Annotated in this window: 47 protein-coding genes and 1 pseudogene; 45 read left to right on the top strand and 3 right to left on the bottom strand. The window is 30.8% G+C overall.

Annotated features, from left to right (window positions below; translation table 11 throughout):
* Positions 1–186 precede the first annotated feature (186 nt).
* The 38 genes from rpsJ (at position 187) to LJD34_RS08205 (ending at position 22,525) form a co-directional block, all read left to right on the top strand.
* Positions 187–495: a 30S ribosomal protein S10 gene (gene rpsJ, locus LJD34_RS08390; RefSeq protein WP_022001346.1), complete on the top strand. Its 309-nt coding sequence runs from the start codon at positions 187–189 to the stop codon at positions 493–495.
* Between the two features lie 21 nt (positions 496–516).
* Positions 517–1,239: a 50S ribosomal protein L3 gene (rplC, locus tag LJD34_RS08385; RefSeq protein ID WP_022001347.1), complete on the top strand. Its 723-nt coding sequence runs from the start codon at positions 517–519 to the stop codon at positions 1,237–1,239.
* A gap of 22 nt (positions 1,240–1,261) precedes the next feature.
* Positions 1,262–1,885, top strand: a complete 624-nt coding sequence (rplD, locus tag LJD34_RS08380) for a 50S ribosomal protein L4 (protein ID WP_227359610.1) — start codon at positions 1,262–1,264, stop codon at positions 1,883–1,885.
* Positions 1,885–2,175 (top strand): 50S ribosomal protein L23, encoded by a 291-nt coding sequence (rplW, locus tag LJD34_RS08375; protein ID WP_022001349.1) that lies wholly within the window; start codon positions 1,885–1,887, stop codon positions 2,173–2,175. The genes rplD and rplW overlap by 1 nt, the downstream gene beginning before the upstream one ends.
* A 56-nt stretch (positions 2,176–2,231) precedes the next feature.
* Positions 2,232–3,065, top strand: coding sequence for a 50S ribosomal protein L2 (rplB, locus tag LJD34_RS08370; protein WP_022001350.1), 834 nt, complete (start codon positions 2,232–2,234; stop codon positions 3,063–3,065).
* Between the two features lie 17 nt (positions 3,066–3,082).
* The gene (gene rpsS / locus LJD34_RS08365) at positions 3,083–3,361 is read left to right on the top strand and encodes a 30S ribosomal protein S19 (protein WP_022001351.1); all 279 of its coding nucleotides are present in this window, start codon (positions 3,083–3,085) and stop codon (positions 3,359–3,361) included.
* 15 nt (positions 3,362–3,376) lie between these two features.
* Positions 3,377–3,709 carry a 50S ribosomal protein L22 gene (rplV, locus tag LJD34_RS08360; RefSeq protein ID WP_022001352.1) on the top strand — a complete coding sequence of 111 codons (333 nt, stop codon included), beginning with the start codon at positions 3,377–3,379 and terminating at the stop codon, positions 3,707–3,709.
* An 11-nt stretch (positions 3,710–3,720) separates the two neighbouring features.
* Positions 3,721–4,374 carry a 30S ribosomal protein S3 gene (rpsC, locus tag LJD34_RS08355; RefSeq protein WP_022001353.1) on the top strand — a complete coding sequence of 218 codons (654 nt, stop codon included), beginning with the start codon at positions 3,721–3,723 and terminating at the stop codon, positions 4,372–4,374.
* 2 nt (positions 4,375–4,376) lie between these two features.
* A complete protein-coding gene (rplP, locus tag LJD34_RS08350; RefSeq protein WP_022001354.1) occupies positions 4,377–4,787 on the top strand; it encodes a 50S ribosomal protein L16 in 411 nt (136 codons plus the stop codon).
* Positions 4,788–4,789: 2 nt separating this feature from the next.
* Positions 4,790–4,984 carry a 50S ribosomal protein L29 gene (gene rpmC / locus LJD34_RS08345; RefSeq protein ID WP_022001355.1) on the top strand — a complete coding sequence of 65 codons (195 nt, stop codon included), beginning with the start codon at positions 4,790–4,792 and terminating at the stop codon, positions 4,982–4,984.
* 12 nt (positions 4,985–4,996) lie between these two features.
* A complete protein-coding gene (gene rpsQ / locus LJD34_RS08340; protein ID WP_022001356.1) occupies positions 4,997–5,257 on the top strand; it encodes a 30S ribosomal protein S17 in 261 nt (86 codons plus the stop codon).
* A gap of 25 nt (positions 5,258–5,282) precedes the next feature.
* Positions 5,283–5,651, top strand: a complete 369-nt coding sequence (rplN, locus tag LJD34_RS08335) for a 50S ribosomal protein L14 (RefSeq protein WP_032089444.1) — start codon at positions 5,283–5,285, stop codon at positions 5,649–5,651.
* Positions 5,652–5,664: 13 nt separating this feature from the next.
* Positions 5,665–6,003, top strand: a complete 339-nt coding sequence (rplX, locus tag LJD34_RS08330) for a 50S ribosomal protein L24 (protein WP_032089445.1) — start codon at positions 5,665–5,667, stop codon at positions 6,001–6,003.
* A gap of 17 nt (positions 6,004–6,020) precedes the next feature.
* Positions 6,021–6,560 carry a 50S ribosomal protein L5 gene (gene rplE / locus LJD34_RS08325; RefSeq protein WP_022001359.1) on the top strand — a complete coding sequence of 180 codons (540 nt, stop codon included), beginning with the start codon at positions 6,021–6,023 and terminating at the stop codon, positions 6,558–6,560.
* Between the two features lie 14 nt (positions 6,561–6,574).
* A complete protein-coding gene (locus LJD34_RS08320) occupies positions 6,575–6,760 on the top strand; it encodes a type Z 30S ribosomal protein S14 (protein WP_003536834.1) in 186 nt (61 codons plus the stop codon).
* Positions 6,761–6,796: 36 nt separating this feature from the next.
* A complete protein-coding gene (rpsH, locus tag LJD34_RS08315; RefSeq protein WP_022001360.1) occupies positions 6,797–7,192 on the top strand; it encodes a 30S ribosomal protein S8 in 396 nt (131 codons plus the stop codon).
* 28 nt (positions 7,193–7,220) lie between these two features.
* Positions 7,221–7,766: a 50S ribosomal protein L6 gene (gene rplF, locus LJD34_RS08310; RefSeq protein ID WP_032089446.1), complete on the top strand. Its 546-nt coding sequence runs from the start codon at positions 7,221–7,223 to the stop codon at positions 7,764–7,766.
* Positions 7,767–7,793: 27 nt separating this feature from the next.
* A complete protein-coding gene (gene rplR, locus LJD34_RS08305; protein ID WP_022001362.1) occupies positions 7,794–8,150 on the top strand; it encodes a 50S ribosomal protein L18 in 357 nt (118 codons plus the stop codon).
* A gap of 12 nt (positions 8,151–8,162) precedes the next feature.
* Complete coding sequence (rpsE, locus tag LJD34_RS08300; protein WP_022001363.1) at positions 8,163–8,723, top strand: 30S ribosomal protein S5; 561 nt, start codon at positions 8,163–8,165, stop codon at positions 8,721–8,723.
* 12 nt (positions 8,724–8,735) lie between these two features.
* On the top strand, positions 8,736–8,915 hold the full coding sequence (gene rpmD, locus LJD34_RS08295) for a 50S ribosomal protein L30 (protein ID WP_022001364.1): 180 nt from the start codon (positions 8,736–8,738) through the stop codon (positions 8,913–8,915).
* Between the two features lie 14 nt (positions 8,916–8,929).
* The gene (rplO, locus tag LJD34_RS08290) at positions 8,930–9,370 is read left to right on the top strand and encodes a 50S ribosomal protein L15 (protein WP_227359609.1); all 441 of its coding nucleotides are present in this window, start codon (positions 8,930–8,932) and stop codon (positions 9,368–9,370) included.
* 1 nt (position 9,371) lies between these two features.
* On the top strand, positions 9,372–10,664 hold the full coding sequence (gene secY, locus LJD34_RS08285; RefSeq protein ID WP_032089448.1) for a preprotein translocase subunit SecY: 1,293 nt from the start codon (positions 9,372–9,374) through the stop codon (positions 10,662–10,664).
* Between the two features lie 126 nt (positions 10,665–10,790).
* Positions 10,791–11,537: a type I methionyl aminopeptidase gene (gene map, locus LJD34_RS08280; protein WP_032089449.1), complete on the top strand. Its 747-nt coding sequence runs from the start codon at positions 10,791–10,793 to the stop codon at positions 11,535–11,537.
* A gap of 19 nt (positions 11,538–11,556) precedes the next feature.
* Positions 11,557–11,778 carry a translation initiation factor IF-1 gene (gene infA, locus LJD34_RS08275; RefSeq protein ID WP_022001368.1) on the top strand — a complete coding sequence of 74 codons (222 nt, stop codon included), beginning with the start codon at positions 11,557–11,559 and terminating at the stop codon, positions 11,776–11,778.
* A gap of 27 nt (positions 11,779–11,805) precedes the next feature.
* A complete protein-coding gene (rpmJ, locus tag LJD34_RS08270) occupies positions 11,806–11,919 on the top strand; it encodes a 50S ribosomal protein L36 (protein ID WP_022001369.1) in 114 nt (37 codons plus the stop codon).
* Between the two features lie 18 nt (positions 11,920–11,937).
* Positions 11,938–12,303: a 30S ribosomal protein S13 gene (gene rpsM / locus LJD34_RS08265; RefSeq protein WP_022001370.1), complete on the top strand. Its 366-nt coding sequence runs from the start codon at positions 11,938–11,940 to the stop codon at positions 12,301–12,303.
* A gap of 17 nt (positions 12,304–12,320) precedes the next feature.
* Complete coding sequence (rpsK, locus tag LJD34_RS08260) at positions 12,321–12,713, top strand: 30S ribosomal protein S11 (protein ID WP_022001371.1); 393 nt, start codon at positions 12,321–12,323, stop codon at positions 12,711–12,713.
* A gap of 51 nt (positions 12,714–12,764) precedes the next feature.
* Entirely contained in the window at positions 12,765–13,709 is a 945-nt protein-coding gene (locus LJD34_RS08255) for a DNA-directed RNA polymerase subunit alpha (protein WP_032089450.1), read from the top strand.
* 31 nt (positions 13,710–13,740) lie between these two features.
* Positions 13,741–14,106 (top strand): 50S ribosomal protein L17, encoded by a 366-nt coding sequence (gene rplQ / locus LJD34_RS08250; RefSeq protein WP_022001373.1) that lies wholly within the window; start codon positions 13,741–13,743, stop codon positions 14,104–14,106.
* Between the two features lie 93 nt (positions 14,107–14,199).
* On the top strand, positions 14,200–15,030 hold the full coding sequence (locus LJD34_RS08245) for an energy-coupling factor transporter ATPase (protein WP_147580641.1): 831 nt from the start codon (positions 14,200–14,202) through the stop codon (positions 15,028–15,030).
* On the top strand, positions 15,006–15,857 hold the full coding sequence (locus LJD34_RS08240; RefSeq protein ID WP_227359608.1) for an energy-coupling factor transporter ATPase: 852 nt from the start codon (positions 15,006–15,008) through the stop codon (positions 15,855–15,857). Before LJD34_RS08245 ends, LJD34_RS08240 begins: the two co-directional genes overlap by 25 nt.
* Positions 15,850–16,647 (top strand): energy-coupling factor transporter transmembrane component T family protein, encoded by a 798-nt coding sequence (locus tag LJD34_RS08235; RefSeq protein WP_175301661.1) that lies wholly within the window; start codon positions 15,850–15,852, stop codon positions 16,645–16,647. Before LJD34_RS08240 ends, LJD34_RS08235 begins: the two co-directional genes overlap by 8 nt.
* The gene (truA, locus tag LJD34_RS08230; protein WP_147580644.1) at positions 16,647–17,381 is read left to right on the top strand and encodes a tRNA pseudouridine(38-40) synthase TruA; all 735 of its coding nucleotides are present in this window, start codon (positions 16,647–16,649) and stop codon (positions 17,379–17,381) included. Before LJD34_RS08235 ends, truA begins: the two co-directional genes overlap by 1 nt.
* Before the next feature lie 169 nt (positions 17,382–17,550).
* A complete protein-coding gene (locus tag LJD34_RS08225; protein ID WP_227359607.1) occupies positions 17,551–18,756 on the top strand; it encodes a hypothetical protein in 1,206 nt (401 codons plus the stop codon).
* Positions 18,743–19,648 carry an alpha/beta hydrolase gene (locus tag LJD34_RS08220; protein WP_175301659.1) on the top strand — a complete coding sequence of 302 codons (906 nt, stop codon included), beginning with the start codon at positions 18,743–18,745 and terminating at the stop codon, positions 19,646–19,648. Before LJD34_RS08225 ends, LJD34_RS08220 begins: the two co-directional genes overlap by 14 nt.
* A gap of 11 nt (positions 19,649–19,659) precedes the next feature.
* Positions 19,660–21,108: a glycoside hydrolase family 1 protein gene (locus LJD34_RS08215; RefSeq protein ID WP_227359606.1), complete on the top strand. Its 1,449-nt coding sequence runs from the start codon at positions 19,660–19,662 to the stop codon at positions 21,106–21,108.
* 35 nt (positions 21,109–21,143) lie between these two features.
* Entirely contained in the window at positions 21,144–22,154 is a 1,011-nt protein-coding gene (locus LJD34_RS08210; RefSeq protein WP_032089459.1) for a threonine aldolase family protein, read from the top strand.
* A gap of 95 nt (positions 22,155–22,249) precedes the next feature.
* Positions 22,250–22,525 carry an HU family DNA-binding protein gene (locus LJD34_RS08205; RefSeq protein ID WP_022001382.1) on the top strand — a complete coding sequence of 92 codons (276 nt, stop codon included), beginning with the start codon at positions 22,250–22,252 and terminating at the stop codon, positions 22,523–22,525.
* A gap of 22 nt (positions 22,526–22,547) precedes the next feature.
* Here the strand turns inward: LJD34_RS08205 and LJD34_RS08200 are convergent, their stop codons facing one another.
* Positions 22,548–23,183 (bottom strand): DUF4230 domain-containing protein, encoded by a 636-nt coding sequence (locus tag LJD34_RS08200; RefSeq protein WP_032089460.1) that lies wholly within the window; start codon positions 23,181–23,183, stop codon positions 22,548–22,550.
* A 101-nt stretch (positions 23,184–23,284) separates the two neighbouring features.
* Positions 23,285–23,857, bottom strand: coding sequence for a phosphate propanoyltransferase (pduL, locus tag LJD34_RS08195; RefSeq protein ID WP_032089461.1), 573 nt, complete (start codon positions 23,855–23,857; stop codon positions 23,285–23,287).
* A gap of 270 nt (positions 23,858–24,127) precedes the next feature.
* Here pduL and gltB point away from each other — a divergent pair, with 270 nt between their 5' ends.
* From gltB to LJD34_RS08165, 6 genes are all read left to right on the top strand, one after another.
* Complete coding sequence (gene gltB / locus LJD34_RS08190; protein WP_227359605.1) at positions 24,128–28,633, top strand: glutamate synthase large subunit; 4,506 nt, start codon at positions 24,128–24,130, stop codon at positions 28,631–28,633.
* Between the two features lie 3 nt (positions 28,634–28,636).
* Positions 28,637–30,109, top strand: coding sequence for a glutamate synthase subunit beta (locus tag LJD34_RS08185; protein ID WP_227359604.1), 1,473 nt, complete (start codon positions 28,637–28,639; stop codon positions 30,107–30,109).
* Positions 30,110–30,223: 114 nt separating this feature from the next.
* Entirely contained in the window at positions 30,224–31,156 is a 933-nt protein-coding gene (locus LJD34_RS08180; RefSeq protein ID WP_227359603.1) for an AAA family ATPase, read from the top strand.
* Positions 31,153–32,511, top strand: a complete 1,359-nt coding sequence (locus LJD34_RS08175) for a transglutaminase-like domain-containing protein (protein WP_227359602.1) — start codon at positions 31,153–31,155, stop codon at positions 32,509–32,511. The genes LJD34_RS08180 and LJD34_RS08175 overlap by 4 nt, the downstream gene beginning before the upstream one ends.
* 158 nt (positions 32,512–32,669) lie before the next feature.
* Complete coding sequence (locus LJD34_RS08170) at positions 32,670–34,103, top strand: 6-phospho-beta-glucosidase (RefSeq protein ID WP_032089467.1); 1,434 nt, start codon at positions 32,670–32,672, stop codon at positions 34,101–34,103.
* 219 nt (positions 34,104–34,322) lie between these two features.
* Positions 34,323–38,468, top strand: a complete 4,146-nt coding sequence (locus LJD34_RS08165) for a family 16 glycosylhydrolase (protein ID WP_227359601.1) — start codon at positions 34,323–34,325, stop codon at positions 38,466–38,468.
* Positions 38,469–38,596: 128 nt separating this feature from the next.
* On the opposite strand, the gene LJD34_RS08160 is transcribed toward LJD34_RS08165, so the two are convergent.
* Positions 38,597–39,388, bottom strand: a complete 792-nt coding sequence (locus LJD34_RS08160; protein WP_119362756.1) for a tyrosine-protein phosphatase — start codon at positions 39,386–39,388, stop codon at positions 38,597–38,599.
* Positions 39,389–39,630: 242 nt separating this feature from the next.
* On the opposite strand from LJD34_RS08160, the pseudogene LJD34_RS08155 reads away from it, so the two are divergent.
* Positions 39,631–41,526 (top strand): annotated as a pseudogene (locus tag LJD34_RS08155) (polysaccharide biosynthesis protein).
* Positions 41,527–41,583 lie beyond the last annotated feature (57 nt).

The raw sequence follows: 41,583 nt of genomic DNA, 5'->3' as shown, positions 1-41,583 counted from the left end.
TTTTTTTATAAAAAAATAAAAAAAGTATTGCATTATGGGCATAATTATCATATAATACCCATGTTGATGTCACGAAGAAGTGCGAGGTTGCTGAAACACCGAAAAGCGTTGTCATGAAACGGCATGTTTCAGGTAATTCGTAACGAGTGAATCAAATCCTATAAGAATTTGAAAGGAGAGAATATCATGGCAAATAATAAAATCAGAATTAGATTAAAATCATTTGATCATAAAATTCTAGATGCGTCAGCAGAAAAAATTATTTCTTCTGCAAAAAAATCAGGTGCTCAAGTAGTTGGTCCAGTACCATTACCTACTGAAAAGGAAGTATATACAATCCTTAGAGCTGTTCACAAATATAAAGATTCACGTGAACAATTTGAAATCAGAACTCACAAACGTTTAATCGACATTGTGAATCCTACACCAGAAACAGTTGATGTTTTAACTAGATTAGAATTACCTAGCGGTGTAGATATTGAAATTAAATTATAAGAAAGGTAAAAGGTGTAACTCATGAAAGGAATCTTAGGTCGTAAGATTGGAATGACTCAAGTCTTCACTACTGATGGTGTTTTAATCCCAGTTACTGTTGTAGAAGCTACTGAAAATGTAGTATTACAAAAGAAAACAGTTGCAACTGATGGTTATGATGCTGTAAAAGTTGGTTTCGAAGATAAAAGAGAAAAATTAGCAAACAAAGCTGAAAAAGGAATTGCAAACAAAGCTAACACAGCTCCTAAGCGCTTCATTAAAGAATTTCGTTATGACGAAATGATGAGTTATGAAGTTGGAGATAAAATTACTGTTGATAGCTTCGTAGCTGGTGAAGTCGTAGATGTAACAGGAACTTCAAAAGGTAAAGGTTATCAAGGTGTTATTAAGAGACATGGACAACACATTGGTCCTAAAGGACATGGTTCAGGAGCTCATAGAATTGTTGGTTCAATGGGACCAATCGCTCCAAACAGAATCGCTCCAGGTAAAAAATTACCAGGACAAATGGGACATGTAACTCGTACAATTCAAAACTTAGAAGTTGTAGCAGTAGATCCAGAAAACAACTTATTATTAATCAAAGGTTCAGTACCAGGACCTAAAAAAGGTTTAGTTGTTGTTAAAACTGCTATCAAAAAAGCTGGTCAAGTAAATCCAGTACATGAATTAGTAGATTACACTCCAGAAGAAGTTGAAGAAACTGTAGTAGAAGAAGCTGTAGAAGCAGCTGCTGCAGAATAATTTGAAGAAGGAGGAAATGAGAATGCTTAACGTAAAAGTATTTAACCAAGAAGGTGCAGAAGTTAAAGACTTAGAATTAAATGAAGCAGTTTTCGGTATTGAACCACATAAACAAGCTATGTTTGATATGGTCTTATTACAAAGAGCATCTTTAAGACAAGGTACACATAAAGTTAAAAACCGTACTGAAGTTGCTGGTGGTGGAAGAAAACCATGGCGTCAAAAAGGTACAGGTAGAGCTAGACAAGGTTCAACACGTGCTCCACAATGGAGAGGTGGAGGAGTTGTCTTCGGTCCTACACCAAGAAGTTATAAATTCAAATTAAACCGTAAAGTTAGAAGATTAGCTTTAAAATCAGCATTATCTTCAAAAGTTCAAGATAATGAATTTACAGCAATCGATGGAATTTCATTCGAAGCTCCAAAAACTAAACAAATGGTTAAAGTATTAGAAAACTTAAATGCTCCAGTAAAAACATTAATCGTTGTTGATGAAATCACATTAAATGTTGAAAAATCAGCAAGCAATATTCCAGGAGTTAAGTTATTAGATGCTAAACATATTAATGTTTATGATATCTTAAACAGCGATAAGTTAATTATGACTGAAGCTGCAATTAAAGCTGTTGAGGAGGTATTAGCATAATGGCACACATGACAGATGTATTAAAAAAACCAGTACTTACTGAAAAGTCATTAGCTCTTCAAACTGAAGAAAATAAATATACATTCGATGTAGATTTAGACGCTAACAAAACAGAAGTTAAAATCGCAGTTGAAAAATTATTCAATGTAAAAGTTGAAAAAGTTAACATCATGAATGTTAAACCTAAAGCTAAAAGAATGGGTAGATATGAAGGTAAAACTAACAAAAGAAGAAAAGCTATCGTTAAATTAGCTGAAGGAAACTCAATCAATTATTTTGATGAAGATTAATTGATAAAATATTGGAATAACTCGTTCCAGATAAGAAAAACAGGAGGAAACTAAAGATGGCAATTAAAACATATAAGCCAGTGACAAACGGTCGTCGTAATATGACTTCATTAACTTATGAAGAAATTACAACTAATAAACCTGAAAAATCTTTAGTTGCAAAAAAATCTAAAAACGGTGGACGTAACAACCAAGGTGTGATCACAACTCGTCATCATGGTGGTGGACACAAACAAAAATACCGTATTATCGATTTCAAAAGAAATAAAGATAATATCCCAGGTAAAGTTGCAACTATTGAATATGATCCAAATAGATCAGCAAACATCGCATTAATTAACTATGTAGATGGTGAAAAAAGATATATTTTAGCTCCAAAAGGGTTAGAAGTAGGAATGGAAATCATTTCTGGTGAAGAAGCAGATATCAAAGTTGGTAACGCATTACCAATGGGAAATATGCCTGAAGGTACTGTAATTCACAATATTGAAATGCAACCTGGAAAAGGTGGACAAATCGCAAGATCTGCTGGTGTGTCTGCTCAAATCTTAGGTAAAGAAGGAAAATATGTAACTGTAAGACTTGCATCTGGTGAAGTTAGAAAATTATTATCAGTATGTAGAGCTACAGTTGGTGTAGTAGGAAATGAAGATCATGGTTTAGTAAACTATGGTAAAGCAGGACGTATGAGATGGAAAGGTGTTAGACCTACAGTTCGTGGTTCTGTAATGAACCCTAATGATCACCCTCATGGTGGTGGGGAAGGTAGAACTTCTATCGGACGTAAAGCACCAATGACTCCTTGGGGTAAAAAAGCTATGGGTGTTAAAACTAGAAAGAACAAAAAAGCTTCGACTAAATTAATCGTACGTCGTCGCAATGGTAAATAATAAGGAGGAAAGAAAAAATGGCACGTAGTTTAAAAAAGGGACCATTTGTTGATGCTCATTTAATGAAAAAAGTAGAAGCGTTAAATGAATCAGGTAAAAAAGAAGTTATCAAAACTTGGTCAAGACGTTCAACAATCTTCCCTCAATTTATCGAACATACATTTGCAGTATATAACGGAAAAGAACATATTCCTGTTTACGTTACTGAAGACATGGTTGGTCATAAATTAGGAGAATTCGCTCCAACTAGAACTTTCCATGGTCATGATGCTGACGATAAAAAAGGAAAGAAATAGAGAGGAGAATAGAACATGGAAGCAAAAGCAGTAGCTAAAACAATTCGTGTATCACCTCAAAAAGCAAGATTAGTAGTTGATTTAGTAAGAGGTAAAACAGTTAAAGAAGCACTTGGTATCTTAGAATATACTAATAAAGCTGCTTCTCCTGCAATCTCAAAAGTTGTTAAATCTGCAGCTCAAAATGCAGTATACAACAATGATGCAGATGCAGAAAAATTATATGTTAAAGCAATCTTCGTTGATGAAGGTCCAATTTTAAAAAGATTCGCTGCAAGAGCTAAAGGTAGCGGAACAAGAATTTTAAAAAGAACATGCCACATTACTTGTGTGGTTGATGAAAGATAGGAGGTACTAGAATGGGTCAAAAAGTAAGTCCAGTAGGTTTACGTGTTGGTGTTAACCGTAATTGGGATTCAAGATGGTACGCAAATGATCAAGATTTCGCTGGTTTATTACATGAAGATATTAAAGTTCGTGATTATATTCTTAAAAAACTTAAAACAGCTTCAGTAGCAAAAGTTGAAATCGAAAGATCAAAAAATCGTGTAACAATTTTTGTTCACACATCTAGACCTGGTGTAGTTATCGGTAAAGATGGTGAAGCAGTTGATGCTTTAAGAAAAGAAGTATCTAAATTAGTAAGTAGTAAACAAGTTTTCATTAACATTGTTGAAATTAAAAATCCAGATGTTGTTGCTCAATTAGTAGCAAACAATATTGCAGAACAATTAGAAAATCGTGCATCTTTTAGAACTGTTCAAAAACGTGCTATTCAAAGAGCAATGAGAGCTGGAGCTAAAGGAATTAAAACTAATGTTTCAGGACGTTTAGGTGGAGCTGATATGGCTCGTGCTGAAGGTTACTCTGAAGGGAATGTCCCTCTTCATACTTTAAGAGCTGATATCGATTATGCGACTGCAGAAGCAGATACAACTTATGGTAAATTAGGAGTTAAAGTTTGGATTTGTAAGGGAGAAATCCTTCCTGAAAAAAAGAAAGGGGATAAATAATCATGTTGATGCCTAAAAGAACAAAATACAGAAGACCTCACCGTGTTAGCTACGAAGGTAGAACTAAAGGTGGAGACAAAGTATCATTTGGTGAATTTGGTTTAGTAGCAACTGAAGGTGCTTGGATTACTTCTCGTCAAATTGAAGCAGCACGTATTGCCATCAACCGTTATATGAACCGTGGTGGTAAAGTATGGATTAGAATTTTCCCTCATTTAGCTAAAACTAAAAAACCATTAGAAGTACGTATGGGATCAGGTAAAGGTTCTCCAGAAGAATGGGTAGCAGTAGTTAAAACTGGTAGAGTATTATTTGAAGTTGCTGGTTTAGATGAAGCTACATTAAGAGAAGCTTTAAGACTTGCATCTCATAAATTACCTATTAAATGTAAAATCATTGGAAAGGGTGAATAGTTATGACAGCGCAAGAAATTAGAGAATTAGATACTGAAGCTTTATTAGCTAAAGTTGAAGAATACAAAAAAGAGCTTTTTGGATTAAGATTCCAACAAGCTACAGGACAATTAGAAAACACTGCACGTATTAGACAAGTTCGTAAAACAATCGCTCGTATTAAAACAGTGATTAGAGAAAGAGAATTAAACCAATAGGAGGAGATACAAATGGAAAGAAATAATCGTAAAGTTTATACTGGTACAGTTGTATCTACTAAAATGGATAAAACTATTACAGTGCTAGTTGAAACACATGTAAAACATAAGTTATATGGTAAACGTATGAAATCATCTACAAAATTTCATGCACATGATGAAAACAACACTGCTCAAGTTGGAGATACAGTTAAAATCATGTCAACAAGACCATTATCTGCTACAAAACGTTTCCGTTTAGTAGAAATCGTAAAAAAAGCAGAAACAGTTTAATAAACTCTAAAAGGAGGTAACCGGAATGATTCAAAACGAAAGTAGACTTAAAGTTGCTGATAATACTGGTGCTAAAGAAGTATTAGTAATTCGTAACTTAGGTGGGTCAAATAGAAAAACAAGTAGTATTGGAGATGTTGTTGTAGCAACAGTTAAACAAGCAGCTCCAAATGGTACTGTTAAAAAAGGTGAAGTAGTAAAAGCTGTTATCGTTAGAACTAAATATGCTGTAGGACGTGAAAACGGATCTTACATCAAATTTGATGATAACGCTTGTGTTATTATCAGAGATGACAAGTCTCCAAGAGGGACTCGTATCTTTGGACCAGTTGCAAGAGAGTTAAGAGATGCTGATTTCATGAAAATCGTATCATTAGCTCCAGAAGTATTATAAGGAGGCGTGGCACATGAAAATCCGTGTTGGTGATACTGTTGTAGTTATCGCAGGTAAAGATAAAGGTAAGACAGGTGAAGTGTTACAAGTTCTTGCTAAAGAAGAAAGAGTAATCGTTGAAGGAGTAAACATGGTAACAAAACATGTTAAACCTTCACAAGCTGATCCTGAAGGTGGAATCGTTAACAAAGAAGCTCCAATTCATGTTTCTAATGTTGCATTCTATGATTCAAAATCAAAATCTGCAGTTAAATTAGGATATAAAGTATCTGTAGATGAAAATGGAAAGAAAACTAAAGTACGTGTTAACAAAAAAACAGGTGCAGAAGTTGATTCTAAGAAAAAGAAATAATTGAAAGGAGATAGCAAATGAATCGTTTACAAGAACGTTATGAAAACGAAGTAGTTAAATCGTTAATGGAAAAATTCAATTATTCTTCTAAAATGCAAGCACCAAAAATCGAAAAAATCGTATTAAATATTGGTGTTGGTGATGCAGTATCTAATTCAAAATTATTAGATGATGCAGTTAATGAATTAACATTAATTACTGGTCAAAAACCAGTTGTCACTAGAGCTAAAAAATCAATTGCTGGTTTCAAATTAAGAGAAGGTCAAGCAATCGGTTGTAAAGTCACTTTACGTGGTGAAAGAATGTATGAATTTTTAGATAAATTAGTAAATGTATCTTTACCTCGTGTAAGAGACTTTAGAGGTGTATCAAATAACTCATTCGATGGAAGAGGAAATTATACTTTAGGTGTTAAAGAACAATTAATCTTCCCTGAAATTGATTTTGATAAAGTAAACAAATTAAGAGGAATGGATATCGTATTCGTAACAACAGCTAAAACTGATGAAGAAGGTCATGAGTTATTAGCTCAATTAGGAATGCCTTTCCATAAATAAGGAGGACTTAATAAATGGCTAAAACATCAATGAAAGTGAAACAACAACGTCCTCAAAAATATAAAGTACGTGAATACACACGTTGTGAACGTTGTGGTAGACCACATTCAGTAATTAGAAAGTTCAAACTTTGCAGAATTTGCTTCCGCGAATTAGCTTATAAAGGTGAAATTCCTGGTGTAAAAAAAGCAAGTTGGTAATGATAAAATAATCCGTATTGGAAGGAGGACACGCAAATGGTAATGACAGATCCAATTGCAGATATGTTAACAAGAATCCGTAACGCAAATAATACGTTAAAAGAAGAAGTAAGTATTCCTACTTCAACATTAAAAGTTGGAATCGCTGAAATCTTAAAAAATGAAGGGTTCATTAAAGGATATAAAGTTGAAGGCGAAGGTGCTGAATCAAACATTATTATCACTTTAAAATATAGAGGAAAAGATAAAGTAATCACTGATTTAAAAAGAATTTCTAAACCAGGGTTACGTGTATATGCAAAAGTAAACGAAATTCCTAGAGTATTAAATGGTTTAGGTATTGTTATTCTATCAACTTCACAAGGTTTAATGACTGATAAAGAAGCTAGAGCTAAACAAGTTGGTGGAGAAGTATTAGCATATATCTGGTAATAAAAAAATTATACAGGAGGTATAACTGATGTCTCGTATCGGTAATAAAATTATCACTGTACCTGAAGGAGTAACTGTTGAAATCGCTGATGATAACACAGTAACAGTTACTGGATCAAAAGGGACTTTAGTGAAACAATTTTCTCCAGCAATTTCATTCAAACAAGAAGGTAATGAAATTACTGTAGTAAGAAGTAGTGAAGAAAAACATGTAAAACAATTACATGGTACAACAAGAGCTTTACTTGCTAACATGATCGAAGGTGTTCATAATGGATATTCTAAAACATTAGAAATCGTTGGTATTGGATACCGTGGTCAAATGAAAGGAAATACATTAGTATTAAATATCGGTTTCTCACATCAAGTTGAAATCGAAGCTGAAGAAGGAGTTAAAGTTGAAACTCCAAATCCAAATACTATCGTAGTTTCTGGAATTGATAAAGAACGTGTTGGTCAAATGGCTGCATTAATTAGATCTAAGAAAAAACCTGAACCTTATAAAGGAAAAGGTATCAAATATAGTGATGAAAGAATCATCAGAAAAGAAGGAAAAACTGCTGGTAAGAAGTAGTCTAAGAGTAAGAAAGGAGCTATCTTTATGGCTAAATTACAATCTCGTAATGATGTACGTTTAAAACGTCATGCTAGAGTTCGTAGAAAAATTAGTGGAACTCCAGAATGTCCACGTTTAAATGTTTTCCGTTCAAATGCTCATATTCACGCTCAAATTATTGATGATGTCAATGGTGTTACATTAGTTAGCGCATCAAGCGTTGAAATGAAATTAGAAAACGGTGGAAACATTGCTGCTGCAACTGCAGTAGGTAAAGAAATTGCAGAAAGAGCAATTGCAAAAGAAATTAAAAATGTAGTATTTGATCGTGGTGGATATATTTATCATGGTCGTGTAAAAGCATTAGCAGAAGCTGCTAGAGAAGCTGGATTAGAATTCTAGAAGGAGGTCAATATGGAACAACGTAAACCAAGAACTAACAATGGTGAAAGAAAACCAAGAAGAAATGGTCAAAGAAGAGCACCAAGAAGAGAAGAAAAAGAATTTGAAGAACGTGTTGTTACTATTAACCGTGTAACAAAAGTAGTAAAAGGTGGACGTAGAATGCGTTTTGCTGCTTTAGTTGTTATTGGAGATAGAAAAGGTAGAGTTGGATTTGGTACTGGTAAAGCTAACGAAGTACCTGATGCAATCAGAAAAGCATGTGAAAATGCTAAACGTAATGTTATCAAAGTACCTTCTGTACATGGTACTATTCCTCATGAAGTAAACGGTGTTTACGGATCAGGAAATGTATTTATTAAACCAGCATCTCAAGGTACTGGAATCATCGCTGGTGGACCAGTTCGTGCTGTTGTTGAATTAGCTGGTTACCGTGATATCTTATCTAAATGTATTGGTTCTAGAACACCAATCAACATGGTAAGAGCAACAATGCAAGGATTAGCTTCATTAAAAACAGTTAATGAAGTTGCTGAATTAAGAGAAAAAACTGTTGATGAAATTTTTGGATAGGAGGCAAACAAAATGGCAAAAGTAAGTATTACACTTAAAAAGAGTCCAATTGGTTGCTTACCAAATCAAAGAAAGACTCTTAAAGCTTTAGGTTTAACTAAAATTAATAAAACTGTTGAATTAGAAAATAACCCTACTACTCAAGGTATGATTAGAGTAGTTGGACACCTAGTAACAGTTGAAGAAAAATAATAGGAGGTGTAACAATGAAACTTCACGAATTACAATATACTGAAGGTGCTCGTAAAGCAAGAAAACGTGTTGGACGTGGTACAAGTTCAGGAAATGGTAAAACAGCAGGTAGAGGTCAAAAAGGTCAAGGAGCTAGATCTGGTGGAGGTAAAAAACCAGGATTCGAAGGTGGACAAACTCCATTATTCATGCGTTTACCTAAAAGAGGATTTACAAACTTTACTCGTAAAGAATATGCTATCGTAAATCTTGAAACTTTAAATAAATTTGAAGATGGTGCAACAGTTAACGCTGCTGCGTTAAAAGAAGCAGGAATCATCAAAAAAGAATTAGATGGTGTTAAAATATTAGGAAATGGAGCTATTGAAAAGAAATTAACTGTTCAAGCTGCTAAATTCTCTAAATCAGCTGTTGCCGCAATTGAAGCTGCAGGTGGAAAAACTGAGGTGATTTAAGATGTTAACTTTTTTGAAGAATGTATTCAAAAAGGGTGAGCTTCGTCGAAAAGTCATTTTCACACTTGGAATTTTATTCGTGTACCGTTTAGGTGCAGGAATTACAATTCCAGGTGTTAATGTAGGTTCATTAAGTAGTAGTGATGCTACAAATGGAATTTTCGGAATCATGAATTTACTTGGTGGAGGTACCTTGGAAAGATTTTCTCTTTTCGCTTTAGGTGTTTCACCATACATTACATCATCTATTATAATTGAATTATTATCGATGGATGTTATTCCAGCGTTAACACGCTGGCGTAAAGAAGGTAACACAGGTAAGAAGAAAAAAGACCGTGTTACTCGTGTATTAACTTTATTATTAGCTGCGTTACAAGGTGGAGTTTTAACTTATGCCTTTGATACAAGTTATAATATATTAGTTGATACTTCAATCTGGTCATATATTTATGTAGTGCTCATTATGATGGCTGGAAGTATGTTAGCTATTTGGTTAGGTGATCAAATTACTCAAAAAGGAATTGGTAATGGTGTTTCATTACTAATCTTTACAGGAATTGTTTCAAACTTACCAAATGCATTCTTAACAACTTATGATAACCTCGTCACTTATGATAGTGGAATGTGGTTAGATATTGCTTGGTATGTATTATTTGTTGTGGTTTATCTTTCAATTGTAGTCTTTGTAGTATTTACTGAAGGCGCAATAAGAAAAATCCCAGTCAATTATGCATCTAGTACAAGTGTAACAATGAGAACTAGGGAACAAACACATATGCCTATTAAAATTAATAGTTCAGGTGTTTTACCAGTAATCTTTGCTTCTTCAGTACTAGCAGCACCAAGAACAATAGTAAGTTTCATGAAAGCATCTAGTACAACTAAGATGATAAATACTATATTTAATTATCAAGAACCTGTTGGTTTCTGTTTATATATTTTAATGATTATAGGATTTACTTTCTTTTATTCAAACTTACAAATTGATGCTGAAAAAATTAGTGATGATTTGAAGAAAAATGGTGGATCAATACCTGGTGTAAGAACTGGTATTGAAACTAAGAACTTCATTAAAAGAGTTCTTAATCAAGTAACTGTTGCTGGTTCGCTTACTTTATGTATTATTGCTGCAATTCCAATTATTACTCCAATTATTTGGACACAAACTGAAAATGCAAACCTATCACTTGGTGGTACTGGTTTGATTATCGTTACAGGAGTTGCACTTGAAACAGTAAAACAAATCAAAACATATATTACTAGAAAAGAATATCATGGTTATATTCGTAAATAATAATGATTTCTTTTATGGATTCATAAATATCTAAAGAAATAAATTAATTTTGAAGAAGCAGTTATCAAAGTTAAGAAGTTATGTTTAACGTCTTTATGATATCGATGAAAGCCTGGAGGTTTATTAATGATAATTACTAAAGATGATAGAGAAATTGAATTAATGACTGAAGCAGGTAGAATTGTTGCTTTAGTTCATGAAAAATTGAAAGAAGTTATTGTACCGGGAATAACTACTAACGAAATTGATCAAATTTGTGATAAAATAATTAGGGAACATGGTGCAACACCTTCCTTTCTACATCTTTATGGTTTTCCAAATAGTGTATGTACTTCAATTAATGAAGTTGTAGTACATGGAATACCTAGTAATAGAAAGCTAAAAGATGGAGATATTATTTCAGTTGATGTTGGAGCATGTTACAAAGGATATCATGGTGACAGTGCTTGGACTTATGCAGTAGGAAATGTAAGCAATGAAACAAAAAGACTTATGAATGTTTGTGAAGGTGCTTTATTTGCTGGATTAGAACAAGTAAGACCAGGAGTTAGACTTTCTGATATTTCACATGCAATTGAAGAATATCTTACTAAAAACGGATGTACTACTCCTCGTGATTATACTGGTCATGGGATTGGAACAAACGTTCACGAAGATCCCGCTGTTCCTAATTACGGAGCTCCTGGGAGAGGTCCTAGATTAAAAAAAGGTATGTGTTTGGCTATTGAACCAATGGCACATTTAGGAGCAAAAGAAACAGTTACTCTTGATGATGGGTGGACTGTTATTACAAAGGATCATTCGTTAGCTGCTCATTATGAACATACAATCGTCATTACTGATGACGGTTATAGAATTCTTACAAAACTTTAATAAAAGGAGTTGAAGAACGATGGCAAAAAAAGATGACGTTATTGAAGTAGAAGCTACTGTTTTAGAAACATTACCAAATGCAATGTTTAAAGTGGCTTTAGAAAATGGAGTGGAAATTCTTGCTCACGTTTCTGGTAAAATCCGTATGCACTACATTCGCATTTTACCGGGGGATAGAGTTACCGTTGAAATATCTCCATATGATTTAACACGTGGGCGAATTACATTTAGACATAAATAAAAAATCTTCCAAAAGGAGGTAGACAGGATGAAGGTAAGACCATCTGTAAAACCAATGTGTGATAAATGCAGAGTAATTAAAAGAAAAGGGCGCGTAATGATTATTTGCGAAAACCCAAAACATAAACAAAGACAAGGTTAGTATTTAGGAGGAAACAAAATGGCTCGTATTGCAGGTGTAGATATCCCACGTGATAAACGTGTTGTTATCTCATTAACTTATGTATATGGTATCGGTAAATCTACAGCTAAAGAAATCTTAAAAGCTACTGGTATCAGTGAAGATGTAAGAGTTAAAGATTTAACTGAAGAAGAAGTTACAAAAATCAGAAAAGAAGTTGAAAAAATTAAAGTTGAAGGTGACTTACGTAGAGAAGTTCAATTAAACATCAAACGTTTAATGGAAATCGGAAGCTACAGAGGTATGCGTCACCGTAAAGGACTTCCTGTTCGTGGTCAAAAAACTAAAACTAATGCTAGAACTCGTAAGGGTAAAGCTAGACCAATCGCAGGAAAGAAAAAATAATAGGAGGTTGAAAGGAAATGGCTAGAGTAAAACAAACACGTGGTAAAAAACGTGTAAGAAAAAATATTGCAAAAGGTGTTGCACACGTTCATTCTACTTTCAATAATACTATTGTAACAATTACTGATGAACATGGTAATGTATTAACTTGGTCAAGTGCTGGAGCATTAGGTTTCAAAGGATCAAGAAAATCAACACCATTTGCTGCACAAATGGCATCAGAAGCTGCAGCTAAAGCTTCTATGGAACATGGAGTAAAAACTGTAGATGTAAATGTAAAAGGTCCAGGACCAGGACGTGAAGCAGCAGTTAGAGCTTTACAAGCTGCTGGATTAGAAGTTACTTCAATTAATGATGTAACACCAATTCCACATAACGGTTGTCGTCCACCAAAACGTCCTCGTGGATAGTATTATTGTAGTAAATTAGAATACAAAACATTCCTATAGAGGAGGGAACATATGCATAAATTCGAAAAAGCAAACTTTAATATAGATCATTATGACGAAACTGAAAATTATGGTAAGTTCGTCATTGAACCATTAGAAAGAGGATTTGGTATTACTTTAGGTAATGCCTTAAGAAGAGTATTACTTTCTTCTTTACCTGGTTCTGCTGTTTATGCAATCAAAGTTCAAGGAGCAATCCATGAATTTTCCGCAATTGATGGTGTCGTTGAAGATGTCACAGCAATGATTTTAAATATTAAGAAATTAGTTTTTGATGTAGACAGTGAAGATACTGCTACAATGATTATTGATGTAAAAGGTCCTGCTACTGTAACTGGTGCTGATATTCAATGTCCAGCTGAAGTCAAAATGATTTCAAATGACATGGTAATTGCACATGTTGCAGAAGGTGGTCACTTATATATGGAATTATTTGCTAAAAAAGATCGTGGATATGTATCTGCTGATCAAAATAAAGTAAATATTAACACTCTTGGTGTTATTCCAACAGATTCAATCTTTTCACCAATTGAAAAAGTTGCTTACTCTGTAGAACCAACTCGTGTTGGAGAAAGTGCTAAGTATGATCAATTAGTATTAGAAGTTGAAACTAATGGTTCGCTAAAACCATTTGAAGCTATTTCATTAGCAGCAAAAATTTTAGTTGAACATTTAAATATGTTTGTTGAATTAACTGATATGGCTATGAATATGGAAGTTATGTCTGAAACTCAAAATGATACTACAAATAAAGTATTAGATATGACTATCGAAGAATTAGATTTATCTGTTCGTTCATATAACTGTTTAAAGAGAGCTGGTATTCAAACAGTTCAAGATCTTGCTTCTAAATCAGAAGATGACATGATTAAAGTAAGAAACTTAGGTAAAAAATCATTAAAAGAAGTTAAAGAAAAATTAATTGAATTAGGTTTAGGATTTAAACCTATCGATTAATTCAGAATACTCGAAAAGGAGCGTTAATCTCATGGCTAAAAATAGAAAATTAGGACGCACTTCAGATATTAGAAAATCTATGTTACGTAGTTTAGCTACTGAAGTTATTGTATACGGAAAAGTTGAAACAACTGTAACAAGAGCTAAAGAAGTTCGTAGTGTTGTTGATGAATTAATTACTTTAGGTAAACGTGGAGACTTACATGCAAGAAGACAAGCTGCTGCAGATATGCACAAAGTTGTTGATGAAGCAACTGGAAAAACAGCTGTTCAAATCTTATTTGATGACGTTGCACCTAAATTCAAAGATGTTAATGGTGGATATACTACTATCTTAAAAACATATAACCGTAAAGGTGATAATGCACCAATGGCAATCTTATCATTAACTAAATAATGATGTTGGACTGAAGAAATTCAGTCCTTTTTTATTTGACTTGTTTCCTTATAAATTATAGAATGAACTAAACACGTTCATGAGGAGAAGACAATGGAAGAAATAATTAAGGTAGAAAATTTATGTTTTGAATACGAACCTGGATTACAAACAATAAACAATATTTCTTTTCAAATCCATAAAGGTGAATATGTAGCTATTTTAGGACATAATGGTAGTGGTAAAAGTACAATTGCTAAATTACTTATAGGATTATTAGAAAAAAAATCTGGTGAAATTTATATCGATGATTATCAATTAAATTTAGAAAATTTATATAAAATAAGAGAAAAAGTAGGAATTGTTTTTCAAAATCCAGATAATCAATTTATTGGTGCTACTGTTAGAGATGATATAGCTTTTGGACTAGAAAATATTTGTGTACCAAGAGAACAAATGGATGAACTTATTAATAGGTATTCTAAAGTAGTTAGAATGGAGAATTTTTTGGATCATGAACCAACTAAATTGTCCGGTGGTCAAAAACAAAGAGTTGCGATTGCAGGTATTTTAGCGATGAGTCCATCTATCATTATTTTAGATGAAGCAACAAGTATGTTGGATCCACGAGGTAGAAAAGAAATAAATGAATTAGTAAAAGAGTTAAAGAAACAAAATAATATGACAATCATTTCAATAACGCATGATATTGAAGAAGCAAAAAATGCTGACCGAGTTATTCTTTTAAATAAAGGAGAGATTGTAGATTGTGACAAACCTCAAAAAATATTAACAAATGAAAAATTATTAAAAGAATTAAAATTAGATATTCCTTTTTCATTAAAAATTGCTAGAAAATTACAAAAAAAAGGTTATCAAATTAAAGATACATTAGATGTAGAAGAATTGGAGAAACAACTATGTCAATTACATGCAAAAGTTTAGATCATATATATGGATATAATACGCCTTTTGAATACTATGCACTTAAAAATGTGAATTTAAAAATAGAAAAGGGTTCATTTACAGCTATCATTGGACAAACAGGTAGTGGGAAATCGACACTTATCCAACATATAAATGCTTTATTATTACCAACAAGTGGAGAAATAAAAATAGATGATTATATTATTTCACAAAATAATAAGCCTCAAAATTTAAAAAATCTTAGAAAAAAATCAGGTCTTGTTTTTCAATTTCCAGAATATCAATTGTTTGAAGAAACAATCGAAAGAGATATAATGTTTGGTCCAATGAATTTTGGAATTGACGAAAATAGTGCTAAAGAAATAGCTAAAAAATCTCTTGAAATGGTAGGTTTAGATGAAACTTATTTAGAAAAGTCCCCATTTGATTTGTCAGGTGGTCAAAAACGTAGGGTAGCGATTGCTGGAATACTTGCTATGGATCCAGATATTCTTGTTTTAGATGAACCAACAGCTGGATTAGATCCATCAGGAATTAAAGAAATGATGAATTTATTTAAAAAAATTCATGAAATGGGTAAAACAGTAGTTTTAGTAACTCATGATATGAACCATGTTTTAGAATATTGTGACAATGTTGTTGTAATGAATGACGGACAAGTTGAAAAAGCTGGGAAAGTAAAAGATATTTTTCTAGATAGTGATTATTTATTAAATTTAGGAATAGATTTACCTTTAATCACAAATCTTATTATTCAGTTAAATCTAAAAGGCTATCATCTAGATACATCTATCAATGATATTGATGATTTAGTTGAAGCGATTGGTGGTGAACTTCATGGATAATATGACTTTTGGTAAATATATACCGGGGAATTCAATAATTCATCGTTTAGATCCACGATTAAAAATATGTGCTGTTTTCATATTTTTAATTTCTGTTTTTTTTGATGCGGGATTTATAGGATACGGTATCTTAGCAATTTATGTTTTATTATGTTCGTTAGTTTCTAAAATTAAACTTTCTCATATTTTAAAAGCAATAAAACCGATGGTCTTTATGATGTTGTTTTTGATGATTTTTAATATATTTTTAATGAAAACAGGTGATGTTATAATAAAAATAGGAAGTATTAGTATCTACTCAGGTGCTTTAATACAAACTGCTTATATTTTTATAAGGCTTGTATTGATTATTACTTTAACAACATTAATGACTTCTACAACGAAGCCTTTAGAATTAACACTAGCTATTGAAAGTTTATTAAATCCATTAAAAAGATTTCATTTTCCAGTGCATGAACTTGCTATGATGATTTCAATTGCATTAAGATTTATACCTGATTTATTAGATGAAGCGAAAAGAATTATGAAAGCACAGGCTAGTAGAGGTGCGGATTTTAATGAGGGATCTTTCATGGAAAAAATAAAATCAATTATTTCATTAATTATTCCTTTATTTATTTCTGCTTTTCAAAGGGCAGAAGAACTTGCTAACGCTATGGAAAGTAGAAATTATAATCCAGAAGCAACACGTACAAAATACAAAGTTTTAACATGGACGCATTTAGATACGTTATCAATGTTAATAACATTAGGTGTATGTTGTGGTGTGATTATAATGAGTTTTATGTAATGAATAGAATAAAATGTATTGTAAGTTATGATGGTAGTAAATTTCACGGATTTCAAGTTCAAAATCAATTTAGAACAGTTCAAGGTGAAATTCAAAAAGCTATAAAAAATATTTGTAAAGATGAAAATATTGTTATTCATGCAAGTGGTCGAACAGACGCTAAAGTTCATGGTAGAAGACAAGTCTTTCACTTTGATACTTTAAGGGAAATGCCTGAAAAACAATGGAAAAGGGCTATTAATCACTTTTTACCTAATGATATTTATATTATTGATAGTTTCTTAGTTGATGAAAATTTTCATAGTCGTTATTCTGCTATTAAGAAAGAATATCATTATATGTTAAGTATGAATGATTATTCTCCATTCGAAACAAATTATATTTATCAATATGGAAAAGAATTAGATATAGAAGCAATGAGGAATGCTGCAAAAATTTTTATTGGTGAACACGATTTTGCATCCTTTTGTGCTGTTGATCAATATGGCAATACAATTAGAACACTTTATCAAATTGAAATTGAAAATAATCAAGGTATTGTTACTTTTAAGCTTGTAGGTAATGGATTTAGAAGATATATGGTAAGACATTTAGTTGGTGGCTTGATTCAAGTAGGGGCACACAGAATTACTAAAGAATTTTTAGAAGAGTTACTAGAAAGTAAGGGACAAAAAAAGTGTTTATTTAAAGCTAAACCACAAGGACTATATTTACATGAAGTTTTTTATAAATAAAACAATATTTGCTATATTTCCCAGGAAATAGATTATAGTTCTTATAATCCGATATAATTAGAAACTTTTATAAAGAAGATAATTAAAGGAAACTCATTGATTGATTTCCTTTTTTTGTTTTCATCAATAATCAAAAATGGTAAAATAAGAATATAAAGGAGAAAAAATGATGGCAAGAAAATGTATTGAAAAATATTTAGAAACCCATAAAAGCACATATATAGGAAGATACAGGTGTCATAGTGCAGTACAAACAAAAAAATTTGAACATAAATTTCATTATTATATTTTAGATATTCAATTTAAAGCAATCGATGTATTTGTTACTATAGATTATTCTGGAGATGAAATCGTACCAACATTTTCTGTTAATCTTCATGAACAAGAACAAGAATACATTATAAAAGATGCTTTAAATAAGATTCTTTATTTTAATCAATTTAAAACAATTTTACATTGTCATGTTTTTGAGCATTTTATTGAAACACATACAGTTGATACAATACTAGAACCTTTAGATTATCGAAATATTCTAGATTACTTAGAATATCATTCTGGTACAAACCAAGAAACTGTTGATGAATTTTATACATTTTTTAATCCATATTTAGATAGATTATTATATAATAAAAATTATAAAAAATTTATGGATTCAATAGCTCTTTTATTAGATAAAATTTTATATGAATATGAATGGGATGGAGTAAATGCAAAATATTTAGATACTGAATATCAATTTCATTTAGAATATTTTAAAGAGACCATAAAGAAAATGACAAATCATATAGATGGATTTTTTAAATCAACTAAAGATGAATTATTAGAAATCTTTGAGCGCTTATGTCAAATGCCAAGATTTACACTTTCAATTATAAAAGAATTTGGAAACCTTATTTTATTGAATAAGGAAGTTGCTGAAAGATTATTTAATCATTTTGAAAGATTAAATCCAGATCAGTTAAAAAATAATATTGTTATTTCATATCTCAAATCACTTTATAAAAATAATCATGAACAATATATCGATGCATGTGAAGATATTCTACGTTTTGTAATGAATGATGTGTTGACTTTTGCTAATCATGATTTACAAAAAGAAATAGGAAATAGAATTTTAGAAATAGAAGGATATGATTTACTTATCGATTTATTTTCAAAAGATTATAATACATTCTTATTTGTATGTTTTCCAATTTCAACATTTCCACCAGAATATAAAGAAATTATGCGTTTGGAATTAGAAAAAGCAATTCGTTTCTATGCAGCAAGGATGAATCATGATGAATATCGTCTTACTTCATTTGAACAGGTAGCTAATATTAATAGATTATTAATGGAAGAATATAAGGAGGAATATTCAAATGGTAAAGAATAATAAAACAGCAATTAAAGGATTATTAGTTTTAGGAGGTGTTTCTACTGCAGCAGCATCTGTTTACACATTATCCAAAAAATATGCAAAAAAATTATTATACAGACATCATAAACAAGAAGATAGACCAAGTATTTTAGAAACAAAATTCAATAGTCAAAATATTTATATAAAAAATGATCAAGATATTCAATTAAGAGGAATTTTGATTCCTAAAGAAAACCCTCAAATGACAGTTTTAATTTCACATCCATTTGGTTTACAGGCAAAAGATATGCAATTATATGTTCCATATTTTGAAGACCATTTGCCAGAAGCACAAATCTTATTAATAGATGCTTGTGCACATGGACAAAGTGATGGTTATATTAGAGGATTTGGAATCAAGGATGTCAATGATTTAGTATGTTGGAATAAGTACCTATTAGAAACTTATGGGAAAGATCATAAAATATTAATGTATGGTAAAGAACAAGGAGCAAATACAATTTTAAATGCTTCAGGTAGACATGTTTTAAAAAATGTTGAAGCTATTATTTCAGATGGGGCTTATACGTCACCATATGATATTATTGGATATCGTTTAGAAGCAGATTATAAGATTTCAAAATATCCAGCAATTTCAATTATTGCACACCATATTAAAAAAGCTGTGCATATTGATTTAAAAGAAAATACAACAAAATATGTTAGACACAATGATATACCTACATTGTATTTTCATGCAAAAGATGACGATTTTGTACCATTAAAGATGGTTTATCCGCTATATAATAAAAATAGAGGAGAAAAAGTATTGTTTGTCTTAAAAGATGAAAAATACTTATATGAACTTGTTGAAAACGATGACTTTAAACAAACATTAAGTCAGTTTATCAAAAAATATATGAAATAAGGAGAAAAAGAATGTATTTTAAAGAAACAAAAGGATTTCCTAAAGATTTTCTTTGGGGAAGTGCATCTGCTGCTTATCAAGTAGAAGGTGGCTGGGATGCAGATGGTAAAGGTGTTTCCAACTGGGACAAATTTGTAAGAATTCCAGGAAAGACTTTTAAAGCAACAACAGGTGATAAGGCCGTTGATCATTATCATCGTTACAAAGAAGATGTCAAGTTGATGGCAGAAATGGGATTGCAAACATATCGTTTTTCAATTGCTTGGACACGTATTTATCCAAATGGAAATGGTGAAGTCAATGAAAAAGGTTTAGAATTTTATGACAATCTTATCAATGAATTATTAAAATATGGAATTGAACCTATGGTTACAGTTTATCACTGGGATATGCCACAAGCTTTAGAAGACCAATATCATGGTTGGGAAAGCAGAAAAATTGTTGATGATTATGTAAATTATGCCACAACATTATTTAAAAGATATGGAGATCGTGTAAAATATTGGATTACAATGAATGAACAAAATATCTTTACAGGACATGGATGGTTAGAAGGAATGCATCCACCAGGAAAAGTAGATGATATGAAAACATTCTATCAAGTCAATCATCATGCCAATATTGCACATGCTAAAAGTGTTATAGCTTTAAAAGAACTTCATCCAGAAGCAAAAGTAGGGGCTTCATTTGCTTATAGTCCAAGTTATGCTTATGATCGTAAACCTGAAAATGCAATGGCTAAAGCGGATTATGATGATTTACAAAATTATTATTGGATGGATGCTTATGCTTATGGACGTTATCCACGTGCTGCTATTCAATATTTAAAATCATTAGGATGTGCTCCTCTCTTCGAAGAAGGTGATGAAGCATTAATGAAAAAAGCAGCTTCACTTATTGATTTCATGGGTGTGAACTATTATCAAACATGTGTTGTTGAATATAATGATATTAATGGTGTTGGTAGTGATCATACAATGAATAACACTGGTAAAAAAGGTACCGCTAAAGTTCAAGGTGTACCTGGTCTTTATAAAAAACCACAAAATGAGTTTTTACCAACAACAGATTGGGATTGGACAATTGATCCAATGGGAATTAGAATGTGTTGTCGTGAAATTACTTCGCGTTATGATTTACCAATCGTTATTTCCGAAAATGGTTTAGGTGCATTTGATAAATTAGAAGACGGACAAATTCATGATCCATATCGTATTGATTATTTAAAACGTCATATCGAAGAACTTAAAAAAGCATGTGATGATGGTTGTCGTGTTCTTGCTTATTGTACATGGTCTTATACTGATTTATTAAGCTGGCTAAACGGATATCAAAAACGTTATGGTTTTGTTTATATTGATCGTGAAGAAGATGAAAATTCAGGTACTTTAAATAGATACAAAAAAGATTCATATTATTGGTATAAAAAAGTAATTGAAACAAATGGAGAAGAATTATAGGAAACAATGTTTCCTATTTTCTTTAGGAGGTTAAGGTGTATAACTTTGCAAGTGATTATTTAGAAGGAGCTCATCCACAAGTGATGGAAGCTTTAAATAAGACAAATTTTATTCAAACAGTAGGATATGGGGAAGATCAATATTGTCAAAAAGCTAAAGATAAAATAAAAGCTATATTAGAAAATGAAAATGTAGATATTCATTTTTTAGTAGGTGGTACACAGACAAATATGATTATGATTTCTTCAGCATTAAAAGATTATCAAGCTGTTATTGCTGTTGATAGTGGACATATCAATGTTCATGAAACAGGAGCTGTTGAATTTACCGGGCATAAGATTTTAACAAAGCCACATCAAGATGGAAAGATGATTCCTGAAATGATTGATGAAATCATGCGTGAACATCCTGATGAACATATGGTGCAACCTAAAATGGTATATATTTCACAAACAACAGAATATGGTACGTACTATACTTTAGAAGAATTAAAAGGCATTTATGAATGCTGTCAACAAAATAATTTATATTTATTTATAGATGGAGCAAGACTTGGAAGTGCACTTGTCTTGAAAGATGCACCAACTTTACAAGAGATGGCGCTTTATAGTGATGTTTTCTATATTGGTGGTACAAAAATGGGAGCCTTATTTGGTGAATGTTTAGTTATTATTAATGATGAATTAAAAACCGATTTTAGATATCATATTAAACAAAAAGGTGCCATGCTTGCTAAAGGAAGATTATTAGGAGTTCAATTTAATGCTTTATTTGAAAATGATTTATATCTAGAAATAGGAAAACATGAAAATGAATGTGCTGATATATTAAGAAAAGGATTCAAAGATAAAGGCTATAAGATGTATATTGAAAGTCCTTCTAATCAAATATTTCCAATCGTTGATCAACAAACGTTGGAAAAAATAAATAAAAACTATATAACAACGTATATGTTTAAAATAGATGACCAACATACATGTATACGTCTAGTTACATCATGGGCAACGTCCAAAGAAATATGTGAACAATTTATAGAAGAATTATAATTGATACATACTATTTTATTGTAAATAAATAGATAACGTAGTAGAATATGACTAGGATTTATTATCCTAAATTTCGAGAAATGGAGATAATAAAAATGAATAAAACTGAATTAGTAGAAGCTATTGCTTCAAGCACTGAATTAACAAAAACTGATGTAGATAAAGTAGTAACTGCTTTAGTTGAAGTTGTTACTGATGCTTTAGCTAAAGGAGATAAAGTTTCTTTAAAAGGTTTTGGTAATTTTGAAGTTCGTACTCGTAGTGAAAGAACAGGTAGAAACCCAAGAACTGGTGAAACAATGACAATTGCTGCAAGTAAAGCACCTGCATTTAAAGCAAGTTCTGCATTAAAAAAAGCTGTTAATAAATAATAATAGAAAACCGATGAGTTTGTTACTCATCGGTTTTTGCATCTTCAATTGTAATATTTAATTTATAATGATCTTTAATTTCTGGAATAGCCTGTAGATATGTGGTTAAGGTTTGTTCAGCTTTTGTTTTAGACTTTTCTAAAATACCATTAGAAATAGCTTCTTTTTCATTTTTTTTCTTTTCTTTAGTTGCAAAAGATTTATAATCGTTAATACTTATCTGATTAAAAATATTTGATGATTCATCATATACTTCAATAGATTTTTCATCAATTTCATGACTTAAAATTTTTGCTGCAGGTAAAGTAATATTTAATTGATCATTATCAATACTTATTTTAGCCTGTTTTAAATCAATCCCTGCTTTAATAGATCCATTATATGTAATAATAAAAGTTTTTTGTGTTAAAGGAATTTTCCAACCATTAAAAGATAATTTATTAGAAAATTTTCCTACCTTACTATAATCATATGAATAAAGTGCAAGCTCATTAATTTCAGTTAATTGATTTTTAATGGTTGTTGAAGTAATTTTATCATTGTTACTACCACTTGCATAATGAACACCTGCAAAAAAGATTGCAATAACTAAAACGATAATTGCTATAACACCACCAATAGCCTTTTTTGACTTTCCAAGAGTATCTAATATTTTCATGTCATCACCCACGAAGATTATATCATAATTTGTCGAAGTAAGATATTATAGGTATAAAAAAAGAATGATTTTAGAAATTATATCTAAAACCATTCTTTTTCTTATTTAATGATTTTACCGTAAACTTCTCTACCACAAGCTGCTGCATTACTTTCATCAGTATCAATATGCATAGCTGTTGCATATGAAGCGCTTACACGACAAACAACATCACCAAAGATCAAAGAACGTCCATCTGTATTAATTTCAACTTTAACGATTTCTTTATCTTTTACTCCAAATTTTTCAGCATCTTCAGGTGTTAAGTGAATATGTCTTTTTGCAGCAATCACGCCACAAGGAATTTCAACTTCTCCTGCAGGACCAACTAATTTACATCCAGCAGTTCCTTCGATATCTCCTGATTCTCTAATTAATGCTTGAACACCAATGCTTCTAGCGTCAGTTAAAGAAATTTCTACTTGAGTTTCTTTTCTTGTAGGTCCTAAAACAGACATATTTAATTCTCCTTTAGGTCCAATTACTTTTACTCTTTCAACACAAGCGAATTGACCAGGTTGAGATAAATCTTTTTTATTTGTTAATTGATGACCTTCACCAAATAAAGTTGCTAAATCTTTATCACTTAAGTGAATATGTCTAGCAGAAGTTTCGACAATAAACATACCTTCCATATTTTTCTCCTCTTTCCATATATTAATACTACATTTATTCTACTCTTTTTATCATTTAATGCCAATAAATAAAAAAAAAATAAAAAAATTTTTTCTCACTTTTGTAATAAATTTATTAATTTGCTAAAAAAAGATTATCAAATCATTGATAAAACATTAAAAAATGTATACAATCTAGCTATTTTTTAGGAAAATCATAAAAAAAACGCTAATCTTTACACATATTACTAAATGTGCTATTCTAACTGTACAAAAAAAGGAGGAACCTTTATGAACAAAGAAAATGTAGGTTTATATGATCAGTCATTTGAACATGATAACTGCGGAATAGGGGCCGTTGTTAATATCAAAGGATTAAAAACTTATAAAACAGTAGATGATGCTTTAAAAATCGTTGAACAATTAGAACATCGTGCTGGAAAGGATGCAGCAGGGGAAACTGGAGATGGTGTAGGAATCTTAACACAAATACCAGATGAATATTTTCAAAAGATTATTAAAGATTTTACATTACCTCAAAAAGGACATTATGGAGTTGGAATGTTCTTTATGCCTCAAGATGAAAAAGTACGTTTACGTGTCAAAAAAATGTTTGAAACAGTTGTTAAAAAAGAAGGATTAGAATTTTTAGGTTGGCGTGCTGTACCAACTGTACCTAGTGTTTTAGGGAAAAAAGCATTAGATGCCATGCCATATATTGTCCAAGCATTTATTAAAAAACCTCATGGCGTAAATTGTGGTTTAGATTTTGATAGAAAATTATATCAAGTGAGAAGAATTTTTGAACAAAGTCAATTTGAAGATACTTATGTATGTTCACTTTCAAGTCGTACAATTGTTTATAAAGGAATGTTCTTAGTACAACAACTTCGATTATTCTTTAAAGATTTACAAGATAAAAGTTATAAAAGTGCCATTGCTTTAGTTCATTCACGTTTTTCAACAAATACAATGCCATCATGGAAAAGAGCCCATCCTAATAGATTTATTGTTCACAATGGTGAAATCAATACAATTAAAGGAAATGCGAATAACATGCTCTGTCGAGAAGAAAACATGCAAACAGATGTTGTGGATACTTCAAAAGTATATCCTGTTGTTGATGTCAATGGTTCCGATTCAGCTATGTTAGATAATACATTGGAATTTTTAGTAATGTCAGGTATGGAACTTCCAAGAGCTGTCATGATGTGTATTCCAGAACCTTATGAAAATGATAAAAGCATGTCACAAGCAAAAAAAGATTTCTATGAATATAATGCTACACTTATGGAACCTTGGGATGGACCAGCTTCTATCTTATTTAGTGATGGAGACATCATGGGGGCTATCTTAGATAGAAATGGTTTAAGACCATCACGTTATTACATTACAAAAGATCATTATTTAGTATTATCTTCAGAAGTAGGATCATTAGATATTCCAGCTAAAGATATTGTTTTAAAAGAAAGACTAAGACCTGGAAAAATGTTATTAGTTGATACTGTTAAAGGTGAACTTATTGAAGATGATGTTTTAAAGGAAACGTATGCAACAAAACAACCTTATGGAGAATGGTTGGAAAGCAATTTAATTAATTTAAAAGATATGAGAATTCCTAGTATTAGAGTAGAAAGATACGAAGGAGAAGAATTAACTAAATTACAAAAGATTCATGGTTATAGTTACGAAGATACAAACTATATTAAAAACTTAGCTTTAACTGGTAATGAAAATATTGTAGCAATGGGAAATGATACACCAATTGCAGCTTTATCAACAAAACATCCACCATTATTTAATTACTTTAAACAATTGTTTGCACAAGTAACCAATCCACCAATCGATGCGATTCGTGAAGAAATTATTACTTCAACAAGTATTTGTATTGGTCGAGATGGAAATATGTTGGAAGATAAACCAGAAAACTGTCATTTATTAAAAATCAATCACCCTATTTTAAGTAATACAGATATTTTAAAAATCAAAAACTTGAAAAAAGAAGGCTTTAAAGTAGGTGAAGTTAATATTACATATATTAAAAATACTTCATTAGAAAAAGCAATTGATCGTGTTTTTGTAGAAGTAGATAAACGTTATCATGAAGGATGTAATATTGTTATTTTATCGGATAGGGCAGTAGATGATAACCATTTACCAATTCCTTCATTATTAGCTGTTGGAGCTGTTAACTCTTATTTAGTAAGAACTAAAAAACGTAACAGTTTAGCTTTAATTCTTGAATCAGCTGAACCAAGAGAAGTACATCATTATGCGACATTACTTGGATATGGTGTTTCAGCTATCAATGGTTATTTAGCACAAGATACAATCTTTGATTTAATTGATCAAGGTTTATTAGATAAAGATTATTATGCAGCCGTTGATGATTATAATAGTGGTATTTTACATGGTATTGTTAAAATTGCTTCTAAAATGGGAATTAGTACAATTCAATCTTATCGTGGATCACAAAACTTTGAAGCAATCGGTTTATCAAGTGATTTAGTGAATAAATATTTTTCTAAAACAGTAAGTCGTATTGAAGGAAAAACAATTAAAGATATTGAAAAAGATGTCGAATATAGACATGATCAAGTATATGATCCACTTGGATTAGATGTAGACATCTCATTAAACAGTGCCGGCGATCATAAAGAAAGATCAGGAAAAGAAGAACATTTATATAATCCAGCAACGATTCATAAATTACAACAAGCAACACGTTTAGGTGATTATCAATTATTTAAAGAATATTCAAAAATGATTGATGAAGAAGGAGCACATTTAAACTTAAGAGGTTTAATGCAATTTAAAAAGACAAAATCAATTCCAATTGAAGAAGTTGAATCTGTGGAATCAATTGTTAGAAGATTTAAAACAGGTGCGATGTCTTATGGATCAATTTCAAAAGAAGCACATGAAACAATGGCGATTGCAATGAATAGATTACATGGTAAGTCTAACAGTGGTGAAGGTGGAGAAGATCCAGAAAGATTTGAAACACTTCCTAATGGTGATAGTAAATGTTCAGCTATTAAACAAGTTGCCTCAGGACGTTTTGGAGTAACAAGTGAATACTTATGTAGTGCCAATGAAATTCAAATTAAAATGGCACAAGGAGCAAAACCAGGAGAAGGTGGACACTTACCAGGTGGTAAAGTTTATCCATGGGTTGCTAAAACAAGACACTCTACACCAGGGGTTAGCTTAATTTCACCACCACCACATCATGATATTTATTCAATTGAAGACCTAGCACAATTGATTTATGACTTAAAGAACGCTAATAAAGAAGCACGTATTTCAGTTAAACTTGTATCAGAAGCTGGTGTTGGAACAGTTGCTGCCGGTGTTGCTAAAGCAGGTGCAGGTGTTATCCTTATTTCAGGATATGATGGAGGAACAGGGGCTGCTCCTAAAAACTCAGTTTATAATGCAGGTCTTCCATGGGAATTAGGTTTAGCAGAAGCTCATCAAACATTGATCATGAATGATTTAAGAAGCCGTGTTGTTATTGAAACAGATGGTAAACTCATGACAGGTAGAGATCTTGCAATTGCTACTTTACTTGGAGCAGAAGAATTTGGTTTTGCAACAGCACCACTTGTAACAATGGGATGCGTTATGATGAGAGTATGTAACTTAGATACATGTCCAGTAGGGGTTGCTACACAAAATCCTATTTTAAGAAAACGTTTTAAAGGTAAACCTGAATATATTGAAAACTTTATGCGTTTCATTGCTCAAGAATTAAGAGAATATATGGCTCAACTTGGATTCAAAACAGTTGATGAAATGGTTGGTCGTAGTGATTTATTAGAACCTAAGGATGATGTTAAAAATATTGATTTATCAAAAATCTTAAATAATCCATTTACTTCTAGTAAACATAGTCATCATGAAAAAAATAATGAATATGATTTCAAATTAAATGAAGTCAAAGATACAACAGTTCTTTATAAACAATTTAAAGAAGCTTTAGATAAACATCAAGGTAAAGAAATTGATGTCCATGTTACAAATATCGATCGTTCATTTGGAACACTCTTTGGATCAGAAATTACGAAGAAATATGGAACATCATTAGAAGAAGATACTTTCAAAGTTAACTGCTATGGAGCAGGTGGTCAATCATTTGGTGCTTTCATTCCTCAAGGCTTAACATTACATCTTTATGGAGATAGTAATGACTACTTTGGAAAAGGCTTATCAGGTGGTAAATTAATTGTGGTACCACCAAAAGATTCAACAATTAAACCAGAAGATAATATTATCATTGGTAACGTTGCTTTATATGGAGCAACATCTGGTGAAGTTTATATCAATGGAGTTGCTGGTGAAAGATTTGCCGTACGTAACTCAGGAGCACATGCCGTTGTTGAAGGTATTGGAGATCATGGTCTTGAATATATGACAGGTGGTATGGTTATTGTTTTAGGAAAAACAGGGCGTAACTTTGCTGCTGGTATGTCTGGAGGTATTGCTTATGTCTATGATCCAGATAATACATTCTATGAACATGTCAATAAAGAACTCGTAGAATATAAAAATGTGAAATCACGTTATGATGAAGATCAATTAAAAGAAATGATTCAAAAACATTATCTATATACAAATTCAAATGTTGCGAAAAAGATTTTAGATGACTTTGGAAATGAAGTTGCACACTTCAAAAAAGTTGTTCCTCATGATTATAAACGTATGATGTCACTTATTAGTTCATTTGAACAACAAGGACTTACAAATGAACAAGCAAAAGTAGAAGCATTCAATGCTTTTAAGAAAGGAATGTAGATTATGGGAAAGCCAACAGGATTTTTAGAAATAGAAAGACAAGTATCAACAGAAGTTGAACCATTAAAACGTATTAAGAACTTTAATGAATTTCATAAACCATTATCTCGTGATGAACAATCATGCCAAGGAGCTCGCTGCATGGATTGTGGAGTTCCTTTCTGTCAAAATGGAAAAATGATTCAAGGAATGGTATCAGGTTGTCCACTAAACAACTTGATACCTGAATGGAATGATTTAATTTTTCATAAAAATTATAAAGCCGCTTTAAAAAGACTTTTAAAAACAAATAATTTTCCAGAATTCACATCAAGAGTATGTCCTGCTTTATGTGAAGCAGCATGTACTTGTGGATTAAATGGAAATCCCGTTACCGTAAGAGAAAATGAAAATGCAATTATTGAAACAGCTTATGCTTCCAATTGGATGCAACCCCATCCACCTAAACATCGTATTGATAAAAAAATAGCAATTATTGGGTCAGGCCCTTCAGGACTTGCAGCAGCCGATCAATTAAATAAAAGAGGTTATCAAGTAACAGTCTTTGAAAGAGAAGATCGTTTAGGAGGGCTATTAATGTATGGTATTCCTAACATGAAACTTGAAAAACATATTATTGATCGTCGTATTGAATTAATGGAAGAAGAAGGTGTTGTTTTTAAAACAAATGCCGGTATTGAAAATAAAAAACAAGTTCAACAATTATATAAAGAATTTGATCGTGTTATTCTTGCTTGTGGTAGTAAAAAGGCTAGAGATATTAAAGCACCAGGGAGAGATGCCAAAGGTATTTACTTTGCGGTTGATTATTTAACTGGAATTACTAAATCATTACTTAATAGTCAATTAGAAGATCAAACTTTTGTTGAAACAAAAGATAAAAATGTACTTGTTATTGGTGGTGGAGATACTGGTAATGATTGTGTTGGTTCAGCCATTCGTTTAGGATGTAAATCAGTTATTCAATTAGAAATGATGCCAGAACCACCTCATGAACGTTTGGATTCAAATCCATGGCCTGAATGGCCACGTGTGAAAAAGACAGATTATGGACAAAATGAATCTATTGCTGTCTTTGGACGTGATCCTCGTCTTTATCAAACAACTGTTAAAGAGTTTATTAAAGATGATAAAGGAAATGTAAAACAAGTCGTTATTGTCTCACTTGAATCAAAACAAGTAGAAGGTCGCATGCAAATGGTTCCTGTTAAAGGAAGCGAAAAAACATTAGATGCAGATATTGTTTTAATTGCTGCAGGATTTGTAGGCTGCGAAGATTATGTTGCTAAAGCTTTTGATGTAAAACTTACACCAAGAGGAAATGTGGCAGATGAAAATTACCAAACAAATCAAAAACAATTGTATGTTGCTGGTGATATGCGTAGAGGTCAATCTTTAGTTGTTTGGGCAATTAGAGAAGGACGTGAAGTGGCACGTGCAGTTGATGAAGATTTAATGGGGTATTCTAATTTATAGGATATCAAAATATACTCACAATCATTGATAGAAAACCTTGGGATATTCTCGAGGTTTTCTTTTTTTTTAGTGATTTGAAAGAGACTATGATGAAAGCAATATGGAGAAAAAAGAATGAATGAATTAGAATTAGTAATTAACGAGGTCAAAAAGGCGGTCGTTGGAAAAGATGAACATATTAAAAAAATATTGGCTTGTATTTTAGCAAGGGGTCATGTTTTATTAGAAGATATACCTGGTGTTGGGAAAACAAATTTAACGTTAGCACTTTCTAAAGCTTTATCTTTAGATTTTCATCGTATGCAATTTACAAGTGATGTCTTACCAGGAGATGTTACAGGTTTTATTATTTATAATCAAAAAACCAATGATTTTGAATATAAAGAAGGACCTATCATGTGTAATTTATTTTTAGCAGATGAAATAAATAGAACATCTCCTAAAACACAATCTGCTTTATTAGAAGTAATGGAAGAAGGAAGAACAACAGTTGATGGTATCACTTATCAATTACCACAACCATTTACAGTCCTGGCTACACAAAATCCTTATGGATCAGCAGGAACACAATTATTACCAGATTCACAATTAGATCGTTTTATGGTGAGACTTACAATGGGGTATCCCTCATTAGAAGATGAAATTGAAATTTTAAAAAGAAAAAGTCAAGAAAATCCTTTAGATATCATTCGATCTGTATGTAAACCGCAAGATATAATAGAATTACAAAAACAAGTAGATCAAGTTTATGTGGATGATAAGATTTATGATTATATTGTAAGAATTATTCATAAAACACCTGATCATGAATTGATTCAACAAGGGGCTTCTCCACGTACATCTATTTCTTTATTAAAAATGGTGAAAGCAATAACTTATATGGATCATAGAAATTATGTTATTCCTGATGATATTAAAAAAGTTATTTATGATGTATTGTCACATCGTTTGATTTTAACCTATGATGCAAAAGTTAAAGATGTTGTTATTCAAGACGTTATTAAAAGTATTTTAAAAGAAGTAAAGGAACCAAAAATAAAAATATGAGAAATGGTAGAATCAAATACTTTAGTATATTAGGCGTTGTGTTATTTTTATATTTAACGACATCTGTTTATTCTTTGCTTATTTGTACATATATTTTACTTATTTTACCAATTCTATCTTTAGTTATTTCTTTACCAGGAATGAGACATGTAGATGTTGAAAAAACACATGAACATTTTATCGCTAAAAGAAATCATTTAGCTTATTTACATTTCAAAAGAGTTCCTTATAAATATTATCCTTATTATAGTTATGATGGAGAAACGTTTAAATTAGATAGCTATTCAAAAGGTCAAAGTTCATCAAGACATACGAATGTAAAAATAGGTGTTTCATCTAGTGACTTATTAAATGCTTCAGGGGATTATACAACACCTCAATATGATCAATTTGTAGAAGAAAATTATCTAGGTGTTTCACAAGATATAAAAAATCAATTATTAAATTTATTAAATCAAGCGGGTTATCATGAAGAAATGACAATCTATGAAAAAGTAACACTTGTTAAAAATCTACTTGCTAGTCAATGTGTTTATACATTACATTCAGGTAGTTGTCCAAGTGATCAAGATCCTGTTTTATATTTCTTGTTAGAAAATAAAAAAGGCTATTGTATGCATTTTGCTTCAAGTGCAGCCTTATTATTACGTACTATAAATGTTCCAGCTCGTTATACGACGGGATATGTTTTAGATGAAAGTGATTTTAAAGGGGGCAATGTTGCTGCTGTTACTCAAGCAAAAGCACATGCTTGGGTCGAAGTTTATGTAAAATGTGTTGGTTGGGTAATGATTGAAGCGACTCCGGGATCTGGTGGTTCTTCTGGAAGTGAGCCGATGGATGAACCGGCAGCTGGAAAAGCGGAAGAAACGAATCAACAAAATATTGAAGAACAAAAATCAAATTCAAATGATCAACAAGGTTCAAATAGTAGTGGAAGTCAAAGTAGTCAACAAAACTCACAAAGTAGTGAACCAAATCCTGAAAATAAAGAACAAAAATCACAAGGTAACACACAAAGTAATAGTGAAAATAAGCAAACAGAAAAGAAAAAAAAGAAAAAGACTAAAAAGGATATAAAGAAAAAAGAAGTACAAAACCAAAGTGAAGATCATAAAGTTATATTTATTGTGATAATCTTTGTGTTATTCTTTGTTATTGCAACTATTATCCTTGTTTTAAGAAGAAAATATCTTTTAAAACAAAGAGAAAAACTTTTATCTCAAGAAAATATAAATAAAAAATATATTGCTTATTATGATTATTTAAATGAATTAAAACAGTATAATTCAGAAATAGAAAATAATTCATCATTAAAGCTTCTTATTTATCAATATATTTATGTTTTATTTTAAAAGTTAGAGAATACTCTCTAGCTTTTTTTGTAAATATTATTTACAATGATTACTTTTATAAGCTGATTTTTGTAAATGTTGGTTTAAATGATAAGAGAATATTTTATAGATTTATAACCTTATGGTATAATGATGAAAAAAGAAGACGGAGGTAGTATATGGCTTTACAAAAAGACTTTTTATGGGGTGGAGCGTTAGCTGCTCATCAATTTGAAGGGGGAGTATTAAATACTTCTAAAGGATATTCTGTAGCGGATGTCATGACTGCAGGAGCACATGGTGTACCTAGAGAAATCACTGATGGTGTAGTAGAAGGTAAATACTATCCTAACCATGTTGGTATTGATTTCTATGGACATTATAAAGAAGATATCGCCATGTTTGCGGATATGGGATTTAAATGTTTTAGAACTTCTATTGCTTGGACAAGAATTTTCCCATTAGGGGATGAAAAAGAACCTAACGAAGAAGGATTACAATTCTATGATGATGTTTTTGATGAATTATTAAAATATGGTATTGAACCTGTTATCACATTATCACACTTTGAAATGCCTTATCATTTAGCTAAAGAATACGGTGGATTTATGAACCGTAAAACAATTGATTTCTTTGTTAAATTTGCAGAAGTATGTTTCAAAAGATATAAAAATAAAGTTAAATATTGGATGACATTCAATGAAATTAATAACCAAATGAACTTTAAAAACGATATCTTTGGTTGGACAAACAGTGGAGCTCATTTTGGAAACTATGATAATCCAGAAGAAGCAATGTATATCTGTGGACATCATACATTAGTAGCATCTGCTAAAGCAGTAAAAATTGGTAAAGAAATCAATCCTGATTTCAAAATTGGAAATATGATTGCAATGGTTCCAATTTATCCATTTAGTTGTCGTCCAGCTGATCAAGTATTAGCACAACAACAAATGCATGATCGTTTCTTCTTCTGCGATGTACAATGTCGTGGACATTATCCTGCTTATGCCTTAAAAATGTTTGAAAGAAAAGGATTCAATATTGATATCACTGAAGAAGATAAAAAAGCATTAGCTGAAGGTACTGTTGATTATATTGGATTTAGTTATTATATGACAAATGTTGTAGATTCAACAGTCACAAAAGATGTTTCAAAATCAACAGATGGTTCAAGTGAACATTCAGTCAAAAACCCATATATTAAAGAATCAGATTGGGGATGGGCTATTGATCCAGAAGGATTAAGATATGCATTAAATATGTTCTATGAAAGATATGAAAAACCATTATTTATTGTAGAAAATGGTTTTGGAGCAATTGATGTTAAAGAAGAAGATGGTTCATGCCATGATCCATATCGTATTGATTACTTAAGAGCTCATATCGAAGAAATGAAAAAAGCTGTTGAAGAAGATGGTGTTGATTTAATGGGATATACTCCTTGGGGATGTATTGACTGTGTTTCATTTACAACAGGTGAAATGAAAAAACGTTACGGATTTATCTATGTAGATAGGGATAATGAAGGTAATGGAACATTAGAAAGGAGCAAAAAAGATTCTTATGATTGGTATAAGAAAGTTATTGCTTCTAATGGTGAAAATTTATAAAAAGGTTGAGGAAACTCAACTTTTTTAATTGATTTAAATTAAATGTAACCCCTTGCATAGACAAAAACTCTATGTTAAAATACAAGATGTAAATATGGATTGTTACTTTAAGTAGGCAAGACCAAATAACTTACACTTTTTTTAGTGTATCTTATTTGGTCTTTATTTTTTGTTAAAAAAAGAGTAACAATTATTAGATAAGCAAGGAAAGGAAATAATATGAAAAATAAAAAGATAAGTAAAGTTGTTTTATCTGTATTGACGTCAATGTCAATGCTTAGTTCGTATTCAGCAATGGTTTTTGCTGAAAATACGACTCAGGGTGCAACTTCACAAGTTGCCCATGAGTATGATTTAGTTAAATTAGATCGTAATGGTGATTTAATTGTTAATGGAAGTTTTGATAATAATGGTGCTTCATGGTCTAAAACAGGTACAGGTACATTTGGAAATGATAATGGAAATTATTATGGAAAGTTATCATCAAATTCTAATAATGCCGCAGTTTATCAAGGAGTAAGTTTTAAGAAAAATACAGATTATGTTGTTAAAGGAAAAGTAAAAATTTCTAATGCGAAAGGTCAAGTATTTTTAGCAGTAAAAAATGGTCAATTAAGTGCAGGATTAAAAGATAATAATGGAAAAACGATTGAAACGACGATTTCTTCATCAGAAGATAAAGCAGGTCAATATCAAGATGTAGAATTTACTTTTAATTCAGGTGATAATACTTCTGGATCTATTGCTTTTATTAAATGGACAGAAAGAAATGGAAATCAAGATATTATTGATGAAGAAGTATGGATCGATGATGTATCAGTTAAAGCAGTAAGCGACGCTTCAGAAGATGATCAATATGAAATGGTTTGGGCTGATGACTTTAATGAAAATCAATTAGATACATCAAATTGGGATTATGAATTAGGTTCTATTAGAGGTGTTGAACAAGAACATTATGTTAATGATCCAGAAAATGTTTATGTTAAAGATGGTCAATTAGTATTACAAGTAACTAATCGTGATAAAGAAGATCAATATAAAAATCCAAGAGGAAATAGACAAGTTATTTATAATTCAGGAAGTGTTAGAACTCATGGGAAAAGAGAATTTTTATATGGAAGAATTGAAATGAAAGCAAAACTTCCTAAAGGAAAAGGTGCTTTCCCTGCTTTTTGGACATTAGGTTCAGATTTTACGTTAGATGGTAGAATTAGCAGTGAACAAGGTGCTTCGTGGCCAGTTTGCGGTGAAATCGATATCATGGAAATGATTGGTGCAGAAAATGAAGATTTAAATGGAAAAAGTAATAAAAAAGTTTATCAAACTTTACATGCTGGTTCAGCTACAGATGTAGATCATTCAAAATCTATTTCAACATATACATTACCAGAAGGAATCTTTAATGATGATTATCATATTTTTGGTCTTAATTGGTCTAAAAATAAAATGGAATTTTATGTTGATAATAAAATTGTAGGATCTATTGATTATAGCAATAATGAAGAATATAAAAGATGTTTTAACAGACCACAATATATTCAAATGAATCTAGCAACTGGTGGAAACTGGGCAGGAGATGCTGGAGATAATCTTGCAGGGCAAAAATATGAAATTGATTATGTTTATTATGGTCAAAATGCTCAACAAAAAACAGATTCTAAAGAATACTATGAAAATGCAATCAAAATCAATGGTGAACATGATGTGACAATGACAGAAGGTGAAACACCTAATTTATTAGAAGGTGTGACTTCTGATCAAGATAGTATTTTAGATTATTCAATTGATAATGAATATTCATTTAAATCAAAAGGTGGACTTACTTCTGTTGATTTAGTTTGTTCAGGTAAAAATGATAAACAAAGTTTAAAGAAATTAAAACCAGGTAAATATAACTTATACTATACAGCTAGAAGTAGTACTGATTCTACCAAACCATCAACAAGAAGAGCAGTTATACTTACTGTTTTACCTAATGATAAACAAGATTTAATTGAATTAGATCGAGAACTTATTAAAAATGGTTCTTTTGAAAATGGTACAAATCCTTCATCAGGATATGAAATAAATAGTCGTACATCATGGCAAGTTACAAATGCAAGATTTACAAAATGGCCAGGATGTTCATATGAAGGAAGCTGGTGTGGTTTTTTACCAGAAAATAATGGAAATGCTAATATTTTTCAAACAGTTAATTTAAAGAAAAATACAAAATATAAACTAAAGGCAAAAGTGCAATTAACAGAAGTAGGACAAACAATGTTTGTCAACTTAAAAAAGAATGCACAATATCTTGTAAATAACAATGAAGTTACAGTAAAATGTACAGAAGAAAATAAAGGACAATATCAAGATATTGAATTAGATATCGATACAGGAGACCAAGAAAGTATTTTTAATGGTAAAAATTCTACTGATTTAACAGTTTGTTTTATGAAATGGACTGAATCAACAAGTGATGCTACATATAAAGGAAAAGTATTTGTTGATAATGTTTCTTTAACAGAAGTGACAAATGAAGATGACAATTATAATCTTGTATGGGCTGATGAATTTAATGAAAGTGAATTAGATAAAAAGAATTGGGGTTATGAATTAGGACATATTCGTGGTTTAGAACAACAACATTATACAAATAGTAAAGATAATGTTTATCTTGAAGATGGAAATTTAGTTATTAAAGCAACAAATAGAAAAACAGAAGATCAATATGAAGTAACACAAGGAGATACAACAAGAAAAGTTATTTATGATTCAGGAAGTGTAAGAACTCATGGTAAACAAGAATTCTTATATGGAAGAATTGAAATGAAAGCTAAATTACCTAAAGGTCAAGCAGTATTTCCAGCGTTTTGGACCTTAGGTTCTGATTTTCATTTAGATGGTAACATTGCTCAAGGTATTGGATGGCCCGATAGTGGTGAAATAGATATCATGGAATTAATTGGTAATGGAACTGCTGGTGGGGTTAATGGTAATAAACAAGTTTATCAAACACTTCATTATGGTACTAATGGTGAAGATGATGGAAAGTATGCTGGGCATGGTACTTGTTATACATTACCAAGTGGTATCTTTAATGATGATTATCATGTTTTTGGAATCAATTGGTCAAAAGGAAAAATTGAATGGTATGTAGATGATCAAATTGTAAGAACAGTTGATTATAGTGATGATCAAAGAGCTTTAGAATGTATCGATAGACCGCAATATATTGAATTTAATTTGGCTTTAGGTGGAGCTTGGCCTGGTGCTGCAGGTGAAAACTTAGCAGGAACAAAATTTGAAGTAGATTATGTTCGCTATGCTAGAAATGAACAACAACAAAAAGATGCGGATACTTTCTATGCAAATGCTTATAAAATTAGTGGTGAAAAAGATGTTACGATGACAGAAGGAGACATGCCAGATTTATTAGCAGGTATTACTGTTGATGAAGGAACTGTTGTTGATTACTCTATTAATGATGAACCAATGTTCACAAATGTTGGTGGAAACACACATGTATCACTATTATGTACAGGTAAAGATGATCAAGAAGCCTTAAAATCATTAAAACCAGGAACATATAATTTATATTACACAGTATATGAAAAAGGAAATACAACAGCTGCAAGAACAAGAAGAGAAGTTTTACTTACAGTTGAAGAAAGAATTTTCGAAAAAGATTTAGAAAAATCTGGATTAGAATTAAATGGTTTCGTTGGTGATACATTAGATACAATTAAATTACCTGAAGGTTGGGTATTTGAAAATCCAAAAGAAAAAATCACAAAAGATACAAAAGAAGTAAGTGTTAAATATTCAGGAATTGATGGTAAAGTTGGAACAGCTTTAATTAATGTTCAAGAAAGAGCACAAATTATTGCTGGTGAAAATAGTAAATATGATGTTAAAGATTCAAAACCATTGAAAATTACAATGAATGTTTCTAAAGGAAATGTTTTAAAAGTATTTGTTAATGGTAAAGAATTAGATACAAAATACTATACAATTGAAAATGTTTCTAACAAAGTAAACATTATTTTAAGTGAAGAATATTTAAAAACATTAGATAATGGAGAATATACGATCAAAATTACTTCTACATTAGGAAATGTTGAAACAGTATTTACAGTTAGTAATTCTAAAGATGATAATTCAAAACCAGATACTGGAAAAGATGACAATTCAAGTCAAAAACCAACAACAGATAAAAAAGATGATGCAAACAACAAAACAAATAATGTTACGACAACTGTTGTCAAAAATACAACTCAAAAGAGTACAAAAACAGGTGATCAAACACCAGTTGAATTACTTACAATGGGATGTTTGGTATCATTACTAGCAATTATTATCTTAAAAAAGAAAAAAGTATTTTAATAAATTACAAAAGAAGTTTAAACAATAAAAGTTGTTAAACTTCTTTTATTCTATGTTTATAAGTTGACGCTTACTTTTTAAGTTTTTATAGGAATAAATAAAAGGAGTCTTTGTTGACTCCTTTTGAATTATTTAGATTTAAGTTTTTTAGCTAATTTTTTAAAAAATGATTCTCTTGCATAGACCGGTTCTAACCATTCATTTTTTAAAATATGTAAAGGATTTTCTGACATTAAAGTATGAATAGCATGATAATTATATTTTTTTTCAAGTAAATAAAATATTTTATTTAAACAAGGTTTTCGAGAACCAGTAGCTCGATGCGTATCTGTAGCAATTACATGGATCAAGCCCTCATCTAATAGTTGAAAAGCTATTTTTTTAGCTTGTTTACCATGATACCCTAAAAAGCTTGTAGCATTTACTTGAATAATACAACCACTTTCAATAAAACCATTTACTCTTTCAATATCTAGTCCATTTTTAAAATATCTTTCAACATGAGCAATAATAGGAGTATAACCTTTAAATTGTACATCATATAATCTTTCTTCTACTTCTTGTTCATTTCCTATTTCTTTTCGTACATCAAATTCTACTAAAACATATTGTGTGTTTTCGATAGGAATAAAAAGATTTTGATCTAGAGCTTTTTGATAATCATGATTAAGAAATAATTCACAGCCATCTAATATATCAATATTATATTCAGTTGCTAGTATTCTTAAATCATCAATTCTTTGAATAAAATCATGAATATCATCTTTAGTATGAACACCGGGAGTTACATGTGGTGTAGCAACGATTGCACTTATTCTATTTTCTCTAGCAAGCTCTAAAGCTTTTCTTGCATCTTCATAAGATGGTATACCATCATCAATATTCCAAGCATAATGACCATGTATATCAATAAAAGACATGAAATCTCCTCCAATACTAATTGATATTATCTATCAATTAGTTTGAAAAATCAATAGAAATGAATTGTATTAAGAATATTGATATGGTAGTATTTGAATACAAAAAATGAATGATAGTGTTGTTGAGTGTCAAATAATGTCGTTTAGTAAAAAGAACAAAATAATTATTGTTATTTTTATTTTGGACATTATAATGATTATAGTTAATATTTTATTATTCTACTTAGAAAGTGAAAATATAAATGTCAAAAATTAAGAGAGGGGATTTTATGACAAAAGAAAGAAGTCAGATTTTAATAAGAAAAACTTGCTTAGTCGCTTTTGATATTTTAAGTGTCATTATTGCTTTCTTTTTATCATCTATTATTGCTTATAACGGTCATATAGAATTAAGTTTTTTACGATATTCTTATTATTTATTAAGTGGTTTAATTATTAGTAGCTTAATCTTTTTTGTCTTATTAAGATTATATGATAGTTTATGGAGATATGCTTCTGTCAATGAATTATTAAATGTTATTATAGCATCATTTTTAAGTACGATTGTTTATTGTATTTTATGTACGGTTTGTCCGGCGACACCACCTATTAGTACGGTGTTCCTTTATTTACTTATCTTGCTTATGCTTGTTGGTGGAGCTAGATTTGGATATCGTTTTTTAAGATTATATGCTTCTAGACACCATTTATTAGGTAGAGGAGAACATATAGAAAGTCGTGTCATGATTATTGGTGCTGGTTCAGCTGGTGAAAAGATTTTAAGAGAAACATTAGTTACACCAAAAATCAATAAAGAAGTGGTATGTTTTATTGATGATGATTTATCTAAAAAAGGAAGAAGAATCCATAATGTACCTGTTGTTGGAGGAAGAAATGAAATCTTGCAACAAGCTGAAAAATATCATGTAGATGAAATTTATATTGCTTTACTTTCTATTGATGATAAAGAAGTTTCTGAAGTTTTAAATATTTGTAAAGAAACTAAATGTAAATTAAAAAAATTACCTGGTATTTATCAATTCTTAAATGATGAAATTACTTTAGAAAAATTAAAAGATGTAGAAGTTCAAGATTTACTTGGAAGAGATCCTATTAAAGTAAACTTAGAAGAAATTATGGGATATGTTCAAGATAAAGTTGTCATGGTTACTGGTGGTGGAGGATCTATTGGTAGTGAGTTATGTCGACAAATTGCTAAGAGTCATCCTAAACAATTAATTATTGTAGATATTTATGAAAATAATGCTTATGATATTCAATTAGAATTACAACGTAAATATCCTAAATTAAATTTAGAAACAATGATTGCTTCTGTTAGAGATCAAAATAAGATCAATGATTTATTTGCTTATTACCATCCAGATATTGTTTATCATGCAGCAGCTCATAAGCATGTACCTTTAATGGAAGATGCACCACATGAAGCAATTAAAAATAATGTTTTTGGAACTTTAAATGTTGCTAAAGCTGCAGATCAATATGGAGTTAAAAAGTTTATTTTAATTTCAACAGATAAAGCTGTTAACCCAACCAATATTATGGGTGCTTCAAAAAGATTATGTGAAATGATTGTTCAATCATTTGATAAGAAATCAAAAACAGAATTTGTAGCTGTACGTTTTGGAAATGTATTAGGATCTAATGGATTAGTTATTCCATTATTTAAAAAACAAATTCAAAATGGAGGACCAATTACAATTACTCATCCTGATATTATTCGTTATTTTATGACGATTCCTGAAGCTATTTCACTTGTATTATAAGCAGGTGCTTATGCTCATGGTGGGGAAATCTTTGTCTTAGATATGGGAAAACCTGTTAAGATTTTAGATATGGCTAAAAACTTAATTAAATTATCGGGATTAGAGCCAGATGTAGATATTGAAATTAAATTTATCGGTCTAAGACCTGGTGAAAAGTTATATGAAGAAATGTTGATGAAAGAAGAAGGTATGCAAACAACACCTAATAAGATGATTCATATTGGTAAACCTATTGAGTTATCTCATGATTTCTTTGATCAATTAGATCATCTTTATCAAGTGGCTTATGATGAAGATAGTAATATTAGAAAAGAAGTTCATCAAATGGTTGATACATATCATTATGATGAAAATACAACACACGGTGTCAAATAATCGGCTTTATGAAATAACATGATATTTTTGAAATAGAGCTAATGAGAAACCATGAGG

This window comes from Faecalibacillus sp. MSK20_93 (genome assembly GCF_020589945.1).
Classification (GTDB): Bacteria; Bacillota_I; Bacilli_A; order Erysipelotrichales; family Coprobacillaceae; genus Faecalibacillus; species Faecalibacillus intestinalis.
The sequence above is the reverse complement of the archived record's forward strand: the minus strand, read 5'-3'. Positions and strand labels throughout refer to the sequence as shown.

Bases quoted from the DNA above. Each gene is read 5' to 3' on its own strand.
- rpsJ (WP_022001346.1), top strand. From the start codon at position 187: ATGGCAAATAATAAAATCAGAATTAGATTAAAATCATTTGATCATAAA.
- rplC (WP_022001347.1), top strand. From the start codon at position 517: ATGAAAGGAATCTTAGGTCGTAAGATTGGAATGACTCAAGTCTTCACT.
- rplD (WP_227359610.1), top strand. From the start codon at position 1,262: ATGCTTAACGTAAAAGTATTTAACCAAGAAGGTGCAGAAGTTAAAGAC.
- rplW (WP_022001349.1), top strand. From the start codon at position 1,885: ATGGCACACATGACAGATGTATTAAAAAAACCAGTACTTACTGAAAAG.
- rplB (WP_022001350.1), top strand. From the start codon at position 2,232: ATGGCAATTAAAACATATAAGCCAGTGACAAACGGTCGTCGTAATATG.
- rpsS (WP_022001351.1), top strand. From the start codon at position 3,083: ATGGCACGTAGTTTAAAAAAGGGACCATTTGTTGATGCTCATTTAATG.
- rplV (WP_022001352.1), top strand. From the start codon at position 3,377: ATGGAAGCAAAAGCAGTAGCTAAAACAATTCGTGTATCACCTCAAAAA.
- rpsC (WP_022001353.1), top strand. From the start codon at position 3,721: ATGGGTCAAAAAGTAAGTCCAGTAGGTTTACGTGTTGGTGTTAACCGT.
- rplP (WP_022001354.1), top strand. From the start codon at position 4,377: ATGTTGATGCCTAAAAGAACAAAATACAGAAGACCTCACCGTGTTAGC.
- rpmC (WP_022001355.1), top strand. From the start codon at position 4,790: ATGACAGCGCAAGAAATTAGAGAATTAGATACTGAAGCTTTATTAGCT.
- rpsQ (WP_022001356.1), top strand. From the start codon at position 4,997: ATGGAAAGAAATAATCGTAAAGTTTATACTGGTACAGTTGTATCTACT.
- rplN (WP_032089444.1), top strand. From the start codon at position 5,283: ATGATTCAAAACGAAAGTAGACTTAAAGTTGCTGATAATACTGGTGCT.
- rplX (WP_032089445.1), top strand. From the start codon at position 5,665: ATGAAAATCCGTGTTGGTGATACTGTTGTAGTTATCGCAGGTAAAGAT.
- rplE (WP_022001359.1), top strand. From the start codon at position 6,021: ATGAATCGTTTACAAGAACGTTATGAAAACGAAGTAGTTAAATCGTTA.
- LJD34_RS08320 (WP_003536834.1), top strand. From the start codon at position 6,575: ATGGCTAAAACATCAATGAAAGTGAAACAACAACGTCCTCAAAAATAT.
- rpsH (WP_022001360.1), top strand. From the start codon at position 6,797: ATGGTAATGACAGATCCAATTGCAGATATGTTAACAAGAATCCGTAAC.
- rplF (WP_032089446.1), top strand. From the start codon at position 7,221: ATGTCTCGTATCGGTAATAAAATTATCACTGTACCTGAAGGAGTAACT.
- rplR (WP_022001362.1), top strand. From the start codon at position 7,794: ATGGCTAAATTACAATCTCGTAATGATGTACGTTTAAAACGTCATGCT.
- rpsE (WP_022001363.1), top strand. From the start codon at position 8,163: ATGGAACAACGTAAACCAAGAACTAACAATGGTGAAAGAAAACCAAGA.
- rpmD (WP_022001364.1), top strand. From the start codon at position 8,736: ATGGCAAAAGTAAGTATTACACTTAAAAAGAGTCCAATTGGTTGCTTA.
- rplO (WP_227359609.1), top strand. From the start codon at position 8,930: ATGAAACTTCACGAATTACAATATACTGAAGGTGCTCGTAAAGCAAGA.
- secY (WP_032089448.1), top strand. From the start codon at position 9,372: ATGTTAACTTTTTTGAAGAATGTATTCAAAAAGGGTGAGCTTCGTCGA.
- map (WP_032089449.1), top strand. From the start codon at position 10,791: ATGATAATTACTAAAGATGATAGAGAAATTGAATTAATGACTGAAGCA.
- infA (WP_022001368.1), top strand. From the start codon at position 11,557: ATGGCAAAAAAAGATGACGTTATTGAAGTAGAAGCTACTGTTTTAGAA.
- rpmJ (WP_022001369.1), top strand. From the start codon at position 11,806: ATGAAGGTAAGACCATCTGTAAAACCAATGTGTGATAAATGCAGAGTA.
- rpsM (WP_022001370.1), top strand. From the start codon at position 11,938: ATGGCTCGTATTGCAGGTGTAGATATCCCACGTGATAAACGTGTTGTT.
- rpsK (WP_022001371.1), top strand. From the start codon at position 12,321: ATGGCTAGAGTAAAACAAACACGTGGTAAAAAACGTGTAAGAAAAAAT.
- LJD34_RS08255 (WP_032089450.1), top strand. From the start codon at position 12,765: ATGCATAAATTCGAAAAAGCAAACTTTAATATAGATCATTATGACGAA.
- rplQ (WP_022001373.1), top strand. From the start codon at position 13,741: ATGGCTAAAAATAGAAAATTAGGACGCACTTCAGATATTAGAAAATCT.
- LJD34_RS08245 (WP_147580641.1), top strand. From the start codon at position 14,200: ATGGAAGAAATAATTAAGGTAGAAAATTTATGTTTTGAATACGAACCT.
- LJD34_RS08240 (WP_227359608.1), top strand. From the start codon at position 15,006: ATGTCAATTACATGCAAAAGTTTAGATCATATATATGGATATAATACG.
- LJD34_RS08235 (WP_175301661.1), top strand. From the start codon at position 15,850: ATGGATAATATGACTTTTGGTAAATATATACCGGGGAATTCAATAATT.
- truA (WP_147580644.1), top strand. From the start codon at position 16,647: ATGAATAGAATAAAATGTATTGTAAGTTATGATGGTAGTAAATTTCAC.
- LJD34_RS08225 (WP_227359607.1), top strand. From the start codon at position 17,551: ATGGCAAGAAAATGTATTGAAAAATATTTAGAAACCCATAAAAGCACA.
- LJD34_RS08220 (WP_175301659.1), top strand. From the start codon at position 18,743: ATGGTAAAGAATAATAAAACAGCAATTAAAGGATTATTAGTTTTAGGA.
- LJD34_RS08215 (WP_227359606.1), top strand. From the start codon at position 19,660: ATGTATTTTAAAGAAACAAAAGGATTTCCTAAAGATTTTCTTTGGGGA.
- LJD34_RS08205 (WP_022001382.1), top strand. From the start codon at position 22,250: ATGAATAAAACTGAATTAGTAGAAGCTATTGCTTCAAGCACTGAATTA.
- LJD34_RS08200 (WP_032089460.1), bottom strand. From the start codon at position 23,183: ATGAAAATATTAGATACTCTTGGAAAGTCAAAAAAGGCTATTGGTGGT.
- pduL (WP_032089461.1), bottom strand. From the start codon at position 23,857: ATGGAAGGTATGTTTATTGTCGAAACTTCTGCTAGACATATTCACTTA.
- gltB (WP_227359605.1), top strand. From the start codon at position 24,128: ATGAACAAAGAAAATGTAGGTTTATATGATCAGTCATTTGAACATGAT.
- LJD34_RS08185 (WP_227359604.1), top strand. From the start codon at position 28,637: ATGGGAAAGCCAACAGGATTTTTAGAAATAGAAAGACAAGTATCAACA.
- LJD34_RS08180 (WP_227359603.1), top strand. From the start codon at position 30,224: ATGAATGAATTAGAATTAGTAATTAACGAGGTCAAAAAGGCGGTCGTT.
- LJD34_RS08175 (WP_227359602.1), top strand. From the start codon at position 31,153: ATGAGAAATGGTAGAATCAAATACTTTAGTATATTAGGCGTTGTGTTA.
- LJD34_RS08170 (WP_032089467.1), top strand. From the start codon at position 32,670: ATGGCTTTACAAAAAGACTTTTTATGGGGTGGAGCGTTAGCTGCTCAT.
- LJD34_RS08165 (WP_227359601.1), top strand. From the start codon at position 34,323: ATGAAAAATAAAAAGATAAGTAAAGTTGTTTTATCTGTATTGACGTCA.
- LJD34_RS08160 (WP_119362756.1), bottom strand. From the start codon at position 39,388: ATGTCTTTTATTGATATACATGGTCATTATGCTTGGAATATTGATGAT.